At 46.3% G+C, this 57,671-nt stretch carries 45 protein-coding genes and 1 pseudogene (1 of these 46 running past the window's edge); 42 read left to right on the top strand and 4 right to left on the bottom strand.

The annotated features are described in order from the left end of the window. The 26 genes and pseudogenes from M4D81_RS28805 to M4D81_RS28680 all read left to right on the top strand — a co-directional run. Positions 1-617, top strand: partial view of an ABC transporter ATP-binding protein gene (locus M4D81_RS28805; RefSeq protein WP_260068950.1) — the 3' portion only. It extends 175 nt beyond the left edge of the window; 617 of the gene's 792 nt are visible here — the last part of the coding sequence; the start codon falls outside the window, past its left edge; the stop codon is at positions 615-617. A 30-nt stretch (positions 618-647) separates the two neighbouring features. Continuing rightward, a complete protein-coding gene (locus M4D81_RS28800; RefSeq protein WP_260068949.1) occupies positions 648-1,445 on the top strand; it encodes an ABC transporter ATP-binding protein in 798 nt (265 codons plus the stop codon). A gap of 647 nt (positions 1,446-2,092) precedes the next feature. Further along, complete coding sequence (locus M4D81_RS28795; RefSeq protein WP_260068991.1) at positions 2,093-2,341, top strand: type B 50S ribosomal protein L31; 249 nt, start codon at positions 2,093-2,095, stop codon at positions 2,339-2,341. A gap of 405 nt (positions 2,342-2,746) precedes the next feature. Beyond that, a complete protein-coding gene (locus M4D81_RS28790) occupies positions 2,747-4,051 on the top strand; it encodes an MATE family efflux transporter (protein WP_260068948.1) in 1,305 nt (434 codons plus the stop codon). Positions 4,052-4,084: 33 nt separating this feature from the next. Continuing rightward, entirely contained in the window at positions 4,085-5,668 is a 1,584-nt protein-coding gene (nikA, locus tag M4D81_RS28785) for a nickel ABC transporter substrate-binding protein (protein ID WP_260068947.1), read from the top strand. Positions 5,669-5,686: 18 nt separating this feature from the next. Next, a complete protein-coding gene (gene opp1B, locus M4D81_RS28780; RefSeq protein WP_260068946.1) occupies positions 5,687-6,619 on the top strand; it encodes a nickel/cobalt ABC transporter permease in 933 nt (310 codons plus the stop codon). After that, a complete protein-coding gene (opp1C, locus tag M4D81_RS28775) occupies positions 6,616-7,527 on the top strand; it encodes a nickel/cobalt ABC transporter permease (protein WP_260068945.1) in 912 nt (303 codons plus the stop codon). Before opp1B ends, opp1C begins: the two co-directional genes overlap by 4 nt. Further along, complete coding sequence (locus tag M4D81_RS28770; protein ID WP_260068944.1) at positions 7,499-8,320, top strand: ABC transporter ATP-binding protein; 822 nt, start codon at positions 7,499-7,501, stop codon at positions 8,318-8,320. The genes opp1C and M4D81_RS28770 overlap by 29 nt, the downstream gene beginning before the upstream one ends. Continuing rightward, positions 8,317-9,099, top strand: a complete 783-nt coding sequence (locus M4D81_RS28765) for an ABC transporter ATP-binding protein (RefSeq protein ID WP_260068943.1) — start codon at positions 8,317-8,319, stop codon at positions 9,097-9,099. The genes M4D81_RS28770 and M4D81_RS28765 overlap by 4 nt, the downstream gene beginning before the upstream one ends. A 1,206-nt stretch (positions 9,100-10,305) precedes the next feature. After that, on the top strand, positions 10,306-11,301 hold the full coding sequence (locus M4D81_RS28760; protein ID WP_260068942.1) for an ABC transporter permease: 996 nt from the start codon (positions 10,306-10,308) through the stop codon (positions 11,299-11,301). Between the two features lie 31 nt (positions 11,302-11,332). Next, complete coding sequence (locus M4D81_RS28755; RefSeq protein WP_260068941.1) at positions 11,333-12,196, top strand: carbohydrate ABC transporter permease; 864 nt, start codon at positions 11,333-11,335, stop codon at positions 12,194-12,196. Between the two features lie 96 nt (positions 12,197-12,292). Beyond that, on the top strand, positions 12,293-13,876 hold the full coding sequence (locus M4D81_RS28750) for an extracellular solute-binding protein (RefSeq protein WP_260068940.1): 1,584 nt from the start codon (positions 12,293-12,295) through the stop codon (positions 13,874-13,876). 139 nt (positions 13,877-14,015) lie between these two features. Next, positions 14,016-15,446, top strand: a complete 1,431-nt coding sequence (locus tag M4D81_RS28745; protein ID WP_260068939.1) for a glycosyl hydrolase family 28 protein — start codon at positions 14,016-14,018, stop codon at positions 15,444-15,446. 260 nt (positions 15,447-15,706) lie between these two features. After that, complete coding sequence (locus M4D81_RS28740) at positions 15,707-17,920, top strand: helix-turn-helix domain-containing protein (RefSeq protein ID WP_260068938.1); 2,214 nt, start codon at positions 15,707-15,709, stop codon at positions 17,918-17,920. A gap of 261 nt (positions 17,921-18,181) precedes the next feature. After that, positions 18,182-19,780 (top strand): extracellular solute-binding protein, encoded by a 1,599-nt coding sequence (locus M4D81_RS28735; protein ID WP_260068937.1) that lies wholly within the window; start codon positions 18,182-18,184, stop codon positions 19,778-19,780. A 25-nt stretch (positions 19,781-19,805) separates the two neighbouring features. Beyond that, complete coding sequence (locus M4D81_RS28730; RefSeq protein WP_260068936.1) at positions 19,806-21,230, top strand: glycosyl hydrolase family 28 protein; 1,425 nt, start codon at positions 19,806-19,808, stop codon at positions 21,228-21,230. Between the two features lie 39 nt (positions 21,231-21,269). Next, positions 21,270-26,213 carry a discoidin domain-containing protein gene (locus M4D81_RS28725; RefSeq protein ID WP_260068935.1) on the top strand — a complete coding sequence of 1,648 codons (4,944 nt, stop codon included), beginning with the start codon at positions 21,270-21,272 and terminating at the stop codon, positions 26,211-26,213. A 518-nt stretch (positions 26,214-26,731) separates the two neighbouring features. Continuing rightward, positions 26,732-27,850, top strand: coding sequence for a hypothetical protein (locus M4D81_RS28720; protein WP_260068934.1), 1,119 nt, complete (start codon positions 26,732-26,734; stop codon positions 27,848-27,850). Continuing rightward, a complete protein-coding gene (locus M4D81_RS28715) occupies positions 27,777-28,733 on the top strand; it encodes an RICIN domain-containing protein (protein ID WP_260068933.1) in 957 nt (318 codons plus the stop codon). The genes M4D81_RS28720 and M4D81_RS28715 overlap by 74 nt, the downstream gene beginning before the upstream one ends. A gap of 453 nt (positions 28,734-29,186) precedes the next feature. Continuing rightward, a complete protein-coding gene (locus M4D81_RS28710; protein WP_260068932.1) occupies positions 29,187-29,441 on the top strand; it encodes a hypothetical protein in 255 nt (84 codons plus the stop codon). A 354-nt stretch (positions 29,442-29,795) separates the two neighbouring features. Further along, positions 29,796-30,950, top strand: coding sequence for a glycoside hydrolase family 88 protein (locus tag M4D81_RS28705; RefSeq protein WP_260068931.1), 1,155 nt, complete (start codon positions 29,796-29,798; stop codon positions 30,948-30,950). Between the two features lie 266 nt (positions 30,951-31,216). Next, positions 31,217-31,621 (top strand): family 43 glycosylhydrolase, encoded by a 405-nt coding sequence (locus tag M4D81_RS28700; protein ID WP_260068930.1) that lies wholly within the window; start codon positions 31,217-31,219, stop codon positions 31,619-31,621. Further along, positions 31,554-31,703 (top strand): annotated as a pseudogene (locus tag M4D81_RS28695) (family 43 glycosylhydrolase); the annotation flags it as partial. The gene M4D81_RS28700 and the pseudogene M4D81_RS28695, both read left to right, overlap by 68 nt. A 29-nt stretch (positions 31,704-31,732) precedes the next feature. After that, a complete protein-coding gene (locus M4D81_RS28690; protein ID WP_260068929.1) occupies positions 31,733-32,092 on the top strand; it encodes a beta-xylosidase family glycoside hydrolase in 360 nt (119 codons plus the stop codon). 49 nt (positions 32,093-32,141) lie between these two features. After that, positions 32,142-32,309 carry a beta-xylosidase family glycoside hydrolase gene (locus tag M4D81_RS28685; RefSeq protein WP_260068995.1) on the top strand — a complete coding sequence of 56 codons (168 nt, stop codon included), beginning with the start codon at positions 32,142-32,144 and terminating at the stop codon, positions 32,307-32,309. Between the two features lie 61 nt (positions 32,310-32,370). Next, positions 32,371-32,811 carry a GNAT family N-acetyltransferase gene (locus M4D81_RS28680; RefSeq protein ID WP_260068928.1) on the top strand — a complete coding sequence of 147 codons (441 nt, stop codon included), beginning with the start codon at positions 32,371-32,373 and terminating at the stop codon, positions 32,809-32,811. A 180-nt stretch (positions 32,812-32,991) separates the two neighbouring features. On the opposite strand, the gene M4D81_RS28675 is transcribed toward M4D81_RS28680, so the two are convergent. Then, positions 32,992-34,059: a HAMP domain-containing sensor histidine kinase gene (locus tag M4D81_RS28675; protein ID WP_260068927.1), complete on the bottom strand. Its 1,068-nt coding sequence runs from the start codon at positions 34,057-34,059 to the stop codon at positions 32,992-32,994. Next, positions 34,056-34,730 (bottom strand): response regulator transcription factor, encoded by a 675-nt coding sequence (locus M4D81_RS28670; protein WP_260068990.1) that lies wholly within the window; start codon positions 34,728-34,730, stop codon positions 34,056-34,058. Before M4D81_RS28670 ends, M4D81_RS28675 begins: the two co-directional genes overlap by 4 nt. 289 nt (positions 34,731-35,019) lie before the next feature. On the opposite strand from M4D81_RS28670, the gene M4D81_RS28665 reads away from it, so the two are divergent. Then, positions 35,020-35,322, top strand: a complete 303-nt coding sequence (locus M4D81_RS28665) for a hypothetical protein (protein WP_260068926.1) — start codon at positions 35,020-35,022, stop codon at positions 35,320-35,322. 211 nt (positions 35,323-35,533) lie between these two features. Continuing rightward, positions 35,534-36,748, top strand: a complete 1,215-nt coding sequence (locus tag M4D81_RS28660) for an alpha/beta hydrolase (RefSeq protein WP_260068925.1) — start codon at positions 35,534-35,536, stop codon at positions 36,746-36,748. A 908-nt stretch (positions 36,749-37,656) separates the two neighbouring features. On the opposite strand, the gene M4D81_RS28655 is transcribed toward M4D81_RS28660, so the two are convergent. Further along, complete coding sequence (locus M4D81_RS28655) at positions 37,657-38,307, bottom strand: nitroreductase family protein (RefSeq protein ID WP_397376783.1); 651 nt, start codon at positions 38,305-38,307, stop codon at positions 37,657-37,659. Positions 38,308-38,422: 115 nt separating this feature from the next. Between M4D81_RS28655 and M4D81_RS28650 the strand changes: the two genes are divergently transcribed. The 3 genes from M4D81_RS28650 to M4D81_RS28640 all read left to right on the top strand — a co-directional run bounded on the left by M4D81_RS28650 (position 38,423) and on the right by M4D81_RS28640 (position 40,641). Continuing rightward, positions 38,423-38,788, top strand: coding sequence for a helix-turn-helix domain-containing protein (locus tag M4D81_RS28650; protein WP_260068923.1), 366 nt, complete (start codon positions 38,423-38,425; stop codon positions 38,786-38,788). A gap of 97 nt (positions 38,789-38,885) precedes the next feature. Beyond that, on the top strand, positions 38,886-39,749 hold the full coding sequence (locus tag M4D81_RS28645) for a helix-turn-helix domain-containing protein (protein WP_260068922.1): 864 nt from the start codon (positions 38,886-38,888) through the stop codon (positions 39,747-39,749). A gap of 94 nt (positions 39,750-39,843) precedes the next feature. Beyond that, positions 39,844-40,641 (top strand): SDR family NAD(P)-dependent oxidoreductase, encoded by a 798-nt coding sequence (locus M4D81_RS28640; RefSeq protein WP_260068921.1) that lies wholly within the window; start codon positions 39,844-39,846, stop codon positions 40,639-40,641. A gap of 1,779 nt (positions 40,642-42,420) precedes the next feature. Here the strand turns inward: M4D81_RS28640 and M4D81_RS28635 are convergent. Then, positions 42,421-43,209, bottom strand: coding sequence for a helix-turn-helix transcriptional regulator (locus M4D81_RS28635; RefSeq protein WP_260068920.1), 789 nt, complete (start codon positions 43,207-43,209; stop codon positions 42,421-42,423). Between the two features lie 111 nt (positions 43,210-43,320). Here M4D81_RS28635 and M4D81_RS28630 point away from each other — a divergent pair, with 111 nt between their 5' ends. The 11 genes from M4D81_RS28630 (at position 43,321) to M4D81_RS28580 (ending at position 57,163) form a co-directional block, all read left to right on the top strand. Then, on the top strand, positions 43,321-44,466 hold the full coding sequence (locus M4D81_RS28630; RefSeq protein WP_260068919.1) for a DUF2264 domain-containing protein: 1,146 nt from the start codon (positions 43,321-43,323) through the stop codon (positions 44,464-44,466). 30 nt (positions 44,467-44,496) lie between these two features. Further along, positions 44,497-45,612 carry a glycoside hydrolase family 88 protein gene (locus tag M4D81_RS28625; protein ID WP_260068918.1) on the top strand — a complete coding sequence of 372 codons (1,116 nt, stop codon included), beginning with the start codon at positions 44,497-44,499 and terminating at the stop codon, positions 45,610-45,612. A 726-nt stretch (positions 45,613-46,338) separates the two neighbouring features. Then, positions 46,339-47,265 (top strand): ABC transporter permease, encoded by a 927-nt coding sequence (locus tag M4D81_RS28620; RefSeq protein WP_260068989.1) that lies wholly within the window; start codon positions 46,339-46,341, stop codon positions 47,263-47,265. A gap of 57 nt (positions 47,266-47,322) precedes the next feature. After that, entirely contained in the window at positions 47,323-48,201 is an 879-nt protein-coding gene (locus M4D81_RS28615; RefSeq protein WP_260068917.1) for a carbohydrate ABC transporter permease, read from the top strand. Between the two features lie 52 nt (positions 48,202-48,253). Further along, positions 48,254-49,768 (top strand): extracellular solute-binding protein, encoded by a 1,515-nt coding sequence (locus M4D81_RS28610; protein ID WP_260068916.1) that lies wholly within the window; start codon positions 48,254-48,256, stop codon positions 49,766-49,768. Between the two features lie 144 nt (positions 49,769-49,912). After that, complete coding sequence (locus M4D81_RS28605; RefSeq protein ID WP_260068915.1) at positions 49,913-52,504, top strand: helix-turn-helix transcriptional regulator; 2,592 nt, start codon at positions 49,913-49,915, stop codon at positions 52,502-52,504. A gap of 667 nt (positions 52,505-53,171) precedes the next feature. Further along, complete coding sequence (locus M4D81_RS28600) at positions 53,172-53,849, top strand: response regulator transcription factor (protein ID WP_260068914.1); 678 nt, start codon at positions 53,172-53,174, stop codon at positions 53,847-53,849. Further along, a complete protein-coding gene (locus M4D81_RS28595) occupies positions 53,846-54,856 on the top strand; it encodes a HAMP domain-containing sensor histidine kinase (protein ID WP_260068913.1) in 1,011 nt (336 codons plus the stop codon). Before M4D81_RS28600 ends, M4D81_RS28595 begins: the two co-directional genes overlap by 4 nt. A 92-nt stretch (positions 54,857-54,948) precedes the next feature. Next, on the top strand, positions 54,949-55,662 hold the full coding sequence (locus M4D81_RS28590) for an ABC transporter ATP-binding protein (RefSeq protein ID WP_260068912.1): 714 nt from the start codon (positions 54,949-54,951) through the stop codon (positions 55,660-55,662). Then, entirely contained in the window at positions 55,659-56,408 is a 750-nt protein-coding gene (locus M4D81_RS28585; protein ID WP_260068911.1) for an ABC transporter permease, read from the top strand. Before M4D81_RS28590 ends, M4D81_RS28585 begins: the two co-directional genes overlap by 4 nt. Next, positions 56,405-57,163: an ABC transporter permease gene (locus M4D81_RS28580; RefSeq protein ID WP_260068910.1), complete on the top strand. Its 759-nt coding sequence runs from the start codon at positions 56,405-56,407 to the stop codon at positions 57,161-57,163. The genes M4D81_RS28585 and M4D81_RS28580 overlap by 4 nt, the downstream gene beginning before the upstream one ends. Positions 57,164-57,671: the final 508 nt, after the last annotated feature.

Genomic DNA, 57,671 nt, shown 5'->3' with positions numbered 1-57,671 from the left:
GGATTACGAAAGGTCATATCTGGTTCAAGGGAGCGGATATTGTTACGCTTTCAGCTAGAGAGCACCGAAGACTTCGAGGAACAACTTTCTCCATGATCATGCAGAATCCCAGAGCTGCCTTTAATCCGTTACGAACCATAGGTGCACACATGATCGAAACGTTTAGGACTCATATGAGCTTGAATAAACGAGAAGCCTTCCAATTAGCGGAAGAGTATCTGATTAAGGTCGGCCTGCCTCGTCCTATGCAGATTCTGAAGCTGTATCCGTTTCAGCTCAGTGGAGGCATGCTGCAGCGAGTGATGATCGGAATAACGATGGCTATGAAACCAGAATTGATCATTGCCGATGAGCCGACAACCGGGTCGGATGCAAGCAATCGCAAGCTTGTTTTGAATGAGTTGAAAATCTTAAGGCAAGAGACGGGGGCGGCCATTATAATCGTTACACATGATCTTGACGTAATTGCTGAAATGGCTGATACGGTGGCAGTTATGCAGAAAGGAGAAGTTGTTGAATTGGCACCTTGCAAACAGCTGTTTGATTCGCCAAAGCATGAATACACCCGTCGTTTATTGCATGCCAGAATAGACTTTAGGCTTTCGCAGGGATTATAGACCTATAGATAGGAGGCATATAAGATACGAATGAATGTTTTAGAAGTAAGTGAAGTTTCTAAAACGTATCAGCTGGAATCTAGAAGCCCTTGGAGCAATGGAAAACGATTCTGTGCGGTGAACCGAGCTTCGCTCACAATTAAAGAGCAGGAATGTGTCGGTTTGGTGGGTGAGTCCGGGTGTGGAAAAAGCACGTTAAGCAGATTAATTCTGGCACTGGACCAGCCGGACTCTGGTGAAATATTCTTTATGAGCAAAAAATGGAACAAAATGAGTCAAAAGCAGCGGTTTCCATATCGTAGATACATGCAAGCCGTTTTTCAGAACAGCTTGTCATCGATGAATCCGAGGTTAAAGGCGGGAGACATTGTAGTCGAACCCTTGCTTAACTTTGTCAAAATGGATAGAAAAGAAGCAAAGGCGCATGCTCGCATGTTGCTGGATAAAGTAGGTCTTGATCCTGTGTCTATTGATCATTATCCCCATCAATTTAGTGGTGGACAGCAACAGCGTCTGGCGATCGCACGTGCGATCTCAGTAAACCCAAAATTAATCGTACTGGATGAAGCCATCAGCAGCCTGGATGTTATTACGCAATCTGCGATTTTGTCATTGTTGAATGAATTGAAAAATAGTTTCGGTATCTCTTATCTGTTTATAACTCATGATATTAAGGCCGCGTGTTTTTTCTGCGACCGTTTGCTGGTTATGCAGGAAGGTACAATTGTTGACGAGGCAGACGCAAAAAAAATCGAACAGTTTTCACACCCCGCTGCTTTAAAATTGCTTAATTCAATGTTGGTAATGCATCCAGAGGACAGGGTCTGAATCTGATGCGATTCGTCAAATACGAAACCAGTGGTGATTAGATGAGCTGCCGTTATAATGGAGCCGATAATCAGATATTTCCCCATGTCGAAAAACTCGTGAGCGGCATGATCCATCATGGAGAGGAATTTGTTCTGGGACTGTCCGTGTGAAGCGTCGATGACGTCTGGAAATAATGCAACATAGATTATACTTAGAACGATTACGACAAATGCCAGATTAAGTCCGGACTTTGAAAGCCACTTACGCAAAACAGTTCCTCCTATATAGACAGCTGCTGGAGAAGTGTGAATAATGTACCGGGTTTCATGTATGTATTTCACCTAATACGTAATAATTATCATTAAATCATGAATGGGAGTCAATTGACAACATCTTTCGTTCCATACGATTTCGTCTCGATTAATAGGTAATAGATATTTTTTTGTGGTAAGCGCCGTTTTATGTTGTGTGAAATGGATGCAAGTTTTTGATACGGCATATCGTAATTTGCGCTTTTTAAGTGAGATGGGGGTATTGGAACACCATCGAACCTGAAAGTTGACAGATATAAATGAATACTTTATTATTCATTTATGATGTTTTTCGTAATTTTTACGAATAAAATAACAAGGAGTCAAATGGCTCGGAAAGAAGAGGACATCACCATGCAAAAAGGGATACATCCAACCTTTCAGAAAGTCATATTTCTGGATGCGAGCGTCGGCTATACATTTCTTAGTGCCTCCACAAAGACTTCCTCAGAAACCATGGAATGGGAAGACGGTCATACCTATCCTGTGATTCGCGTTGATTCGAGTTCCGCGTCTCACCCTTTCTTCACAGGCAAACAGAAAAACACTGAAATCGGCGGACGCGTCGATAAGTTCAAAAAACGATTAGGTTATAAAAAGTAGTCGTAAAGGGATGCCTATATGTGACAGCGTGAACTGAATTTTTCGCGCTGTCTTTTTTTACCGAAAATGTACGAATGAACGTCGATACACTGATCATTTCGCTCGTCTCGGAAAAAGGTAACACTTATCGATCGGAGCGGGCGTTGGACGGATAGGGAAGCAGCGATTCCAATCCACCGATCTATCTTGATGTGTTGAAAACTGCACATGCGGGGTCTACATCATAGTCAGGTTTACAATAAAAAGAATCAGAGTCGTTCTTGACATTTCAAAGAATCCTAAATTATAATCCTAATCGTAACAATTACGATAAATATGTATAGTTTCTGGTTGTACGGTTTGCGTAAAGGCTATAGATATTTATCAGTGTTTAATTTCGTAATAATTACATATAAAGGAGCTAAAATGACACACCGGCAGTATCTTAAGCTCTCCATTCCTCTCATTTTAACCGGTCTATCCGTCCCCTTGCTGGGAGCGGTTGATACAGCCGTTGCAGGTCGTTTGGGGGATCCGTCCTATATTGGTGGAGTAGCTGTGGGAACATTAATATTTAACAACCTGTATTGGTTATTCGGTTTTTTAAGAGTAAGCACCACGGGGTTTACGGCTCAAGCGGCTGGAGCCAAGCACGACGAGCAGCTTGCCTATGCCTTCATCAGACCTCTGCTGATCGCGATTTTGTTAGGCGTGGTGTTCATCGCGGCACAAAAGCCCATTTTGCTGGCTGCCATGCACCTCATTGGGGGCAGCGATGCAGTGCTCCAGCAAGCTGGAATCTATTTTGACATACGGATCTGGGGAGCTCCCTTCGCGCTTCTGAATTATACCATTACGGGTTGGCTGATTGGGGTGTCGAAGGTTAAATTGACCTTGGTTTCTCAATTGCTCGCAAATGTGCTAAATATGCACCTTGGAATATGGTTAGCCTTGCAGTTGGACTGGGGAGTTGCGGGTATTGCAGTTGCCACCTTGGTGTCAGAAATAATCAGCGTAGCAATTGGCTTCGTGATCATTCGATACAGCAAGCGATTCGCACTTGTACATCTCCAGATAAGAGAACTGTTTGATCTATGCCATATTAAAAAAATGGTGATCGTGAATCGTGACCTTTTCCTACGTACGATTTGCTTATTGATGATGACCAGCTTGTTTATGGTTCAAGCGGCTCGAATGGATGAAACCGTATTGGCAGCCAACGCCATATTGCTGCAGCTCCATTATTTGCTAGCCTATGTGTTCAGTGGCTTGGCTAATGCCTCCAGCATTATTGCTGGACAGGCTGCAGGTGAAGGAAATATTAACGGTTATCGGAATGCGTTGAAATTATCAGCAGTCTGGGGAGCGCTCTTTGCCGTGTTGATGGGGCTTGTGCTAATCGTAGATCCGTTAGCCATTGTGTCATGGTTTACGGGCGACCTACAGGTACAGTTGGCCGTGCGCGAACATATGTTTTGGATCGCACTATACAGTATAGCCGGTGTATGGGGGCTGCAACTGGAAGGCATATTTTCAGGGGTAACACAGGCTTGGGCCATTCGCAACGGCATCTTTATATCGCTGCTCATCTACATTCCTGTTAACTGGATAGCAGGGATGTCGTGGGGTAGTCACGGCATATGGCTGTCTTTCGTTTTCTTTCACTTGATGCGTACTGTTTGTACCTCCATGTACACCGGAAGAGTTCAGCGGTTGATATACTCAGCTTAATTACATCTACTACAGTTATATTCAGGAGGATTTATGAAAAAGAAACTTTTACTTGCCATGTTTACGTTACTGATTGTATTAACAGGCTGCAGCCAGGCTACCAAGAGCAACCCTGCAGCAGTGGACAAGAACGAACTAGTGTTTGCCAGCACTAAAGATATTCGCGATATTAATCCGCATCTGACAGGTGGCGAACTCGCTGCGCAAAATATGGTTTTTGAATCTCTGGTCATGAATACACCGGAGGGCGTTAAACCCAAGCTTGCTGAGAAATGGGAGATCTCGGAGGATGGTTTGACCTATACGTTCCATTTAAGAAAAAATATCGAATTCAGCGATGGCGAACCGTTCAATGCGGAGGCCGTGAAGAAAAATATCGATGTCGTCGTAGCCAACTATGAGAAGAATGCCTGGCTGAATCTGGTGCAGGTTATTGATTCTACTAAAGTTGTCGATGAATATACGTTTTCCTTGACACTAAAAACACCATATTATCCGACGTTGGAGGAGTTAGGGCTTACGCGCCCGTTCCGAATGATCTCCCCTAAATGTTTCATCGACGGAACAACAGCGAATGGCGTCAATGGTTATGCAGGCACAGGACCCTATATATTGGCCGAGCATAAAGACAATCAATACGCGTTGTTTAGTGTCAACGAGAACTATTGGGGAGATAAACCGAAGATTCAGCATGTTCGTTGGAAGGTCATGCCGGATCACCAGACGATTCTACTTGCTCTGCAGAACGGCGAGATTGATCTCATATTTGGCGCGGACGGCGACATGCTAGATGCCAATGCCTTCTCCTCCCTGCAAGACGAGGGCAAGTATGTAACGAAGATCAGTCCGCCATCCGGCTCACGCTCGATATTGCTGAACAGCAAGCGAGAAGCAACTTCTGACAAACTGGTTCGCGAGGCATTGCAATATGCCATTAACAAACAAACGATCGCCACCGGCATTCTCAACGACACGGAGCAAATCGCGGATGTCCTGATGTCTAAATCTACTCCGTACGCCAACATTGAGCTTAAGGTTCGTTCCTATGACACCCAGAAGGCCGAAGCTTTGCTGGATCAAGCAGGGTGGGCAAAATCAGGCGACGGCTACCGTTATAAGGATGGGAAAAGGCTAAGCCTGATGCTGTCCTATAATTCTGATAATGCGCAGGAAAAAACGATTGGGGAATCGATGCAAAATGATCTCAAAGCGATTGGCGTAGAGCTTGAACTGTTGGGTGAAGAAAAGCAAGCCTATTTCGACCGTCAAAAATCCGGTGAATTCGATTTGCAATACTCTTTATCCTGGGGCTTGCCATATGATCCGCAAACCTATGTTTCAACCTGGCGTGTGCCTTCGCATGGTGATTATCAGGCTCAGGCAGGTTTGGAGAAGAAGAAATGGCTGGACCAAACGATCAGCGATGTTCTCGTTGAGCAGGACGAAACTGCGCGGGCGGAGAAATACGAGCAAATATTCAGCTATGTGAATGAAGAGGCTGTGTATCTGCCGTTGACTTATTCAGTTGTCAAAGCGATTCATGCCGAACAGCTTAAGGGCGTTTCCTTCAATGTATCGCAATATGAAATCCCGTTTGAGCTCATGTATTTTGAATAAGCAGAGAGTGAGTCCTTTATGAAACAGTATGTAATAAAACGTATAACAGGTACCGTTCCGCTCCTGCTGCTGGTTACCTTCTTGGCGTTCATTCTAATTAATTTAAGAACTAGTGATCCGGCAGAGATTGCTCTTCGTGTAAATCAGATTACCCCGACCGAGGAAGTGGTCCAGAGCATGCGCGAAGAGCTCGGACTTGACGATCCTTTTCTTATCCGATATAAAAACTGGATTATGGATAGCGTTCAAGGGAATTTGGGTACCAGCTACGTCAATAAAAAGTCTGTATTGGAAGAATTGCGTCAAGCGATTCCTCCAACGCTTGAATTAGCGGGGGCTACGCTTATAATTATTGTCCTTTTCAGCGTTTCCATCGGGATAATCTGCAGCATCTTCGAGAATAGATGGCAGGATCGTTTTTTGCGGGGCTTCATCTTTTTACTGTCAGCGATGCCAAGCTTCTGGATCGGCTTGCTGCTCATGTGGTATTTTTCGGTTTATCTGGGGTGGCTCCCGACAAGCGGGAAGAATGGGCCTTCATCCATTATCTTGCCCGCCGTCACCTTGTCACTAACCTTTTTATCCACCTATGTCAGACTGATACGCAATAATATGATCCAAAATACACAAGAAAATTTTATTCTTTATGCCAAACTGCGTGGGCTCAAACAGAGCACTGTAATGTGGAAAGTGTTTTCCAATTCGATCCAATCGGCTCTTACTGCGTTCGGCATGTCTATTCCGCGTCTGATTGCTGGGACTGTTGTTGTTGAAAATATATTTGCCTGGCCCGGCATTGGTCGTTTGTGCGTCAAGGCTATTTTTAACTCGGATTATCCTGTGATCCAGGCTTATATTCTGATGATGGCCGTTTTATTTATCGTTTGCAATTTATTGGTAGATATTGTGGTCGTGATGATAGATCCACGTTTGCGGAGGGAAGCCAAATGAGTTTTTTCAAGCGTCTTCAACAGGATAAGCTGGGTATCACTTGCTTGTTATTTTTGGGCGTGGTCTCCCTTGCAGGGATCTTCGCCCCTCTAATTGCTCCGCATGATCCGACCTTACTTCAGGTGGATATGAAGCTTGCCATGCCAAGCGCAGAGTACCCGCTCGGGACTGATCATCTGGGAAGATGCTTATTTTCACGGATTTTATTCGGCATTCGCACCACGTTCTTCTATGCTCTACTCGCTATGGGTGTGACGATATTTTCCGGGGTTGCATTTGGAATTCTAGCCGGCTATTCGAACGGAAGAGTCCGGGAAGTCATTTTGCGTTTCTGCGACGCTATGCTGTCTTTCCCGTCAGAGGTGATGATTCTAGCAATTATCGGCATATTGGGACCCGGGATTATGAATATTGTGATTGCGAATATTTTGTCCAAGTGGGCGTGGTATACACGGATGATCTACAGCAGCGTTCAGCAGTATCGATCAAAAAACTATGTGAAGTTCGCTCAAGTCCATCAGGCTTCCCCTATCTATATTATGAGAAAGCATATTGTTCCCGGGATCTCCGGTGAAGTAACCACACATTCGACCCTAGAGATGGGCTGGGTGATTTTAAGTATTTCGTCTCTGTCCTTCCTTGGATTGGGCGTGCAACCTCCTGCTCCTGAATGGGGCATGATGCTGAATGAAGCGAAGAATGTGTTGTTCACCCATCCCTGGCAGATGGTTCCTGCAGGTATTACCATTCTGCTTGTCATCGTCGCGCTAAATTTTCTCGGTGACAGTCTGCAGCAGGCCATGAACACGAAATCCTATATGGCAAGCCCGAAGCAACAACGCAAGCTATTCCGCTTGGGTGAAGGGAGGAAGAGGGTAAGTGACCATACTGACCGTCAAACATCTTAATATTGTTGACCTCAAGACCCAAAGAAAGATTGTAAAAGATGCTTCCTTCTCGGTGCAAAAAAATTCTTGCCTTGGTATTGTTGGGGAGAGCGGCAGTGGAAAGACGATGACCGTTCGGGAAATTTTGGGTGTGAATCCCCGCTGGATTCAATCTGAAGGAGAGATTATTTTCGAGGGCCGCAATATTCTGAAGGACAATGAAAAACAGCGCAGGTCCATTCGAGGTCAAAAAATCAGCATGATTCTTCAGGATGCAATGACTGCTTTCAATCCTATTGAGAAAATGGGTTTCCAGATGAAACAAACTTTTATGCAGGTATTGGGGGTATCCAGAAGAGAAGCTGAGCGATTGAGTTTGGAAAGCTTGAAGAAATTGAATTTTCCGGATTCGCTCGCCGTTTATAAGAGTTATCCTCATGAGTTGTCCGGGGGGATGCTTCAACGCTGTATGATTGCAATTGCACTTGTTCTGAAGCCGGACATTATTATTGCGGATGAGCCTACAACAGCCTTAGACTCCATTAATCAATTGGAAGTCGTCAATCAGTTTCAGTCCCTTAAGGAAATGACGGGTACCACGCTGATCCTCATCTCCCATGACCTGGGAGTTGTGCAGCGGCTTGCTGACAGCGTTATCGTCATGAAGGATGGAGAAGTGTTGGAACAGGGCTCGGTCACTGATGTTTTTAATGAGCCTAAACATGCCTACACCCAATATTTAGTTAGCACGCGTCTGCAGCTTTCAGATAGCTTTATGAACACATTGCATAGCGGGGGGGAACCAAGCGTATGATTACGGTGGAGAATCTCCAGAAAAGGTATAAGACTGACCGTGGGCTGCGGAATCACACCCAAAAGCATGTATTGACCGACGTCAGCTTTCATCTGAACGATGGAGACTGTCTGGGCATTGTAGGGGAGAGCGGTAGCGGTAAAAGCACGTTATCCCGGATTCTCCTTGGATTAGAAACCAGTGACGGCGGGACCATTCGGATAGATGGTGTGCCTCATAAAAAGTGGATTAAGCAAAACAAAGGAAAATTCAGTGTCGTGTTCCAGGATTATCGCACCTCTGTCAACCCGAACTGGACCCTGCGGCAAATTATCGAGGAACCGCTCTATATGCTACGAAGCGGCAAAAACGCTCATGCCGACCATGAAGCGATCATTGCAGAGCTGATGGAGCGGGTAGAGCTGCCCCTTGACTATCTAAAGAAGTATCCGCATGAGCTAAGCGGTGGACAGTTGCAACGCGTATGCATTGCGCGTGCCTTGACCTCGCGGCCGCGCTATCTTGTTTTGGATGAAGCCATTAGCTCGCTCGACGTTTCAGTGCAATCTCAAATTTTATCCCTATTAAAGGAGCTCCAGAGGGAGTTTCAATTAACATATTTATTCATAGCGCATGATCTGCAAGCCGTAGCCTATTTATGTAATCGCCTAGCCTTTCTGAGGGATGGGGTCATTATTGAGGAGCTTGATTGCAACCATTTCATGTGTGCGCAGAGCGAATATGTGAAGTTACTGGTGAACTCGATTCTTCCCTTTCAATCGAGGTTCAACCGGATGTAGGGGAACAAGAACGCCACAAAGAAAGCTGCTAATTTAGCGGCTTTCTTTATTTTGTCTGTACAATTTCTAGCCTTTTCGCCTATTTGATGAAATCATGGAGAAGCACCATAGGAACGCAGAATGTGCTGGAAGTGGGCCAGAGACATGTACCCCCTAATGGTACTCCTTACCGTACACGCCTAAGGTGTGCAACATCAGTACAGACTGAGCCATGTGCCGACTCAGCTTGAATTACTTCACTAACACGAGTTACATTCCCGCTTGCTGGAAGCGCCTGGCCCGAATAATTCGAGGAGCATCATTATTTCACTCTGCCTGCCGAACATTTGCGATAGATCGCATTACTAATAGGAAAATAAAATGACCGTAAGCATTTGTGGACGTGGCTGAAGTATTATTCTTCTTAACTCGGAATGCAACATAACCACTATGTTCAGCAATGCTACGACTGTTTAGGATTAACGCCCATGGTAACTTGAATGTCATACATATAAGAAACTATGAAACTGCCTGTATCCCGCAATTGCCATCTGCTCTATACGACATACTGAGCGAGTCTACTTACAGTTTGCTTCGCCCCCTTTGTAGTGCCCAGAGCTTTTAAGTATTCATTCTCCGCACGTAATCTAATTAATTCCTCTTCAGGGCTTAACGGATTCCTTCTTTGATTTCCCGCGTTTTCTTCAAGCCCCGACATGCCTTCATTCTTGTGAAATTTTGACCCAGTTGCCTTATAGAGGCTTCTGGAATACTCAACTCTTTCGCGACTCGCTAATATCCGAAGCCATGTTTGAGGTACATCTGAACAGCTTTATATTTCGATTCAGTTGAATGCATGTGTTGCACTCTGCCCATGTAATAAACCCTTCCAAGTTAACAGTAAGAGTCAGCCTCTCATCTGTCTACCTAAAGGGGATAATATCAGAGTACCGACGCCAGTTTGCAGTGTAGGTGTTTTTTTCAATATCCACTAAATGGGGGTTTGACCATCCGCTAACGAGGGCTATCATGATTCATTTCTTGTTTTTAGGGAGCACTACTTGCCAGCATTGTGAGTTTTGTTTGTTTTAAATCGGCCCGTGCATAAAAAACACAATGATTTTTGAAAGAATTAGAAATGAATTAAATGATTTTAAAATAGAAAAAGCGCTTACATAGCTCTACAATGTGAAACATACCCAGTCATCGCTGAAAGGAGTTTGTCACATGAACACAACCAATGTCCCTGATAATGGCGGCATAGGGAGCCCCAATAAAAAGCTTAAAAAGTCGTCCGGAACGTGGAGCGACCGTGTTAAGCAAATCGGGAGGGACTATGTAAAAAACAGATATTTGTTATTGCTGCTTTTTCCCGTTTTGATCTGGTACGGCATATTCGCTTATGGGCCCATGTATGGTGTTCAATTAGCTTTCAAAGACTTTTACATTAAAGAAGGCATCTGGGGCAGCCCGTGGGTAGGATTGAAGCACTTTGAATATTTGTTTACCGCTTCGCCGCAATTCCCGCAGATCATGAAGAACACGATCATAATTAGCTTTTATCAAATTATTTTCGGATTTCCGGCTCCGATTATTCTGGCGCTCTTGTTCAATGAGATCCGGTTTACGTTCTTTAAGAAAGTTGCCCAAACGCTCTCTTACTTGCCGCATTTCTTGTCCTGGATCGTTATCGGCGGAATTTTGATAACGCTCTTATCGCCCACCACCGGGGTCGTCAATTACATTCTGGAGATGTTCGGTATAGATCCGGTCTATTTCCTTGGCTCCGAAAAACACTTCCGCTTTACGCTCATTACATCGGCGATATGGAAGGAAATTGGATGGGGGACCATTATTTTCCTCGCCGCCTTGTCAAGTGTTGATTCGCAAATGTATGAAGCGGCAGTCATCGACGGAGCAAACCGTTGGAAGCAAACGATCTATATTACGCTTCCTACTCTCATGCCAGTCATCGCCATATTGCTCATTTTACGGGTTGGCAATGTGCTCGATGCCGGATTCGACCAAATTTTCAACTTGTATTCCCCCGCCGTTTACGGTGTCGCCGACATTCTCGATACTTATGTATACCGAATAGGCTTGCAGGAATTCCAATTCAGTTTGACTACGGCCGTCGGTTTGTTCAAGAACGTCGTCGGGTTATTGCTGGTACTGGCAGCGAATTACGTTATTAAAAAGATGGGGCAGGAAGGCCTCTATTAATTCAAACCAGATTCGAGAGGTGTGAGACAACTTGCGTCTAACAAAAGGCGAGAAAGTTTTTCAAGGGTTCCTGCTAGTTATCATCACGATGTTATGTATTATCATGGTCTATCCTTTCTTGCATGTACTATCGATTTCGCTTAGTACGCCCGCGGAAGCATTACGTCCGGGAATTCATCTCTATCCGAAAGAAATCTCGCTGTTTGCCTGGGAGCGCGTATTGTCGACGGACAGTATATGGAGGGCGTTTGGCATTACAGTTTTCAGAACCGTTGTGGGCACCTTGCTTTCACTTGTATTTATGTCTATGGCCGCCTACCCGTTGTCTCGTAAATATTTACCCCATCGCGGGTTTTACACAATGTTTATTATCATCACAATGTTCTTTAGCGGCGGTCTGATTCCGACGTACTTGCTGATTAAGTCGCTGGGATTGATAAATTCGGTATGGGTCTATATTATACCTGGACTAGTCAGCACGTTTTCGATGATTATTCTTCGTAACTTTTTCATGGGGATTCCGAATGAACTGGAGGATTCGGCGAAAATTGACGGCGCGAACGATATTCGCATTTTGGTACAGATTATTGTGCCGTTGTCAGCCCCCGTACTGGCAACGCTCGCGCTTTGGACTGCGGTGGCGCATTGGAACAGCTGGTTCGATGCGATGTTATATATGCAAGACAACACGAAGATTACACTGCAGTTACTTTTGAGAAGGCTTGTTATCGCCAATATGGGAGATCCAATGATGCCTGTGCCGACGGAGGAGGAAGACCCCGCAATGGTTAAAGCGGCAATCATAATGTTTACCGCTTTGCCGATATTGGCTGTTTACCCGTTCTTACAACGATTTTTTGTCAAGGGCGTCATGGTAGGGTCGCTCAAGGGTTAGTAACGACTTTTGGTAGCACTTGTTTTAAACAGCATTTATATTGCGATGTTGCTGTTTAAATAGATTAAGAAACAACAAAAGGGAGGAAAAGCATCAATGAATCACTGTAAAAGGAAATGGACGACCTTAACAGCCTTCCTGCTTTCTCTTGCGCTTGTTCTAAGTGCTTGCAGTGGAGGCGGGAACACGAACACTTCCGAGGGCAGCAGCACAGTCAATGATGGGGAGACGGTGCCTCAAGAAAAGCCGATCGAGATTGTGTGGGCGAACAACTTTAGCTCGCCTGAAGCAGATGGTAACTATGTACAGACTGAAATCGAAAAGAAATTCAATGTAAAGATTAAAAATATTAAGCTGGAAAGATGGGGATGGAAAGAGCAATTTTCCGTCTACCTTGCTTCCGGTGAAATTCCGGATATCTTCCCGGTCGACGCCAATGAAACTGACATGGCCACGTGGGCGAAACAGGCGATTATCGCCAGTCTCGATCGCGCCGAAATTGAAGCCAACATGCCGAACTATACAGCAGCAGTAAATGAGTATGACCCTGATGCTTGGACAGTAGGCATGGTTGACGGGAAAAATTGGGGCGTTCCAAAATATTGGCCACCTGGAAACGACGGTTTCATCCCGGGCTATAATAAGGGCTGGCTGGAAAACATCGGTTACAGCGAGCCGCCGAAGACGCTTGTGGAATTTGAAGATGTGCTGACGAAATTCACGAAGAACGATCCGGACAAGAATGGCAAGAACGACACTTACGGGATGTCGGCGAGAGGCAAGCTGCCGATCCAGATGTTCACTTCCGTATTCAGTGCCCATGCGGTGAGCCCATACCAGTTCAAGCTGGATGCCGAAGGCAAAGTTACCTGGGGAGCCCTTACGGAAGAGACGCGCACAGCATTAAAACTACTCAACAAGTGGTACAAGGACGGATTAATCGATCCGGAGTATATTACGAACGATAATGATCAAATCAACGAAAAGTTTGTGAATCAAAAAATCGGTGTAGTTGACAATGCAGGTTGGGTCAACTTCAATCCAGATTCGGGATACGTGACGAAACCTGCGCTTGAAGCCGGAATAATCTACACACCAGGCAAGCCGCTTGTCGGTCCGAACGGCGACGCATACGCATTCGCTTACGGAGCTCGCCAAGCGCCAGTATTGCTGGGTGCACAAGTCGAAAAAGATGAAAAGAAACGTAAGAAAATCTACGAAATTCTAGATTGGGTAGCGACAAACGACGAAGGCTGGTTGTTAACCGTCAAAGGGCAAGAAGGCGTTAGCTACGACTTTGACGAAAATGGATTCCCGGTTGCGAACACGGATGAAAGCGTTGCGGCAGAAAAATTGGGCTATAACAGCTTCTATAACCCGCTTACTCACATTGATATCAGCAAGCAGAAATACAATTTAAATTCTTCAATGATCGAACTGAGAGACGAGATCATGCCGGGAATCGTACCGTTGCTTGACGTATTGGGTCCTACGCACATGGAAAGCAAGAGCGAGTATTGGGGTAACCTGTTAACGCTGCAGGATACTTATATCATTAAATCAGTTAACGGAGAAGCCAACACGGACCAGGACTTTGACAAGTTCAAGGCAGACTGGCTGCGTTCCGGCGGACAAGCAATCCTTGACGAAGCCAATAAGATCTATCAGGAGCGTAAGTAAAATAATTATCGCCTTATGGATAAGGCCGACTTGTAAGATGCAAGTCGGCTTTTTCTCACAATTAGTGGAGATCTTCCTCTTTATTATAGTAATAAATCAGTAAATGAGAAAAGAACTTAGTTGGGGGTGCCGGACGTCAATGGAATCAAAGCTGATTACTTATTCAGGACCCGGTGGGATAGCGGAAAATCGCGATTACACGGTCAGGGCAAGACGGATGGGCGGCAAGTGGGAGGAACTCTTCGTTTATGATGTCAAGGTCGATATGCATCACGTCCGGCATGCCTCCATGGCGATGTTTGATTGCTCGGGCACGATCGAGATTGAAGTTACGAAGAACGAGGGGACGGTGGATGCATGTGTCATTCGTCCGTTGTCGCGCGGCATTCTTTATGCGCATAACGACAATACGATCACGTTTACCATTGATAGACCGCAAAAGCTGTCGGTAGAAGTGAACGGCGACAGGTTTCATAATCTGCATCTGTTCGCCAATCCACTCGAGCAGGATGTGGCGTCCCCTGACGAACCGGGCGTTGCTTATGTCAAGCCGGGTATCCACCGGACCGAAGACCTTCTTGCGTTGCTAATGGCTGTGGGAACAAACGGCAGCGAGACGCACACGCTCTATTTTGGACCGGGCATGCATCATTTGGAGGAAGTGATTTTCCGTATCCCCTCTGGGAAGACGGTTTACATCGCCGGCGGTGCTGCGGTTGCGGGCTCAATGGTCTGTGACTCCGTCAGCGATGTTACCGTCCGCGGCAGAGGCGTGCTATACTTGACCGAATTCGGACGCTTTTCCGCTTTCCGCGGAGTTCGAATCATCTATTCCAGACAGATTCGCGTCGAGGGAATCACGGTTATCGATCCGCCGCATTACAGCATCTATATTGGCAAATCAGAGCAGATCCAGATTGCGAACTTTAAAGCGTTCAGCACGAAAGGGTGGTCGGATGGCATCGATATGATGGCTAGCTCGGATATCGAGATCGAGGACGTGTTTATGCGCAATTCCGACGATTGTATCGCGGTTTATGCCAGCCGTTGGGATTACCAGGGAGACACACGGAATATCGCCGTCCGCAATTCCGTATTGTGGGCGGACGTGGCTCATCCGATGAATACCGGGGGGCACGGTAACCTTCATAGAGGGGACGTCATCGAGAACGTCCTGTTCGAAAATATCGATGTGCTCGAACATCATGAGCCACAGCCCGACTATCGGGGCTGTATGTCGATTAACAGCGGCGATAACAATACGGTCCGGAATGTAACCTACCGGAATATTCGGGTAGAGCCGTTCGAGCTCGGGCAGTTGTTCGATATTCGCGTGCTCTTCAACCCGAAGTACAACCCGGTGCCGGGCAAACGGATTGAGCATATCCGATTCGAGAATATTTGCTGCACCGGGGACTGCGGAAATTCGCGAATCGGCGGATACAATGCGGACAGGAGGGTCGGGCATATTGTATTCAAGAATGTTATGATCAACGGAAAGCCGGTGACGGACGCTGAATCGGGCAACATCAGGTTGCTGCCGTTTGTCGATAACATCAGATTTGAATAACCATAAAGCACAATGATAAGAAAGGTGTTGCTCCATTCTAAAGGGAGGAGACACACCTTTCTATTTCATTTGAGTGAAAGACTTTGTATGTCGCGTCACCACGTTACGCGCATCCTAAACGTAGAAGCGTTCGACAGGGTTCCTCTACTCAATCTTCGATGATAATATTGGGATAGGAGGTCAAGATCATTGGTACCTGTTGGTAGACGGTAGTCATGTAGAATGTGTTATGTAGAGGAATGCACCCGGGGGGGAATATCTTGTTGAAAAAACTGCTGCCTTTCTATAGAGATACCTTATTCAACCGTCTCATCTTGTCGTATACGGCATTGGCCGTGGTGCTGCTCGGTCTTGCAGGAGGTTACATGTACACGCAGGCTAATCAAATGATGGTGAGGGAAATCGCCAGTGACAGTCAAAGCCGGCTCATCAGTGTGAAGGATTATGTGGAAGGTTCATTACTCGAGAAATATGAAGCCGATCATTTGAATAAAGTATTGTCGACCATCTTTACCCGAAACAATTCGAACTTGAATTATTTGTTAAAGAATAGCTGGGAAGACAATCTCGGTCGCATCATGGTTTTTCAAAAAGATCTTGTGATGTATAAACAAGTCCTTGATGGCGTTTATAATTTGACGGTTTATTTTCGCACGGGCGACTACGTCGTAGACAGTAATTCTTTCTATATGAAGGCGGATCATAGCAGCGATGTCGACTTTATAAACGGCCTTCAGAATATCGTTTATAACCGCTGGATGAACCGGACGTTATCGAATGACAAGCAGGTGATGACCTATGTTGTCAAGCTCCCGTATGAGACATCACCATCGCCAAAAGGATATCTCTTCGTCGACGTAGATCTGGGTTATCTGAATCAGACCACAGCTGAAATTTATGGTTCCACCGAGGATCGGTTCTATATTTTCGACGCAAGTGGGAATCTGATCTTGCAGACTGCCGAGACCGATTCGGATGAAATCCGGCTGCTCCAGCACACTATTGCGTCAGGGGAATCTGTCAAAGAAATCAGTGACCATAAACACGGTTCCGTTGTAGCGTCTCATCTCGACAGTTCGAATTCGAAGAACGGTTGGACCTATCTGATGATTCGTCCTGTGAGCTCGTTCGTACTCGCCTCCAAACAATTAAAGACGAATATATTTGTTGGCTGCAGCCTTGTGCTCTTGTTCGGACTTGTAGTCTCCTACATGATCTCCAAGCGTTTCTATATCCCTATGAAAAGGCTGATCCAACATATCCGTAATCTGTATCATCCGCCCATGTCCCAGAATCAGGCAAACGAATACACTATCATCGGCAACACGCTTAATTATATGGGCCGGAAAATCGAGGATTTGGAAACACAAGCCCAGAAGAACGAAATGATTAATCTGGTTTTGGGAGCTAGTCTCGGTCTGGAGCATTTGGATGCCCTGCCAAGAGGGTGTCGCTATCAATTAGCACATATCCGCCTTATCAAAGGCGACAGTGAGACATTTAAGGAACAATTCGCGGAACTCGACCATCAGGTGAGCTACGAACTGGTTTGCTTAACCGTGCAGGAAGCGGCCGTCATCTTCATTTCACATGCAAGCGAAGGGACGGACGAAGAGGCCAATATTGCGGAGTTGGAAAGAGCGAAACAGGTATTGGGCGAAGTGTTTCGTTATGGTGCGGGTATGGGAGTACCGGTGCAATCTCCCGAAGAAATTCCGATTTCCTATCGCTCGGCTCAGCAGGCTTATCGCTATTGTTTCATGTATGGACCGGAAACGATTATTGCGCAATCAATGATTTCGGCTCTCGAGCCTAAATCGCATTTGTTTTCCCTTGATGTTTTTCAAAATGCGCTTAAAGCCGGAAAAGTTGGAGAGGTGAATCGATTTATCGACGAGTTTGTGTCGGTTCTGAAGGAACGAAACCTGCAGCTTGAATCAGTTGAATTGGCGCTCCTTCAATTCGTCTCCGCTTTATATGAAACGGTGATCGAGTTAAAGCTGCAAGAACTCGTTCCCCCCTCGAATCTGTTCGATGAACTGAGGAAAGAAACGCTGGAGGAAACTGTCAACTCGATTCGTAGCCTGGCTGAACGGATCGGGATTCACGTGCGAGATTCGGGCAAACGAGGGCGGACGGAAGTCATTTATAAATTGACAACCTATATCAATGAACATCTGCAAGACGATTTGTCGCTTAACGTGCTGTCCGAAGTGGCGTCGCTTGGTCCGGCATACGTGTCCACTTTATTCGGTGAAGCCATGAACGAATCGTTTACCGAATACGTGACCCGTATTAGACTAGAGAAAGCGGCCGATTTGCTGAAAGTAGACGGCAAGCTGTCCGTCAAGGAAATTGCGGCACTTGTTGGTTACCGCAACCATCAATATTTTCATGTTAAGTTCAAAGAGCGTTTCGGCGTAACGCCGGTTCAGTATAGACAAACGAATCCGAAGTCCGGCGCAGCAGAGTAGCGTGAATCTATACCAAATCCTTAACAAACAGCCTAATTTCCAGGCTGTTTGTTTGTCTATTCGAAAGAAATTGAATCCGATTTTGAAAGAATTAATAACAATCGAATGATTTTGAAATAGAAAAAAGCGCTTACAATCGTTACAATCAATTAATGTAAGCCTCGCTTTAACCGAAAGATTCACACGGTGTTCCGATATAAATGAATAATAACAAATAATGGAAAATGAATAAAAAATAAAAAAATAGAGGTGGCACAATCAATGAAACGCAGTAAGAAGTGTTGGCTCGGAAACATGAGCATCATCCTGATGGTTGCGCTTACCACAGCCGGGTGCGCCAATGGAAACGAGGCGGCAACGCAACTACCGACTTCCAATAATAAACAGGAAAGCAGTGACAATTTTGGGACTGAAGCACCGATCGAGATCACCTGGGCAAACAGCATTAACCCTCCCGATAATAACAACAACTATGTGCAGCAACAAATCGAAAGTAAATTCAACGTCAAAATCAAAAATGTCAGACTGGAACGTTCCACCTGGAAAGAAAAATTCAACGTTCTGCTAGCTTCCGGTCAAATTCCAGACATTTTCCCGGTTGACGCGGACATGACGGATATGGCCACCTGGGCGGATCAAGGTCTCATTGCCTCTATCCCCAGGGAAGAAATTGAAAAACACATGCCGAAATATGCAATACACCTGAAGGCGGAAGACCCTGGAGCATGGGAAGTCGGCCTCTACCAAGGTAAGTACTGGGGGATCCCAAAAGTATGGCCGCCAGGCAATGACGGACTTCTTCCCGGATACAATGAAAACTGGCTAAAGGAGATCGGTTACAACGAGCCCCCGAAGACACTCGACGAGTTGCATGATGTACTTACCAAATTCGTCAATGACGATCCTGACGGTAACGACAGGAAGGATACCTATGGTATGACAGCCCGCGGCCAACTGCCGATCCAGATGTTCACCTCCATATTCTCGGCCTATGGCGTGTCGCCTTATTTGTTCATAAATGATGATGACGGCGGCGGTGTTGTTTACGGTGGGATAACGGAGCAAACAAGGTCCGCTCTCAAGACACTGAATCAGTGGTACGAGGAAGGATTGATCGATCCAGAATTCATTACAGCGGATAACCATCAGATTAACGAAAAGTTCGTGAACCAGAAGATCGGTTATGTGGATAACTTGGGGTGGATCAGCTACTACAAGGATTCCGCCTATATTACAAAGCCCGCATTGGAAAAAGGCATTCAGGTCGTTGCCGGAACGCCGCTCATCGGACCGGCCGGCAAGCCGTACGCTTTCTCTTCCGGTTCTCGCCAAGCCCCCCTCATGTTGGGTGTGCAACTGGAGGAGGATGACAAGAAGCGGCAGAAGATCGAGCAAATTCTCGAGTGGGTGTCTACCAATCCGGAAGGTTGGCTGATGACTACCCAGGGCGTAGAGGGAGTTAACTACGATATGGTAGAAGGCAAGGCCGTCCCACGGACCGGTACGGAAGCTAACGTGAACAAAACAGGAGCGGGCAGCTTCTACAATCCGCTCGTCTGGATCAACAAGGATTTTATCGCCGAATACAGCACGAAGCAAGACGCGTTGGAATTGGAGGAGAAAATCAACCGAGGTTACATCCCGCTGAGAGACGATCTGCAAGCGGCCGTTCTGGAAACCAAAACGAAATACTGGCCGCATCTTCAGACGCTGCAGGACACTTATCTAATCAAAGCGGTCATCGGCGAAGAGAACACAGATTCCGATTTCGACACCTTCAAGGCGCAATGGCTGAAAACAGGCGGTCAAGCCTTGACAGATGAAGTTAGTCAGGTGTATGCGGAGCGCAGCAGAAATTAGATTTTAAGGGAAGGACGAGACGATCATGACATACGTGTCAAATCGATTAATCACCTATGCCGCTCCAGAGGGAGCGGTAGGAAATTCGGATTTTACGGTGCGCGTCCGGCAGGGACAAGGCGAATGGCGGCAGCTGTTCAGCTATAACGTGAAGGTGGACATGCATGATGTTCGGAACGCCTCCATGGTCTATTTCGATTGCTCCGGGGAGGTTGAAGTCGAAGTGACCAAGAATAATTGCGAGATTCGTGAAGCGGCAATCCGCCCCGTTTCAGTAGGAATTGAAGGCGTCGTTAACGGAAACCGAGTGACCTTCAAGGTAGACGGCCCTCGAAAATTGTCGCTTGAGGTCAACGGGGACCACTTTCATAATTTGCACATTTTCGCCAACCCGATCGAAGAGGATTCACCAACGCAGGACGCTCCGGGCTTCTTAGTCATTGCGCCGGGCAGACATCAGACCGAAGAGCTTCAACGTCTGATCACGCCGGAAGTATCGGTCATCTATTTCGATGCGGGTATACATGTTCTGGACCAGCCGCAATTCCGCTTGCCTTCCGGTGTAACCGTCTATGTCGCCGGAGGATCGGTTGTCTATGGGGCGTTCATCTGCGATCATGTCCGGGATGTGACGATTCGGGGCCGCGGGATCGTCTATATGTCCGACTTCGAGAAGACGACGTATTATCGCGCGGTTGAGATTATGTTCTCCGAACATATCGCCGTCGAAGGAATCATTGTCATTGATCCGCCTCATTACACCGTTATGATCGGGAGTTCCAAGCATATTTCGATCCGCAACATCAAATCGTTCAGTACCCGAGGGTGGTCGGACGGCATCGACATGATGGCAAGTACCCATGTGGATGTTGACGATGTGTTCATGCGAACGTCCGACGATTGCATCGCAATTTATGGAAGCCGCTGGAACTATCAAGGGGATACACGGGATGTCACAGTCCGAAACTCCGTCTTATGGGCCGACGTTGCTCATCCGATGAATGTCGGCGGGCATGGCAATCACAATAAAGGGGACTTCGTCGAAAACATCCTCTTCGACAATATCGATGTGCTCGAGCATCATGAGCCGCAGCCTTACTATTGGGGCTGTATTTCGATTAACTGCGGCGATCACAACACAGTCCGGAATGTGACCTATCGGAATATTCGGGTGGAACAGTTCGAGCTTGGACAGCTGATCGACATCCGCGTACTCTTTAATCCCAAATATAATCCTTGTCCCGGTTTCCGCGTGGAAAATATTTATTTCGAGAATATCGCGTTCAACGGAACTTGCGAAAACCCGTCGCTTATCGCGGGCTTCGACGAGTCTAAATTCGTAAGGGGGGTGAAGTTCAGGAATTTGCGAATCAACGATCGGCACATCCTTAGTCCGGAGTCTGGAAATATCCGGATTGGGGACCATGCACATGACGTCGAGTTCACGTAGCGCAAGTCGAATGTATTGACTGAAATGGAGGAGTACAACATGAATGTTAGGAACGGAAGATCTAGTATAATATCGAAAAAGTTTTTACCGTTACTTGTTATCGTAAGCATGATCGCCGCGTTCCTCCCCCTGACGGCAGGAAACGTGGCGGCCGAAGCGACCTCGGAATCGGTTATCACGGATTATTTGCCGACGATTCACGAGACCATTGATGCAAACGGTTTCAAGCATCCTGGTGTTGGATTGACCAAGGAAGTACTAGAGAATTTGCAATCGCAGGTTCGTGCGCAAAAGGAGCCTTGGAAAACCTATTTCGACCAACTGGTCGCGTCGACGGACCCATGGGGAACCCCGCTTGCGACAAAGACGGTCTCGTCCAGGTATTCGAGTGGCTGTTTTTGCAGCCAGGGTTTTAACGAACGATTCGTATGGGATAGTTTAACCGCATACACCCAGGCTCTTATGTATGTGATAACGGGCGATGAGGTTTATCGGGCCAATACGATGCATATTATCCGCAACTGGGAGCAGATGGACCCAGCGAATTACGCCTATTTTGTCGATTCGCACATTCACACGGGAGTTCCTCTCTACCGTATGGTTACCGCCGCGGAGATTATGAGGTATACCAGCACGCAGACGCCGGAACTGGAATGGACAGACCAGGATACGGCCAATCTCACGAACAATGTGATCGTTCCGGTCACCGAAACGTTCAATCATACGAATGACCGCTTCATGAACCAGCATCTTTATCCGTTGATCGGATCGATATCGGGTTATATCTTCACCGGCAACCTAGAGCGGTATCACGAGGCGGTCGAGTGGTTCACGGTCAACAAAACGGCTGAGGATCAGCACGTGAACGGTTCCATCAAGAGACTCTTCCGGTTAGTCGATACAAATGCGGCGACAGGCGAGAAGGTGGATAACCCGCAGGTGCAGATTACGGAGATGGGCAGGGATCAGGCTCACAGCACCGGCGACGTCATCAATGTCTCCATTATATCGCGACTGTTGCAAGCCCAGGGAACCAAGGTGGATCCGGTAGACGGCACGGTTTCCACTGCAGAGAATGCGGTTACCACGTACGATTTTCTTGACAAGCGCATTCTGGCAGGGACCGACTATTTTGCCCGGTATATGAACGGGTATGATACGCCTTGGATCCCGACAGAAGCTCGTATGCGCGAGGATGGCAGCCCAGTCATTTACCAGGTATTGAGTACCGAATATCATGGTAGAATCGGCGGAAATGCCTATGATCTCTACTATTACTATAAATATGATCAAGGTTTGGACATGGAGCAAGTTGCTCCGTACTTCGCCGAGATGTTCAAAAAGAGGACGAATTATTATTGGGCATCGCGAGATTCCGGAGGGGAATATTGGCTGTACATTCCTAAGGAAGCTGAGGCCGAGGGAGCGGCAAATCTCCCGAAGGTTGACCTGAACCCGAATTGGAAGGAGATCGAGGATCGGTTCACCAACCTGGACGGGAATTCGACCGCCATGCAAGAGGGCGATGTTTCCTTCGTCCGCATCAAGGCCACGGAATCCGGCAGCAAAATCGCTTTGGTTCAATCCGACAGCAGTACGAGAGTGCTCGCATACAAGATTCGGACGAACGGTGCGGCGAAACTGGAAGCCTTCGGCGAAACGATCACGTTGCCGGATACCCAGGGGCAATGGAGAAATGTATATTATAATCTCCCGAAAGACTATGGACTTCTAGCTATGAGTTATTTCACGATTATAGGCAACGGAACAACGGTCGATATCGACCATATCAATGTCAACGCGGCCAATGAACTGACGCCGCCGGTGTTTAAAGAAGGAAATAACGCTTTGAAATTGTTTGCCTATGTTGATTCCGGGGCGACGCTCCAGTATGACTTCTCGGCAACAGACACAGGCGCATCCGATGTTGTGACCTATCGGATTACGGGGGCGCCCGAGGGCGTCGTGTTCAATACTAGCACTGGCGCCTTTGACTGGAAACCTACCCAAGCCGGAACGTATTCCTTCGTCGTGGAAGCCTCCGACGGCTCGACGGTATCCACCAGAGATGTCACGGTGACCGTCGCCAATGATCGACAGTCCGCGGTGGATGCCGTGATTACCTCCTATGACGCCAATACGGATTATATCTGGGCAACGCTCGATACGTATAAACAAACATACGACGACATCATGAGCGTCATTGACACCGCAACGGATTCCGACTTCTATCAGAAGCTGACGGCTATGCATGACGCCGTGTTGGGACTTCAGTTGACCACGCCGCTCATCACCGACGGCAGCATTAATTATATGAATATGTTCTTATCTGCCGGCTTCAACCCGCGTACTTTTCTGGACAATGTCACGAGTACGTTCGGTAATCAAAGGATTAATATGGGCGTTCATATGGACATGGGACCCAATTTCCGGGTTTCGGCTAATAGATTCCAGATTCAGGCACGAGCCGGTTTTCCTGAACGCGGCGGCGGCATCACCATGTTCGGATCCAATGATCAAGAAAACTGGACCCGGTTGACGCCGGGAGTGACCCCCGTGTCAGCAGAGATGCACACGTTGACGGTATCGCCGGAACTCCAGAACGAGCAATTCCGTTTTCTGAAAATCGAAATGATTGATAAGCCGTACGACGCTCCTTGGCCTGAATTGTCCGAGTTTCGGATCTTCGGGAAGCGTCATGAGGTCATCAACAAGATTGCATCGGTCTCCATAGGTTCGGATCAGGCCTTCGGAGGGCGGATCGTCCTGGGAGACACGGCGAAATTATCCTTCCAATCTACGGAAGTCATTCAGAATGTGAATGTTACGATTCAAGGACAACCCGCGACCGTACATTTGGAGGATGGGCTGAACTGGACGGCCGAAGCGGTCATGGGACCGGATGCGACGCCCGGCACGGTGCTATTTAAACTCCATTATCAGACGGCGGAAGGCATTGATGCTCCGGAAACGTTGTTCACGACCGATGGGTCTCGCTTGATACTGGTCGATGAATCGGATGTGATTAGCGATGTGACATTTATCACTAAAGTGACCGATTCCTACGGCAGATCGCCGACAGACGCTATCGCAACGGCGAACAGGTTGTTCGACAACAATCCGCAGACGGATACGGATTACCGATTGAACGGCAGCGGCTCCGGAGCGTGGGTCCAATTTGACTTCGGACAAGGCGGTTACGTGCAATTGTCCTATGTGGAACTGCTGGCAAGACAAGACGGGTACTACACTAGAATAGGAGGCACAATCATTCAGGGCTCCAACGACAATGCGACATGGAAGACCATCTCCTCAGGAGCAGTCTCCTCGCGGGACTGGCAGATCTTGACGATCACCGACAACACCCCTTACCGGTATATCCGCATTACCAATGGAAACGCCTGGTTCGGGAATATGTCCGAAGTGAGATTTCACGGCGAACTGGATTATGATGCTGCTTATCTTGATTCCATCGTGCTGGAACCGGAGGGTTATACCAAAGGCAGCTACTACCTGTATCAACAAAAAGTAAAAGAGCTCAAGGCGGAATGGGCGAAACCGGATGCCAACAAAATAGCCATTCTGAATGACTTGCTTCAGGCGAGCTCGATACTGGTGCCAATAAGCGCCATTAACCCTTCTATGGTGACGGCAAATACGGAGTCGTGGGACGGTAAGCATGACGCCGCGGCGAACGGATGGCGAGCTTTAGACAGCGACCCGAGCACGTCTCCCGACACTAAAACTGCAGCCGGCTGGGTGACGGTTGACTTGGGTAAAGGCAATGCTTTTACGGTTAACGGCATCAAGTTTATTCCGCGCTCCGGTTATGCAAACCGAATGAATGGAGCACTGATCCAGGGCTCTAATGACGGGGTTAACTTCAAAGCCCTGCATACTATCGTTGGCGTTTCCACTCAGCAATGGTACACGCAAGCGATTAACAACCAAACAGCATACCGTTACCTGAGATATTACACGCCGAATGGTTTTGCCAATGTCGGCGAATTGCAATTCCTCTATGTGGATCGCACATTGCTCTCTCTCTTGCTGAGCCAAGCCGATCAGGTGGCTGAGGGCCATTATACGGCAGACAGTTACGCGGCGCTTCAGGCAACAGTATCGGCGGCACAGGCGGTGTACAACAGTGACAATGAAACACAGGAGGAGATCGATGCGGCAGCAGCAAGCTTGCTGCAAGCTCTAGATGGATTGGAGATCAAAATCACGGAATCGCTCGAACCTTTCGCACCGTACGGCTTGAACGGTTGGTATATTTCACCCGTTACGGTAACGTTGACGGGTCACAGGAATGTGCAATACAGCTTGGACGGCGGAAGCAACTGGTTCGCCTATGACGAGCCTCTTACCCTGAGCGAAGAAGGCACGAATCGAATGCTATATCGTCCTGCTACCGCAACTGATTCTGTTAATCCGAAATCGGTAGAAGCAGCGATCGATCTAACCTCGCCTCAAGTGGAGATCATCGGCGAAGCATCTTATACCGTTAATCAGACGGTCAACATCACTTGCAGTGCTGTTGATACCGTATCAGGTGTCACTTATTCGTCATGCGATGCGCCACTTGTTGACACCAAAGCTTATATGTTAGAGCCTGGTGTTCACAGCGCTAAGGCGGAAGCAGAAGATGCCGCCGGACACCGCGAATCGGCTGAACATTCGTATAGTGTGGTTGCGACATTCGACAGCTTATCTGCGCTGTCCGGTATTTTCGTGGCCGAGACCGGTGCTCCGGGCATGGAGGGCATCACGAGTTCGCTTCAGCAGAAGCTGGCGAGAGCAAAAATGAATGCTGCTGAAGGCAATGGTCAGGTAGCGCGCGATTTGTTGCAAGCTTTTATCCATCAAGTGAATGCACAAAACGGGAAGAAGCTTAGCGGTGAGCAGGCGGATGTGCTGGTCCGCTGGGCGCAGTGGCTGCACGATGTGACACCGCTAGCCGGTGAGGCTCCAGGCGTATAAGAGTACCGCGCAGTGTCGGTCAATACAGCGGACAAGACTTCCTACGGGAACCAGTCAAGCAGCAAAAAACCGGCCCAGATCAACACGTTTAGTCAAATCACTGAATGGAACAGCATCAAATCAGGTGAAAAATGAAAGTGTGAGAAGAGCACGCAGTTGCGAGTCGGCCTTCCCCTACAGCAAGAGTGAAGCACGACGTGATTGAACGGGGACGCTGATTAATTGTTGAGCAACCCGTAATTGCATCGTAAAAATGGCCCACCCAAGGCTGGTACAAGGCAGTAAGATACCTGTGCCGGCCGCTAGGGCATATTTAAGAAGGTGAGTGAAATGTAAAATGATTCGATGCGGCTACATTGCACCATCACATGTCTTATATCATTGAAGGGGGGAATGGAGCTGGGACCTACGACGGAACGAATGTGCAGATCTGGTTGGATATCGGATCCAATGGGCAATAATGGAGATCAATCCGGGAGCATGCATAATAATTTTGTGCAAACAAGGAGGACGCTTATATGAATTTCTTCAAGTTGAAAATTCTCAACGATAGGATTTTTTACGTCATTCTTTGTTTTGTATTGGCGATTACGACTTTTTTCGGCATCGGCAGCCAAACAGCGAAAGCAGCGATTTCGCCGCTGATTACTTCTTATAAGCCGCAGGTAGTAAGTACGTCTACAAATTTGTCCTATATCGATTCCTCCGGGAACACGGTAACGGGAACCATTCATCATCCCGGCATTGCAATGAGGCAGATAGATTTGGACAACATGCGCGATCACGTAAGAGCGGGGGATGAGCCTTGGAATACGGCGTTTAATGCTTTTGCAGCCGACCCTCAGTCCAGTAAAACGCCAAGAATCTATTATGAAAATGTTTATATCTTCAAGCACATTCAAGGGCCTTGGAGGTTTACAGACCCCGAGAGACCAACTGTTGAATACGCTAATCCCAGCGAATATGTAGGAGCGCGTGCCAATACCGATTCTGAAACTGCTTTTATGCAGGCGATTATGTGGTATATTACCGGCGATGAAGCATATCGTTCCAATGCCATGACTATCATTAGGAATTATTCTGCCATAGAGGATTGCGTTACTCATACAAATTTTCGTTTTGCTACGATGAGTTATTTTCTCTCAGCAGCGGCGGAAATTCTGCGCTATTCCGATACACCAACGCAGAGTCTGAAGTGGACGGCAACGGATACGGCAAATCTTTCCGATGCGATGAATCTTGTTTCGGTTACGTATGATAAGCATCGAATGTTTATGAATCAGCATCAGTTCGCGGTGATGGGAACGATAGGAAGAGCTATTTTCACGAATGACCTGCAGCTTTACGATGAGTCTGTAGAAGCTGCGACCGTAAATGCCGCAGGAGATCAAGGGGGAAGAAACGGTTCCATTAAGCAACAGATGCGGTGGATGACGGTAAATGAGCGAACAGGAGCAGCATTGAATCCGGCGGACTACCACGTGCAAGCTGTCGAAATGGGGCGTGATGTAGGACATTCCTACGCCAATATTGCTGGATTGTCTACATTGGCGAGAACCATCTATGCAACAAGGTACGAAGGTCGACCCGGTCACTGGAGCAAGGTCTACAGCCTCAAATGCCGTGAATGTATTTAACTTCCTGGACGACCGGCTGCTGGCAGGAACCACTTATCTGCTCAAATATCACTTAGGTTACGATGTATTATGGACTCCTGCACAGGCAAACCAAAGCAGCTCGATTGTCTATTATGATACGATAAACGCAGACGGAAGAGGCAGAATCGATGCTTTCTACAGTGCTTTATATAACTATTACAAGTATATCGAAAATAAGGATATGACTACGGAGAAGTACAAATATTTGGCCTATGCCTACGAAACGAGGATACCGGAGGTTGCCTATAAGGATTATCCGCTTTTCATGCTGCTGTACACGCCCGACGCAGCCGAGTCGGTCGGCTTGAGTAACAAGATCACATTAGGCTCGATTACGGGATTGACGGCAACGGCGGCGGGTGCAAATACGATCTACTTAAGCTGGGCAGGTGTGCCGAATACACTGGGGTATAACATCTACCGGTCCACAGATCCGAATGGGACTTTTGTAAAGGTTAGCAGTGCCCCCACTGCAGCGACATTATATCGCGATACAAACTTGACCGATGTTACGACCTACTATTATCAGGTAGAAGTAGCCGGAGGATCGAAATCCTCTACGGTATCTGCAACTACTGGAGGAATTTCAGGGACTGTTTCGATCAGATTCAATAACGTCGCCACCGGCTTGTATATCGATGGGATGGGCCTCACGACCAACGGCTCAGCTGCCGGACAATGGAACAGCAGCACCAGCATTAGACAGCAATGGTCTGTCTCGATCGACGGCAACAATGTGCGGCTCCAAAACCGCGAAACGGGGTTATATTTGGACGGGATTGGCCGCTCGACCAACGGCGATGATCTGGGCCAATGGGGTGGAGGCAGCAGCGCCAACCAAAGATGGAAGGTTGTAAATTAACAATACGAAGCAAAGAAACATGCATTCAATGAAATTAGATGGAGCGGTTTCGATAGCTGGCATCCAGTTTCGTTCACAAGGAGGACCATGACAGTACAATGAGTTGAATGATTCTCATTCCGATCTTTATTTGAAGATAATTAGGGAGTGTTTCACGGACTGGTCGGACACGAGATTCAATGTGATTCTTCTTCTGAAATGAGGATTTGAAATGACGAAGGCGTGATTTTGTATCTTGCGACGTAAGATGTGCCTTGGGCTGTCGGCAGCGTATGAGCTCCAGCCTTTCCCAGCGGCCAAAATTACACTTTTACTTCTGCGGCAAAGTGAAAAGCGGAGAGAGCGCCATAGGTGTTGCAGTTGCCGAGACTCCAGTAGGCCCGTTTCATGCAAAGCCACAGCCGCTCATTACGATGGAACAGATGATACGTTTCTCGGCATGGCGATGGGCCATTGACCCATCCGTCTTTTGAGGATGACGGAACGGCTTACCTGCTGTTTGGAAATACAAACCCTGCAATCGCTCAGCTCGGCGAAGATATGGTAACCGTAATCGATGCTATAATGAAGAATCTTGTCGGCCTGCACGACTTTCGGGAGGCTGTGACCGTTCTGAGGCGCGTATCACTTCACGTGGTCCTGCGACGATACCGGCAGCGAGGATTATCACAAGCTATCGTACTGCGGAGCATCTTTTCGGACCGGTAAACCTATCACTACCCGGTTCTTGTCAAAAATAAGGAAAAGGATATGCTCGGCACCGGGCATCATTCTATCCTCTGAGTACCGGCACCTATAATTTGGAAGAAACTCAAACAACTCATTCGGACGTTGCTAAACATCAAGACTTCTACACTCTTCCTATATCCTACAACCACACCTTCAGTATTGATCATTGCCCGAAGCTGCTTTTGTTGGGCATGTCGTAAGGCATGATTTCCATAAGTCTACTAGCCAGTTGCGAGCGGGACAACACCGCAATAAAGGAACATTTTCAAACGAATGTTGCGAGCCGAGCTATAATAGGCACATTAACGAACTGAAAGAGGGATAAGAAAAAATATGCTACAGGAAAAGGACAAGGCGTGGCTTGATGAGGTTATCGGCAAAATTACGGAGAAATTGGACTGGGTATGCGAAAAGACACGCAATAAAATCCCGTACACCACGATTGAAGGCACATACGACGACCGATCGGTTATCAATCCCACAGGTGATGAGGCGGACGGCATCTGCTGGTGGACCAACGGATTCTGGGGCGGGATCATGTGGCTGATGCATCACGAGACTGCTCTTGAAAAATATAAAGAACTTGCACAAATATCCGAGGAGAAGCTGGATCTGTGCTTCGAGAAGTTCCACGGTCTGCATCATGATGTCGGATTTATGTGGCTGCCGACCAGTGTGGCGAACTACCGTGTAACAGGTAATCCAGAGTCCCGAAAGCGCGCTCTGCATGCTGCCAATTTGTTGGCTGGACGGTTCAATCTGGCCGGTGGCTTCATCCGCGCCTGGAACGATCTGAAGGGGGAAGATACACGAGGCTGGGCCATCATTGACTGCATGCTCAATATTCCGCTGCTGTATTGGGCGTCCGAAGAAACGGGAGACCCGCGCTTTAAACAGATCGCCATGAGGCATGCCGACACGACGATGGAGGCGTTCGTCAGACCGGATGGTTCCGTTAATCATATCGTTGAGTTCGATCCGTTCAAAGGCGGCGTGGTGAAAACATATGGCGGTCAAGGGTATGAGGAAGGTTCCTCTTGGACGAGAGGGCAAGCATGGGGCTTGTATGGCTTCATGATGAGCTACATCCATACCGGCAAAGAACAATACTTACAGGCGGCGAAGCGGATTGCGCACTACTTTATGGCCAATATTCCTGAGAACGGCGTTATTCTGGTCGACTTCAGGCAACCGGCGGAGCCTCTTCGCGAAGACGATACGGCGGCGGCAATCGCGGCATGCGGCTTGATCGAAATCGCGAAAGTTGTCGGACCGTATGAAAAAGACGTGTATCTGAACGCGGCGCTTAAGCTGCTCAAGACGCTCAACGCGTCGCGCTGTGAGTGGTCGAACGACACCGATGCAATTGTGCAGAACGGCTCCGGGGCCTATCATTCCAAGACGCATCATCACGCCATTATTTACGGCGACTACTATTTCATCGAAGCTATCTTCAAACTGAAAGGGAACGATCTGTACCTTTGGTAATATCCAATTCGATAGTGGCCGCTGCGCCAGGGTATCCTCTTCTAGAGTCATGCGGCGGATAATGTCCTTGCGTTAAGTCTCGGACAGCTCTGCGAGCAACGTCATTGGCCCGTAATTCTCGCGGAACCGCGGTATTGGAGCGATGTTGTTCTCATTGCATTTTGAAGATTCGGATAACGTAAATGACGTTCGGATAGCCCAGTTAAAAAACACAAAAAAAGTTCATTTATAGATCCAGTGTTCCATACTACGGTTAATTGTATTTAATGATTACGAAAGTGATGTCTCGCCGGGGCGTGTTCAAGGACTTACATAATTATTTGTTGACGGCGAGCGACATAAACGGCCCGTGGTCGAAGCCACTTTATTTGAACAGCAGCGGCTTCGATCCGTTTTTGTTCCATGATGACGATGGTCGCAAGTGGCTGTTAAATATGCGATGGGATTTTCGCAAAGGGAGACACCGATTCGCAGGCGTGGTCAAGCAACTGTTCTCACCGGAGGAGGGGAAGCTGGTTGGGCCGGTGCGGACGATTGTTACGGGGACATCGCTCGGCGTAACGGAAGGGCCGTTTTATGTTCAAGCGGGAAGGCTGGTACTACTTGTTGCTGGCGGAGGGCGGAACCGGCTGGAATCATGCGGCAACGCTGGCGCGTTCTCGTCAGCTTGAAGGACCGTATGAATACGATCCAGAGTTTCCGCTTATTACGACGATAGATAAGCCGAATCACCCACTGCAGAAGGCGGGACACGGCTCGGTGGTGGAGACGCAGAACGGCGAATGGTATTTATCCTTTATATGTGCTCGTCCGCTGCCAGACAACGCCTTTGTCCGTTGGGGCGCGAGACCGAACTTGCCCGCGTCGTATGGACGGAGGATGGGTGGCTCCGCCTTGCCGACGGAGGCAAAGCACCGAAACTTAAGTTCGCCGCACCTAATTTGTCACCACATCCGGCCCCGGAGTTGCCGGGTACGGACCATTTTGACGCATGTGAGCTCAGCGCACAATATTTTACATTGCGCGTGCCTGCGAACGACGAGTGGCTTAGTCTCTCAGAGCGGCCAGGATACTTGCAACTGCGGGGTCGAGAGTCGCTGTATTCCTGGTTCAATCAAAGCATGGTGGCCAGAAGAAAGTGACCATCCGTTACGAGTGCGTTCAATTTTTCTGTTCTCCGGACGGCTCGGATTGGCAATCTGTTGGCCCCATGCTGGATTTGGCCAGCTGTCCGACGAATATGAAGCAAAGCTTGGCTTTACCGGCGCGTTCATCGGCCTCTGCGCACAGGATTTGTCGGGCATGATGAAGCAAGCGGATTTTGATTATTTTAAATATATCGATAATGGTAACGAGTAAGAGTTCAATGAGTGAAAGGTGGCCTTGAACTACTATATAAATTATACTGATGGCGATATAAATGTTTACTGTTAGAAAAGCAAATGAAACGGACCTTTCGGATGTTGCTAACCTATCTGAAATATGGGTATCAGAATGTATCACATACGGTTTGGGGGCTAATACCGAAGAGTTGTTGAGGAACAATATCGGGGATTACTTCTGGGTTGCAGAAATCAATTCGGAAATTGTAGGCTATATAACTGGTAGTGTACATGTAAGCGACGGGTTAGCTGTAATCGAACAGGGAGAGCATTATCTAGAGGTAGATGAGGTATATGTTCACCCTGAGTATAGAAGTGGAAATATTGGTCACGTGATGGTAGATAAGCTTCTTGAAGCCGCAGAAGGTAATGGCATAACTCGGTCTGTTGTATATTCTGCGACTAAGCAGTGGCAAAAAATAATTGGTTTTTACGAGAAGCATGGGTTTAAAATGTGGTTTGTTCAAATGTACCGTTAAGAGCACTACTTTACCTAAGGATAAAACTAACGGGAGACAATAGTGCAATAATACAAAGAAAGCAGCCGATCACATACTGAAGCCCCGCGGGACACTCTTTGAAATAGATAGTGATGGTCTTTTCTTCAATCTATATCCGCAGACTCCCGCGGTAACGGAAGGTTAAGAATAGCCTATAACTTAACCCGGCAACACGACGATAAATACACTGCCTTTACCTGGCTCACTTTTCACATCAATTTCTCCGCCGCAAAGTTCTACTATGCGTTTTACAATGGGAAGTCCAAGTCCGTATCCTGTTTTGGGGAGAGAAGCATCACCCTGAAAAAATTGAACAAAAATACTCGCCTTGGTCTGATCGTCCATGCCTGGGCCGTCGTCCTGAATAGTAAATCGAATCCCGTCATCAACATTCGCCAGAGTAATATGGATGGAAGCGCCCCGGCCGCAAAACTTAATAGCATTATCCAACAGATTTAGCCATATCTGCTGGATTAAATCTTCCTTTCCGATATAGATTACATCCACCAAATCTACATTCAGGATTAGCTCTTTTGCAGACCATTTGGGCTCCATCAACACGAGAGTCCTTCTGATTTGCTCATCAAGTCTGAACGGAACTTTATCAGCAATAATTTCAAGGTTCTCGTATTTTGACAGGGTGAGCACATTGGTGGATAGTTCGGCGAGACGTTCCGATTCCGTGATGATAATGTCGAGATACTCCCGGTGTTCTTCATCGGTTAAATTACTCTCTTTCAAGAGCTTGGCAAAACCACGTACGGAAACGATAGGTGTTTTAAATTGATGGGAAAAGTTGTTTACAAAATCACTTCTCAGCGTTTCAATGCTGGAGAGCTCCTTTGTCATTTTATTAAAACTCCGGGACAGTTCCTCCAATTCTCCGATACCTTTTAAATCTACCTTCACGCTAAAGTCTCCGCCAGCAACCTGATGTGTGGCCTCAATGACTTTGCGGATTGGGTCCAGTGCTTTTTTACTGAAAAAAGCTGTCAAAGACGTTCCGAGCAAAATACAGAGGCCAAAAAGACAAAATATCGTAAATAAAGGGAGGCCATTGTTTTCCCGAGGTTCATCAGCAGGATGACCTGTAAGAGAAATCACGCCAATAAAATCCAAGAGGGCGGTAATGCCGCCAACTACCAAAAATGTTGCCATCATGACACCAAATACAAATATCACCAATGTAATCGTGAGACTAAACCGTTTTTTTGAAAAATTCCTCATGCTTTTTTCACCGCTTTATAGCCTAAGCCCCGAACTGTAACAATTTCGAACTCCGGCCACTCGCGAAACCTGTCCCGCAAGCGGTTGATATGAACATTGAGTGTGTGGTCATCGGTTTCGGATTCCATTCCCCAAATCTCATCCATCAGCTGCAGGCGGGTAAAAATCATGTTCGGATAGGAAAGCAGCTTAAATAATAGATAAAATTCCTTTTGCGGCAGCGTCATGACTTTCTTGTCCCGGGAAACGGTGAGCACATCATAATCAAGCACGACCCTGCCGACTGAAAGCTTGTGGTCACTGGCAATCTGCGCCCTGCGGAGGAGTGCCTTGATGCGAAGGACCATCTCCTCCTCATCCACCGGTTTTGTCATATAATCATCAGTCCCGACAAGAAATCCCTGCTTTTTGTCATTTGGCTCCTGCTTGGCTGTCACCATCAGGATCGGCAAGTTTTCCCATGAAAGACGCAGTTGCCTCGTCAATTCATAGCCGTCCATATTCGGCATCATTAAATCAAGCACAACTAAATCAATGTGCTGCTTAGCCATTAAATTAAGGGCGGCAATGCCGTCCTCTGCCCCGAATGTTTTATAACCGTTTCGTTTTAATATGGCGCACATCAACTTTCTGGTGTTTGTATCATCTTCAACCACTAATATTTTTAACATATAAAACGCCTCCATTAAGCTATTATTGCATAGAAAATTATACCTTTGAAAAGTAAACCGAAAATCAATTGTCATCCAGTTGATTTTCAGTTTACCTTGCAAAGATATACTCTACAGGCGTACAAATAAATGGAGGACTATTTATGCTGAAGCTTAAACTGGACAATATTCAAAAAACTATAAAAGCGGCGAAGTTCTTACCGCCTAAAAAGGCGTATCCATTGGATTTCGTGAAAACGAGCTTGTTTCCATACTTGGACCGTCAGGCTGGGGCAAAGTGGCCCTTGTTTTGGCACTTTCAATCGGCTTGTCTGCCTATATGAGCAGCATGCAGCCCGATGCACTCTCTGGCTTTCCCGTCACCATCAATACAGATGAGCAAACCTTGGACATGGCTGATCGCGGCCCTCAAATGAATGAAGACGATGCCGTCGGTATTAAGGAATTTCCGAAGAAAAACATACTGTACTCCTATAACAGGGAGGAGAAAGGTAGAGCAATGTCATCACAGAAAACAGTCTTCATTAAATTGAAAAACTTTAAACGAAAATGTCAAATACCATCAACAATATTTCTTTTACGCAGGGCGTAACGATTAATCTTTTGGCTAAAGGCAGGGTACAGTGGAAGACGCCTGGGCTGTCCTGGGCGATCTATCCATTCACGCTTTGGCTTTACGTCGATGGCTTAACCTTTTCATTTTTCGATGACATTCCACGCACAACAATATCTTCGGTAGATCAGCACTTGCAAGTATAAGGAGTATCTAAGTTTGTGAAATGTCTTATAAGAGGAGAAATCATATGAATACAATTATACAAAAAACAAAAGATCGTACAAACATATCAAAAATAAGGATCAGAAAAATCACGACAATTCTTTCCTTGTTTTTTTCTAGTGGAATGTTTCTTTTATTGCTAGGTGTAATGGTGCCAACAATACCTTATATAGGTGATGTAGGAACGATTCTCGAAACATTTTTGTCACTTCATTTAGTAATTATAAGCATAATTATTGTGATTTTATCATTTATAGCATTATGTGTTGGAGGAAAGCGTGCATGTAAAATAGCATTAACATTATCTATCGTTAATGTGATTGGATTTAGTGTGCCTCTGGTTTCTATAATAAAAACAGCAAACGACTATAATGTTGATATTTCATGGAGTAAACATTGGAGTGCAAAATTATCCAGGGGAAAAGCGGATCTATCTAAATCTATTCAATACGCCTCTGTGGATGGAATAAAATTACACATGGATATTTCTTTACCAGATGACTATGATTCTTCTGCTAATTTGACTCCTGTGATCTTTCTACATGGTGGAGGTTTCGTTAGTGGTGAGCGTGGTCAAAATCCTCACTGGACTAAATTTTACAATGACAGAGGTTACATCGTCTTTGATGTCGATTACAGATTAGGTACGAAATCCTATCCTACATGGGACAAAGCTTCTACTGATGTTGCTACTGCCATTGTATGGATCGGAAACCACGCTTCAAAATACAACGTAGATATGAATAAATTAATTATTGCAGGAGTTTCTGCCGGAGGCGGACTAGCGCTTGAGACTGCATATCGTATTCAGGACAAGACAATAGAAGCCTATTTAGATGGAGAACTCTATCCTGCACAATTCGTTGTCGCTGGTTACCCTGCACATGATTTGGCAGCTTCGTGGAACTCCGAGATGTTTGGCATTAAAGGCTCGGATCGTTTAACAGCTTATATTGTGGGCTCCCCTGAAGAGTATAAAGATGCTTATACTGCAATAAATCCACTTAATCATATCGTTGCAACGACTCCTCAAACAATTATAGTTGCAGGGAAAGCTGATCATTTAATACCATATGACAGCCATGTTAAGCTGGCAGATGCATTGACTGAAGCTGGTATTGCAAATGAATTGGTAGGAATCCCTTATTTCGATCATTTCTATGATTACATGCCAGGGACGCTCGGTGCTCAGATTTCATATCAGGTTGTAGCAGATTTCCTTGATAAATATGGTCAATAAGCTGTTATTATATTTTTTGCTTAACAGATAATAATCCGTTGGGTTAGTTAGTGTCTGATAACACAAAAGTATCTACAATTATTAGTTCAAGAAAGCATGATTTTCAGGCTTTTATTTTTTCTTTGACATAATTGTGTCATTATAAAATTCACAAAAGTGACCACGTTGTAGGATTATGACACAAACGTAGCTACATTGTAGGTTAGCTTCGGAACGTATACAAGTTCTTTGTAATACCAGCTTAGCTGGCACCCATTTTGGGGTTGGCAGCAATTTGATGGAGCCTATTCAAGAAGCGAAGGCTGGATGTTTTTGTCAGTGAACAAGGGGGTGTTTGATATTATGGAAGGATATAGGCTTTTCGATGTCATCGATCATACCTAACGCTAAGCAATGGTTCTTTTCACGCACAGATGTATTCGCACTCACAGCAATAATATATGGGGATGGTGCAAGAGACACGGAGTCCACGTTCGGACAACAGCTAGTTGGCATTAGGTGATCTTGGAGATAGAGGAGGAAGTTAACATACCGGAATGTTGTGAGTTATCGACACCAGGAATCACTCATTCCGCTGCAGAGGCAGTTGGTATCGCAACACCTGTCCAACAAAATTAATTAAGGGGCACACTCATCGGTCATAAACTCATCATTAACTTATGTGCTATTTGACTAATACTTTATTTTCACCGAATAGTTGATTCCAAGATGATCATAGGTTGTTGATCTGTTTCCTCTTCAAGGAACTTTAAGAACGCATGAAAAGCCCAAAAGGGCAAAAGTACAAAAAGTTGAGCGGAAAACATTCTGGTCCTCCGCTCAACTTATCATTTTAGTGACTTATTGGACAGCGATTTTTTTAAATTATCGCTTCTTTTTACTCTACGACTAATCTCCCAAAAGTCCGATCATGCCCAAGTGGTAATCGTATCTACTGGTAATCGGTAGGATGGATAGCCTTCTTTGCTCGCTTTGCCGATCGAAAGCAGCATGACCGGCTGGAATCGCTCCTTGTCCAAGCTAAAGACCTCCGCGATTCGATCCTTGTCATAACCCGCCATTGGGTTGGTGTCATAGCCGTGGGCGCGAGCTACAAGCATCAGTTGCATCGAAACAAGACCCGAGTCCAGCATGTTTATGTCGCGCAAGGCGGATGGAGTCAGGCTTGCATAATACGGCCTTGCCTGCTGCAATTGCATATCCTTGATGTCCTGCGGCATGTAGCCAAGTTCTACTGATTTATTAAAAATTTCGTCCATATATTCAATATTGTTAGCGTCGTAAAATACCGCAATAATAGCCGAAGATGTCAAAACTTGTGTCTGGTTGAAGGAAGCCAGTGGTGCAAGTTTTTCTTTGCCTTCGGCGCTGTCGATCACAAGGAAACGCCAGGGTTGCATGTTAATGGCAGATGGGGCGCAGGAAGCTTTTGCTAAAATTTCGGTCATTTCTTCCCGACTGATTTTCACTTCGGTATCGTAAACTTTAACGGAACGACGTTCCAGTGCAATTTTGTTGAAGTTGTTTGTTTTCTGGTAGTTGCCTGTAAGGATGCTCATGCAGGTTTCTCTCCTTTTTCGGTTGAGTTTGGAAATGATGTTGCTTATCATTACTATTAAGATGGTAAACTATAAAGTATACTTTATAGCAAGCGCTCAAAACGGGGGGAAGGTCATGAAGATAAGTGAAGTAGCAAAAAGTATTGATCTCCCGATTTCAACGATCCGTTATTATGAGCAAATAGGCATTATCACGGATGAATATGTATTGAGGGATCAAAATAATTATCGGATTTATGCGTCAGACATCATTCATCATCTGAATGTTGTTAAACATTGTTTGGCAGTTGGCTTTACGATTCAGGATATCAAATCAATGATCTCGAAAAACGGAATGTCGAAGGATGAGCATGTAAGCCTGATACAAATTAAAATTGCGGAAATTGAAGCCGCTCAAAAAAAATTAGATGAATCCAAGCAAAACCTGTATGACATTCTCACCTTGGACATTACTTGCGAAAAAGGGTTTGGGAAATATTAATGAATACTTAGCAATCTGAATTAAATATCCGTTGAGTCGATCAGCTAAGCTGGTGACATTCTACTCATATGCACGAAATAAAGGAGGCATGAGTTATATGGAGAACCGTCATCTCTCATCCGCCTTGGGCGAATTCATCAAATCGCGCAGATATCGGCTTCAACCTGAAGATGCGGGAATCAAGCCCTTCCCCGGCCGAAGGCGTACCCCGGGACTTCGGAGGGAAGAGGTCGCCTATCTTGCCAATGTCAGCGTAACTTACTATACCTGGCTGGAGCAGGGCCGAGAGCGGAATCCTTCCCCTGAAATCTTGTCCCATATCAGCCAAGCGCTGCAGCTGGATGCAGACGAGCGGAAGCATTTATTCGATCTGGCCGCACCCAGCCAGGTCAGTTTCAGCATGACACAAAGACCAGAAAAACCCGATACCGGATTATTGCAAAACCTTGTGGATCAAATGCGTTATCCTTCTTTCATTGCCAATGAGGTTGCCGATATGATCGTCTGGAATCGGGGAGCGGAGCTTGTTGTCGCGGATTTCGGCCGTCTGCCGGAAAGCGAACGAAACATGGTGACGCTGCTGTTTCTGGATCCGGAGTACCCAAAAAGACTTGTAAATTGGGAAGAATTTGCTCGTTACATGACGGCGTTAATCCGAGCAGGCTTTGACAGCAACAAAGACAACCCGCAGTACATGGAACGATACGAGCGTCTGAGAAGGAACAGCGAGGACTTCATACGTTTGTGGGAGTGGCATGAAATTCGGCAAAAAAGCACTGTCCCGGTCCATTATCGCCTTCCGGACGGACAGATGTTGGAGTTCACGATCCATTGCGCCGCCGCTATCGACAACGATCCTGGACTGCACTGGTGCTTTTTCGTTCCGACGCCTGGTTCAGGCACGGAGGAGAGACTCGCGCTCCTGCTAACACAAGACTCCGAATCGTCACCGTCATCCTAACCTATTAGTCCCGTTAATAGTATGGAGGCACTGTGGTTAGCCCCTCCTGTCGTTGGTATGATCTAGACAACTTCAACGACAAGGGGGCTGTTTCATGGATTCATATCATTATCAAGGCAAGCTGGCGGTGGTCACCGGCGCTTCCTCTGGGATCGGCGAGGCGTATGCCAAAGAGCTGGCGGCACGAGGCTGCCATGTCGTACTGACCGCACGTTCAAAAGATAAGCTCGAAGTGTTGGCAGGCGAAATCAAACGCAAGTACGGCGTGCAGGCGTATGCCCTGCCAAGCGATTTGTCCAAAGCAGGTGCCCCGCGCCAACTAGCCCAATCCATGGGCGAACTCGGCCTTGCGGCCGATATTCTCATCAACAACGCAGGCTTCGGCACATACGGCCGTTTTGAGGATATGGATCCGGAGCGAGAGCAGGAAGAGATTATGCTGAACACCGCTGCGCTTGTCGACCTGACGCATCACTTTCTGCCCGGCATGCTGGGGCGCAAGGACGGAATCGTCGTCAACGTGGCTTCAATGGCCGCGTTTGTGCCGTGCGCCTATTCGGCTGTATACGGTGCTACCAAAGCATTCGTGTTATCTTTCACCGAAGCGCTATGGGCGGAAACCCGCGGACGCGGTGTCCGCGTACTTACCCTGTGCCCGGGAGCGACCGATACAGGTTTCTTCGATGCCGTCGGCACCCGGGACATGGCGGTGGGCAGCGCGCTGTCCACTCCGGAGAACGTTGTTCAAGCCGGATTTCGTGGAATCGACAGAGACAGCAGTTATATCGTCGACGGACGCAGCAATCATCTGGCAGCCCAGATGGGTCGTTTTCTTCCCCGGCGCAGAGTCGCTATGATCATGGAACGCATTTCGCGCCCCAAAGCACACTGAAGGGATGTGAGCAGTCGAATTGCTGACTTGCGTAATAATGAATCTGAGTTCTATCTATCATTTCAAACTTATCCGTATTTCCCATTAAACGGGACGCTGAAAACTTACCGTTCCTTGTGATAAGGTTCCCCGTAACACTCACAATGCTGATAATTCTTCTCTTTCTGCCTTAATGCTCCATTTTCACTTTCACAGCTCCCCTGATCTTAGAAGAGCTTCTCCAGCTTTATAAGCGGAGAAGCTCTTTCGCTATTCCTATAGTCCTTGATTATTGAGAGAATGACACCCCCTATGTCAATTTTGGGATAGGCTCGTTCGGTTATATTTTTCAGATAAATATAGGCAACAATAATAACAATTACGGCAAACACATTCCATAAAACAACGTACACCCATGATATAACCGGCGAGTGTAGGCCCGATGGTTACGCAAAAACGCCCTGTAGACGAGGGGTTTGAGCAAGATACACCTGGAAGTTAAAACTGGCTGTCGGCTATATTGAACGTGAATTTCAACAAACATGGGAGTGATATATATTTCTTGTTCTATTTTAAAAGAAATGATTAATTAAGCTAACGGGAAACGATAGCTCAAATAAAAGGAACCATGAGGCTGCAGCATAATTGAACGGCAACCTCGCTAAACGGGCAGCCGGTCATTGAATTATATGAAGAATCTCTGTTGAATCCATTTATTGTAGCATTTACAAACGAAATTAAAGTAGGGGAACTGGAAATCATGGGGAGTGCTGCGGCTTTTTCTTTTAATTCGAAAGGGGAATAAATAGAAATGAACGAGTAAATCGAAAACAATTTCAGTTACCACGCACCAAAGCCCGGACAACCGGAAATTTATCATGAGATTCGCAAGAAGGCCAAGGAGTTGACATACCTGCTTGATTAGAAGGCACCAGACAGCCGGGAGAAGTTGCAATGATGTCAGGGACAAGAAGTTTACCCCATTGAAAGTCGCTATTTTAGCGACTTTTTTATTTTATCGGTACAAGTTCTTGTCCCGAGCCATGGACAAAGAACTTATACATTTGTTGGTGCTCAGATTGCATGTGAATTAGCTGAAACATTTGAGATTCATTTGTCAGCAAGTCACAAAATTAACTATAAGCCTTTGCATATTATGGGTCGGAGTATTTTTTGTAATTTAACGCATTTGGAGTTATTACAGCTAAACGATCTAGTATTCTTGGGAAATGGTTGTATAAACAACCAGAGAGGGTTTACCGAAATACATTAAAACCACTCATTGATGCTAGGAAAATAAAATTACACTCTAAAACAATTATAATACAGGATTGGTTAAACCCCCCGAAAACTGGACACTGTACCTCTTTCAGTCTAGCGCAATAAGGGGTGTACTGCCCAAACTTGCTAGGGGGCTAAATAGTTAGCGGTAACTCAAATACGTTTAGCATGTTATTCAAAATACAAAATATGGTATTTAAGGAAAAATCAACAGAAGAAATTGCAAAAGTTTATACACAAAATTTTGATTTGCTGTTTCATGAAGTGCCTGTGCAAATCAATAGAGAAATCATTATTTATGAAAATGCATTTTCGGTAATAGGACTTATATCTTATTGGATTAATCTAACTTTATGTACTCAGCACAGTATATGACTGAACAAATGTTAAAGATAGCAGTCTTTAAACATAGTAGTAAATGTTAATCGAGCCCTGCACATACTTGGCACCAAGCAAATCGTATATTGCAAACGATGTGTCAGGGCCGGTACGCCAGGCCCAGTTATAGAGTTTGAGAATCTACTTGACAGGGACATCTCTAAATCGATATTGCCTTGGTGTAATGCCAACAAACTTTTTGAATTGGCGCATGAAGTGAGTGTCATTTTCGTAACCACAGGTACTAGCAATTTGATTTATTGACATCTCGCTGTGATCTAAAAGATATTTGGCGTGCTCTAGCCTCCCGTTAATCATATCGGTCATTACAGAACAACCAAATAACTGCTTGTAGATATGTTGGAAATAAGATTTACTCAAACTTAAACGTGCAGCCAGTTCAGTTACAGAAACGTTCTGGTGAGGAGAGCGATAGAGTTCATTACGTAATTCGTTAAATCGGATGTAATAATGATTCAGTTGATGAGGAGCCGTTCGTTCCCGCAAATCACTTAATTTCATGAAAAAGGACCGAAGATCGCAATCTATGATACGCTCACGCAACGTTCCGTTAAGCCGGTTCACATTCTGTAGTTCCTTGATGGACCTGGAAATCAGTAGCGGATCAGATGCTTCAATTGGAGTGTCCAGAGGGAAGTTTAGTTCTGTAAGAAATTCATTCATATTTTCGCCATAACAATGAAACCAGTCATTAATGAAAGGGCTCTTTATTTCGCAGTAAGCATGGGGAGTCTCAGGTTGAAAAAAGACAAAAGTATTCTTTTCGACGATCATCGTTTGCCCATTCAACTTCAACTCTGCATTGCTATTAAAGAATACAAAAGTGTAATGACCAGAACCTTTCGGACGATTTCTAATAATTCCTTCATGGTGGATGGTATGAAAACCGCATGAAATTAACTTCAGCATCCGTTCACGCTCCCAGCACAATAGGTCAGTTTTTGATGATTATAGTTTATTGTGGAGGATTATACAACGACCTATACTAATATAAACTACATCTTGATGAAAGGGGAACACATGGGGGACGATAGGAAGTATTGGGTGGATACCTTAGTTCGAATTACGCAGCCTGTTCTTAATTCATTATCGGAACGTCGGATGGTGTTAGATATGCCTATCGAAGCGAGAGAAGGTGATCGGTCCAATTACACATACTTGGAAGCATTAGGACGTACCTTAGCCGGAATGGCACCATGGCTCGAACATGGACCACGTTCTGGAGAGGAAGGAGAAATTCGATCTAACATGGCCGTTATGGCGAGGCAAGCCATCGAAGCGGCTACTGATCCAACTTCCCCGGATTATATGAATTTCACAAAAGGTGGACAGCCTTTAGTTGACGCAGCCTTCCTTGCCAACGCCGTTCTCCGTGCTCCAAACGAGCTGTATGCAATGCTTGGTGATAAAGTGAAAGCAAATCTGATTTCAGCTTTGAGATCTACGCGTGTGATCCGTCCGGTTTTTAGCAATTGGCTCTTATTTAGCGCCATGATTGAAGCCGCTCTGTTCCGAATGGGCGTAGAAGATTGGGATCGTATGCGTGTAGATTATGCTTTAAGACAACATCAGCAATGGTACAAAGGGGACGGTGTGTACGGAGATGGGCCAGCGTTCCACTGGGATTATTACAACAGCTTTGTCATTCAACCCATGTTGGTCGATATATTGGATGCAATAGGAGATCAATTTGAAGATTGGGCTACACTACAAGTCAAGGTGTTGAAAAGAGCAGTACGTTATGCTGCCATTTTGGAACGGTTAATATCACCTGAAGGGACCTTCCCGCCACTGGGCAGATCACTTGCTTATCGTTTCGGGGCATTCCAGCATCTGTCTTTAATGTCACTTAGGGAAGAACTTCCGGAAGGGCTGTTACCAGCTCAAGTCCGTTGCGCACTTACGGCCGTAATCAGGAAGCAGATTCAGATGCCGGGTACATTCGATGATTCCGGCTGGCTTCGCATTGGCTTTGCCGGCAGTCAACCTGAAATTGGAGAAGGGTATATTTCGACAGGCAGCTTATATCTGTGTACGACGGTATTTCTAGCGTTGGGGCTATCACCGGAAGCTGAATTCTGGCAAGGAGAGGCAGAGTGGACTGCGCTGAAAGCATGGTCTGGTGGAACAATTCAAATAGATAAAACAATCTCGGGAGAAATGTAGGCGTTTACAATAGGAGGGGAGAGATTAAGGATGACGGTCGAATCAAATTGGGTGCAAGAAGCATGGAATCAAACGAAGGCAAAAGTGAAGCATGTTCATCAGCGTATCGGAGATGGATTCCCACATGCAAGTCAAAATGGAGAATACCGATTGGAACCAGCCTCCTGGTGGACTGCTGGCTTCTGGCCTGGATTGCTGTGGCTTATTTATCAGGATACGCAAGATGAGGATTTGAAAGCATCCGCAGAATCATGCGAACGCCAGCTGGATGTATTATTGACCGATTCGAATAAAATAGATCACGATATTGGTTTCATGTGGACTTTAACAAGCGTAGCAAGATATAAAATTTTAGGATCAGATGATTCGAAGCGAAGGGCTTTACTTGCCGCCAACCTTCTCGCTGCGCGTTTTAACGTCCAAGGGAAATTCATCCGTGCGTGGAATGGTAAAGATGTTGCAGGTTGGGCCATTATCGACTGTCTGATGAATCTGCCACTGCTGTATTGGGCGTCAAACACAACAGGAGATCCGCGATACAAGCACGTCGCAACCAATCATGCGGATACCGTGTTAAAGCATTTTTATCGGACTGATGGATCGGTTGCCCATATTGTATCTTTTGACCCTGAAACCGGAGAAAAGCTTGAAGTGAAGGGAGGACAAGGCTACTCACCTGAATCAGCATGGTCACGTGGAGCGGCATGGGCGATCTATGGAATGAGCCTGAGCTACCATTACACAGGCAACCAACAATACTTGAATGGCGCCAAAAAAACAGCTCAATTTTTCTTAGCCAATCTACCACAAGATTATGTTCCTGTTTGGGATTTCCGTTCGTCTGAAGAGGGCCGTACGGTCCGTGACTCATCGGCTGGAGCCTGCGCAGCTTGTGGGCTTCTGCTTTTAGCAGAACAGGTTGACGGAGATGAGGCAAGGATCTATAGCGAAAGCGCGAAAAAAATACTGCATTCATTGTATACAAATTATGGAGCCTGGGAATCGAAAACGGAGGAAGGTCTTATTTTACATGGAACGAGTCATTACCCTGAAAAACAAAATGTCGATGTCCCATTGATTTACGGAGATTATTACTTTACGGAAGGAATCTCCTTATTGATGGGTAACCGAGATCGCTTCTGGTAAAGCAAATAAATAGGCTTGTGTTGGTTTCTGCTGAGAAGCAAAGCCAACATGAGTTTTTTTATTGCTCATTTTCGATCATCGAGAAGTTCCCGTTCTACTGGCCCGTTAAGGCCGCACCGCTAACTACCGGCGCTTTCGCTCCTGTTGTTGTTCCTGAGCATCTCGTAATGACGCTACTGTTCATGCCGTTAGTCAAACGCAGCCGGCCATTCGTATGGCCGCGGAAGAATCTGCTGTGAATTTCAGACTGGCTTACATGATGAAAGATAATGCTAGAATTTTATTCCCGATGCCTGTTGTAACGTTTACCGCGTCAATGAGTACTGGCTTCGTGCTGTCACTTAAATGAAGAAAGCCAGTAACTTTATATGGGCACCTTAGAGGTGAAAAGATGCCGTAATCCGCGTCGTTGAGCGAATTGATTGCGCTTGCAAGAAAAGTCAATTCCCGGAAATTCTTATCAGGGTCAGCTTATTTTTTGAACTTTTCCTTCTTGGTTTTCTTTAGCGCACACAACATATCATACGCCTTTACTTCGTTAAATAGATTGCTGCAAAAAGCGTTGATTGCCGGAAATTGCCCCAGCGCCTATGCTGACATTAACCGCTCCCGAGCAGACCGGAACACGGATGATCCGGGTGAACGGTAAACCAGCAGATGGAGGTGTGGGGGATGGCTTCCCGAATGGACACAGCCGGCAATAGACAAATAGAAAGCGATTACAAGATGAGCCAGGCTACGGAACGAAGACGAAGTATCTGGAAAGGCGTAAAGCGCGATCGCTTTTTGTATCTGCTTGCACTGCCGGGCATCGTGTTCTTTATCCTATTTAAGTATGTGCCAATGTGGGGAATCTTGATCTCGTTTCAAGATTATTCGCCTTATCAGGGGATGTGGGCAAGTCCGTGGATCGGTTTCGAACATTACATCCGTTTCTTTTCGAATCCCGACTTTCTGATCTTGTTCCGAAACACGATGGCGATCAATTTGCTGTCACTCATCTTTTTCTTCCCGCTGCCAATTTTGTTATCGGTCATGATGAATGAGCTGCGCGGCAACAAGTTCCGCAAAACGATTCAGTCGATTGTTTATCTGCCGCATTTTCTGTCTTGGGTCATTATCGTCGGTATTACGTTTCTTCTTCTGTCTACCGGCGAAGGCATCGTCAATCAGCTTCTAGTGGCAGCCGGTCTGAACAAGATCGACTTTTTGACCAATCCCAATTACTTCTGGGTTCTGTTGACCGTCCAGTCGATATGGAAAGATGCAGGCTGGGGTACGGTATTGTTCCTTGCCGCGATGGCCGGGATCGACCCGCAGTTGAACGAAGCAGCGAAGATCGACGGAGCGGGACGCTTGCGGCAGATCTGGCATATTACTCTGCCGGGCATCCGTTCGGTCGTAATCATTCTTCTTATTCTGCGGATTGGACATATTATGGACGTCGGCTTCGAGCAAGTCTTCCTGATGATGAACGGTGCCGTATCCGAAGTCGCAGATGTATTCGATACTTATGTGTATAGGCTAGGTATCAAGCAGGGGCAACTCAGTTTCAGTACTGCCGTCGGCGTGTTCAAATCGTTGGTAGGCCTGATCCTCGTTATCGGAGCGAACAAGCTAGCCAAGAAATTCGGCGAAGACGGTGTTTATTAAAAGGAAGGTTCATAGGTTCCAACCTGAGTAAAGAAAAGAAAGGAGGGCGGGTTTCCTATGCTCCAGTCCAAAATGGATCGTCTATTCAATGCAACTAATCTGTTTTTTCTAACTGTAATCGGCCTGGTCACGTTGTTTCCTTTGTATTACGTGCTGGTCGTGTCGTTCAGCGACCCGGCAGAATTCATTCGCAACAAAGCGACGCTTTTCCCGAAAAAGTGGAGTCTCGACTCTTACCGGTATTTGTTGTCCACCAATTCATTTATGCGCGCAATCGGCAACAGTGCGTTTCTGGCTACCGTCGGGACGATGCTCAGCTTATTTGTAACATCCTGTCTTTCTTATGCCCTGTCTCGGAGACGACTGCAGGGGCGGCGGGTCATGATGCTGTTGATTCTGCTGACAACGCTCTTCAATCCCGGTATTATTCCACCGTACCTGTTAATCCGCGATCTCCATTTGATCAACAGTACCTGGTCGTTGATTCTGCCGGTTCTAACCAGCGGGTGGTATGTATTATTGATGAAAGGTTTCTTTGACAGTATCCCCTCCAGCCTGGAAGAAGCGGCCCGTATTGACGGCTGCAACGATATCGGAGTCTGGTGGCGTATCATTTTGCCGCTGTCACTGCCGTCGCTGGCCGCATTTGGCCTGTTTTACGCTGTAGCGTACTGGAACACCTTCTTCACCGCGCTGCTCTATATCAACGATTTCAACAAGCAGCCTCTTCAAGTCCTACTGCAAAACATGCTGATCGACTCGTCGACGGCGTCAGGAGGAACGGCAGCGGTCGAGATAACCGCGGAGCAGCAGATTCCGTCGGAAACATTGAAAATGGCCGCCGTTGTAATCGCAACTGTTCCGATCCTCATGGTATATCCATTTTTGCAAAAACATTTCGCAAAAGGCGCGATGGTCGGTTCGGTGAAAGAGTAAGCGCTGGTACAGGCAAGCTGAATTATATATCCGAATAAAAGGGGAGATTCAAGTGAGAAAGAAAATAGGAGCGAAATTGGGGCTTGCAACCATTATGGCGCTGTCTCTGGTTACAGCGGCCTGCAGCAGTCAAAACGCGGAAAACGGCGTGCCGGAAGATGGAAAGCCGATGCCGGTCAGTATCATGTCGATGTATTTTACACCTGAACCGCCCGGAGAAGACAATGTGATCATTCAAGAGATCGAGAAGAGAACGAATACCGATCTCAATATCACGTGGGTATCACCGAACAGCTATGGCGACAAGGTAAACGTTACGCTGGCGTCGGGTGACATTCCCGATCTGATGCTGGTCGACGATCCTTTCTCGGCTCAGGTACGTACTATGGTGAAGCAGGGTGCGTTCTGGGATCTGACGCCTTTTATTCAAGACTACCCTAACCTGTCTGGGTTTCCGAAAGAGTCCTGGATCAACACCAAGCAGGCCGACGGCAAAAATTATGGGATTCCTCGGGTACGTCCGGTCGAAGGAGGCCCATTCCTGTTCCTGCGTAAAGATTGGCTGGACAATCTGGGCATGGAAATTCCGGAAACGACAGACGAATTTTACGAAGTGCTCAAAGCATTTACGAAAAACGACCCGGACGGCAATGGTAAAGACGATACGATCGGATTCACAGGATTAGTCAATCAAAGTAATATGGGCAGCTATGGGGCAATCGTCAGTGCATTCACGCAAAATACCGGAGATTGGAAAGATGTCGACGGCAAGCTGGTCAACGTTAACCTGTTGCCGGAAATGCGCGATGCTCTGGAATGGTTAAGCAAAGCTTATGCTGAAGGGTTGATCTCGGAAGATATCGCCGTTCTGAAAGAGAGCCAGACCAAGGATCAGCTGAATGCGGGCCGTGCGGGCGCTGCCGTCAACACCGTCGAAGCGGCGTGGGAGCCAATGGAAGCGAATCTGAAGAGCAACCCGGACGCGGATTTTCTGCCGCTTGTCTCAATGAACGGCTGGACCAACAAAGACGGCGGATTCTTCGGGATGTTTGTGATTCCCAAAACGGTATCGGAAGAAAAAATGAAAAAACTGCTTGAACTGATGGACTACGGCGCATCGGAAGAAGGCGGAACGCTGGCCAGCTACGGTCTGGAAGGGGTTCATTATACGGAAGAGAACGGAATCAAGATGGCGACGGAGAAGGCCAAGACCGATATCGTCGGCTCGCAGGCGCTTGGTCAAATCTTCATGAATTATGACAAATATATGCGCGCGTATCGGGGCGGTATGCCGCTGGAGATTTTTGAGCGGAACAAAAAAATCATCGACGAGCGTGCAGAAATAAGTGTTCCTGACAGAGCGATTGGATTGTATTCGGAAACGAATATTTCGGTGGGGCCTGAGCTGGCGAAGAATATTCAGGATATGAAAACCAAGATTATACTCGGCAAGCTGTCGCTGTCGGACTGGGACAAATTTGTTGAGAAATTGAAAAACGATTCAGATCTGCAAAAAATTACGGACGAGATGAATCAGGCTTATGCCGACCGTCAAGCGGAGCAATAAGCGGCTGGCTGAAGTATTCCGAAAAAGGTGCATGTAAACAGGGGAGTCTCCGGAAGCGGGGGCTCTATTGTATATGTTCCCTTTCTTATAAAATGATGTAATATGTAGACTGTTAATAGTGTATAGAGAAAAGGGGGAGCAGGAGTGACTGATATTCGAAGCTGGCTAAATTTTCGGTTGACGAGTCGAAGCCGGGAAGGAAGAGGACGCTTTTATCGTTACAGCCTGATCCTGGCACTGTGCATGTCGAGTATTCCAACAGCGGTTATCGGCTTCTCGTCTTATGTGCTCGGTACGCAGCACATCGAACGCGAGGTGATGAGCAGCCACCGGGCACTCGTTAAACGCTCGGCAGAAAGCATGGACGAACTGTTCGTGCAGGTGGAACAGTCTGCGGCCCGTTGGGCGCTAGATCCGAGACTTGACGGTGATCTGAGAAGAGCAAATCTTCGTATGGAATACCAGAGAACCCAGGAGCTGTATCGCTTTCTGGGACTGATGAAAGCGTCTTATCCGGAGCTGAAAGACGCACAGCTGCTGCTTGCTCGTAACGAGCCGCTTTTGCTGTCGGATACAGAAGGGTTAAGGAAGATCTCGTTCACAGAAGATAGTAAGCGGTTTCAGAGTATTGTTGATGCCCCGTCCGCTTTGTATTGGCTGGATAATTTTCGCTGGACGGCTTCCGAGAACGGAGAGGTCGTATTAGTCCGGAAGCTGCCCGCTTACGGAGATCCTTATGGAGCCCTTCTATTGAACATGGACAGAGATAAAATTGAAGAACGGATGCGCCGGGTATCGTTCGATGATAAAGGCGCTTCCTTTCTATATGCAAGTTCCGGACCACCCATAGTCCGCATGTCGGATGTGCCGTCGGATGATCCGATGCGAACCCCGACTTTCGAATCCGCGCTGCGTGAGGAGCTTCGAACTCAGGTCTCGGACACACCGGACTCGTATCTGTTCAAATGGCAGGGCAAAACCTACTCCGTTTCCCATAGCCAACTACATCGTCCGGGGGTTGAATGGACTTATGTGACGGTGTCGCCTTTAGAAATGCTAACTCGTCCTGTCGTGCTGCTCTCACGTTCGCTGCTCACCGTGAGTTTGGCCGGTATGCTGCTGGCGCTGCTGATCGCCTGGTTGGCTTCGCATCGATTGCACCGGCCAATAGGTCGATTGGTACAAATCCTAGGCAGCCAGTTTTCACCGGCGCTCGGTCAGCCTTCGGGGGACAGGGCCGTCCGGACGGTAGAATCACCTGAACAAGAAAAAGGCCTGAGCGGACTGCTGCGGAAAATCAGCATAAGCCAGCGTTCCAAAAACGGACCTGACGGTACCGGAATAGAGAACAATATGCATCCCTACGACGAGCTGGACTATATCGAGACGAGTTGGCGCGGTCTATCCGATGCCAAAAGAGAAGCCGAAGCCCGGCTTGAACACACGTATCCCGAATTGAGATCGGCCTTTTTGATGCAGCTGATGCAGGGGCATTATCAGACATTGAGCGAGCGAGAACTGCTGTCGCGAATGGAAAGATTCGGATGGTCGATCCATCCCGACGAGCGGATGTTAGTTTTCTTGCTGCAGGTCGGCGTGCTATCACCACCGGAATCGAAGTTCCGCGAAGAAGATGAACTTCTGATGACGTTCGCTGCCGCCAACGTAGCCCGTGAATTTGTGGAGCAGCGTACAAAACGTGCAATCGTTGTAAATTTTCAGGATTCGACCGCTGCCGTGCTGATTCCTTATTCCATGGGTGAAAGCGGCGTGACAGCCGAGACGGATCGAGAACATACGTACGATTTGCAAAGTTCAGCCGATAAGATCCAAGGTGATACTGCAAATGAAGAGGGCGCTGTACAGCGGTTGAACGTACTGGGGAAAGCGCTGGCGGGAGAATTGGCAGGTACGGTACGCTCTGTGCTGCGGCTGCAGACCCTAGTGTGCACAGGCAGTGCTTCCGGAATTCTGGAAGTGCCGGAGCTGCTTCATTCTCTGCGAGCTGCGCTGCGTCATATTCAGCATGACGAAGATTGTCGGGTTCTGCATCTGGATGAATGGATGCCGGATCTTGATGGGCAGAGCACTTATCCATTCGAGCTCGAACGTGAGCTACTCCGCAGTGTCAAGCTTGGCCAAATCGAGGAAGCGGCCCGGCTGACGGATGAATTTATCGATGAGCTGGCACGCCGAGCGGCCTCGAAGCCGGAAATGCGTAATCTGACTTTGCATCTGCTCGGCAGCCTGCTGCACACGATGATGGAGAACGGCGCTCCATCCGAGCACGTCGACTTTATGGGACTGTATGAACGTCTTGCCACTATACGCCAGCCCAAAGCAATGGCCGCCTTTATGCGTACACAGGTATTGGAACCTTATGGCCGCGAGATCGATGGTAGCGATCGACTGTATGCTGATCGTCTCGCCGAACGAGTCAAGGAGGAGATCGAACGTGATTATACGGCAGATTTCTCTCTGGAGAGCTGTGCGGAACGTTTTGGCGTCAGTTCTTATACGCTCAGCCGCTCATTCAAGCAGGCTCACGGGAAAAACTTCGTCGATTATGTGATGGAACTTCGTCTTGAACGGGGCTGTGAGCTGCTGTGCACGACCGATCTCAAAGTGAACGAGATCGCCGAGTCGGTCGGTTATCATCCCTCGTATTTTATCCGGCTGTTCCGCAAGCAGAAAGGCATGACGCCCGGGCAGTACCGAATGAAGAAAAACGGATAAGTAAAGCGTCGTGCTGGAACACGACTCCTAAGCACAATAACTGCATAAAGAGCAGTCTGCCACAGTAGTTAGTACGAGAAATAAGACCGTTACCTTAGTGCGGGCAGTCTATTTCTTTTCATGTAGGTGAGCAAATGAAATACCATTAAAATACTATAAATATCTAGTATACATACGAAAAGTATATGAGAATGTAAGAGGCAATAGATGGAGCAATTTGTGTCGAGGGACAAGAACTCGGTCCCATAGAAAGTCGCTAATTTAGCGGCTTTTTTGTTTTATCGGTACAAGTTCTTGTACCGAGTCGAGGATAAGAACTTGAGCCGATTACTAATTAGATAAGTATCTAATTACATTTCCATACAATTTCATTAAGCTAACGGGCAGGATGCAGTGAAACCTGATATTATTTGTTTGTTGCTTACCGATAATAATACAGTTAAATTCAGTCAGTCATCAGGTCCTCACACTAAATATGCACCTAATGAAACCCTCTACAGAAACATAAATTTAATTTATTTAGGAACAGAAAGAGCCCCTCAGTTAGACGAGCCTCTTTTTTATAAAACTCTATTTACGAACGATGAAATTGTATTAACTGGAAACTATTTTTTATATTGTGCTAATCTGTCTAATAGTGGACTCCATTTAGAGAGAGGGATGTTACTTGAGAAGAAACGTACTCTACATTGAAGACAATGAGAAAATTGGCAGTTGGGTAAAAGAAGAGTTGGAACAGCGAGGGTTTTCAGTTCAGTGGCTGCTAACGGGTGAAGGAGCCGAAAGAGAAGTGAATCAGCATGAAATCGTTATTTTGGATATCATGTTACCCGGTTTAGACGGATTTACTGTGGGAAGACGATTAAAGAAGGCAGCTCCTGCTATTCCTATTTTGCTGTTAACTGCTCGAACATCGATAGATGATAAAGTAGATGGTTTACAATTTGCTGATGACTACTTAACGAAACCATTCCATACGGATGAATTAGTTGCAAGATTAGAAGTATTAATCCGTCGTAATGGTGGAACAAAATCCGAACGCATTTCATTAAGAAATCAGATTGAAGTAGATCCAGAAGGTCAAATGATATTTGACAAACGCACAGGAGAAGAAATTATATTAACAGGGAAACAGCATCAAATCTTAATGTACTTCTTACGCCACCCTAATCAAGTTTTACCAAAAGAACAAATTTATGAAGCTATTTGGGAAGAAGCTTATATAACAGGTGATAAAACATTAATGGTGCATATCCATCGACTGCGTCAAAAGCTGGAACGTCATCCGGATTCCCCAGAGATTATTGAAACGTTGAAGGGAATAGGCTATCGGGTGAAACTATGAAGCAGACTAGATCATTATTTCGTCGTTTTCTAAAAGTGCATTTTCTATTTATCTTTTTACCTCCCATTGTGCTTATTTTCGTCAGTGCGTTTTTTGGGTTTTCAGATAATAATGAAAAAAATCTGAATACGTTAAATCTGTTTTACGTTACCGTGCTATTGTTTGGGTTTATTATTGTCGCATTTGTTATCTTATCTTGGCAGTTCTTCTTGAAACTTCAAAAACGTCTCGCCCGCTTACAGGAAGTCATGTCATTTTCAGCTAAAAATAATTCATTTCCTAAACCCATATCTGTTCAATCGGATCGTATGGATGAGATAGACCTGTTAGGAATGTCTTTTAATTGGATGATTCAGCAGCTTGAAGACAGTCGCAAGCGAGCATTCGAAGAAGAATTATTACGACATCGACTCATTGCGAATTTATCTCACGACTTACGAACGCCACTTACCATTTTGAGAGGACATGTCACCCGTTTAAATAAAGAATCCATGAGTTTAGAAGGACAAAACTCGTTAACAGAGATCAACCATACGATTACAAGAGTCGGAGATCTAATGGATGATTTACTGTCCTATACATTGCTTACATCAGGGAAACATCCTTTTGGGCCCGTTTCAACAGATATTGTACGTTTAGTAAGAGCATCTGTTGCTGCGTGGTATCCTGTGTTTGAAGAAAAAGAAATTCAGCTCGATGTTGATTTACCGGCAGAGGAGACTTTTTATTGGGTAGCAGATCCTAATTGGGTGACACGAGTTTTGGATAATTTATTTCAAAATATTCTTCGCCATGCAGCAGAGGGAAAATATGCAAACATTGTAGTTGATGTCGAAAAAGAACAGATCATTGTTGCAGACAGAGGTCCCGGTTTGGATAACTCTTCCTATGAGCGTGGGGCGGGGATTGGTTTATCGACTTGTCATTATATGTTGAAAAAAATGAATCTGAAAGCGAACTTTACATCAAATGAAAATGGCACAAGAGTAGCTATTGCTAGGGCTTAACCTAAAGGTAATCCAGAATTAAACCACATGATATCTGTGATGTAACTTTGCTTCTATATAATTGGAACCATAACAGAAAGGAAGTGTTATGGTTGCTTACCATTAATAACTTAGTCAAATATCGCGGAACTCAGCAAATCTTATCAGGTATCAGTTTTAAAGCAAGACCTGGTAGAGTGACTGGTTTTTTAGGTCCGAATGGGGCAGGGAAAAGTTCTACACTACGCATCCTGCTTGGATTAGATCGTGCCACCTCAGGGAGTGCACTCATTAATGGCAAGCCATTCGCAGAATTACATAATCCTCTAGCAACAGTAGGTGCCGCACTGGATGGATCTGGAGCTCATCGTAGGCGAACAGGAAGGGCCCATTTACGTTGGATTGCTCATGCCGCAGGATTGCCTCGTTCACGTGTTGAGGAAGTTCTGGAAATCGTAGGTCTTAGTAATGCAGCTGACAAAAGAGTTGGGAATTATTCGCTTGGTATGGGGAGAAGACTTGGAATGGCGGCTGCACTACTGGGTAATCCCCCAATATTGGTTCTAGATGAACCCGTAAATGGGCTTGACCCGGAAGGAATTCGATGGATCCGGACATTTCTACGTGAACGCGCCGAGTCCGGAAACACGGTGTTGCTATCCAGTCATCTCATGGGGGAGCTTGCAGAGACGGTTGATGATGTGGTGATTATTAAGCATGGAAAAATTGTTGCAGATGGAACTTTGGAAGAAGTAATAGGTTACCACTTCTCGCTGGAGGAAGCCTTTTTTGCCCTGACATCTGACAAAGCAGGTGATGTTGTATGAGAACATTCAACGCGGAACTATCTAAATTGTTCTCTCTGCCGGGCATTTGGCTTGCCTTTCTTATTGGAGCATTTGCCCCTGCGGTCATAGCTGCCTTAGACAGCATAGCACAAAAAGAGGATATTATAGCTGGAATTAGCACACGGCTATTGGAAGTTGGCTATATTGGATTAGCTCTTGGTGTACAAGGTGTCATCATTCTTGGTGTGCTTGCTGTCAGTAGCGAGTATTTGACAGAGAGCAGTGAATCTGGTGGAGGACAACAGATTACAACAAGTTTAACGGTTATTTCATCAAGGCTGCATTTTTTGCTGGCAAAAGCAGGCGCTGTGACAGTAATCAGTATACTGCTTTGTATTGTTGCTATAATGACAACTGTGTCAGCCACGCATCTTGTTCTTGGTCAGTATACCCCTGCATTTGAATGGTCTAAACTGCTCGGTGCAGTTTGTTACTGGACATTCACTGCTCTTTTAGCATTTGGGATTACTGTTCTCACTAAGAATGGCACTATTCCGCTTGCTGTGCTCATCATCAATACATCCGTTGTATCATTTAGTTTCTTGCTTTCTAAGGTTACAAAGTTAGCGTTATACTTACCGGATCGGGCTGGCCTTGAAATGTTTATGTTTCTGAGCGACAGATTTCTCACCCCGTTCACAGGCGGCTTAGTCATGTCTGCCTGGGTAGTCGTTCTTTTCATTGCTGCAGCTATTGTATTCCATAGGAGGGACGTTGCAGCATGAGTGTCCCTTCTAGTAGAAAGATTACACAAATCCTTCGTGCTGAACTGGATAAATTAGTAACATTACCATTGATGTGGCTCACCCTTATGGGTACGTTCATTCTTAATTTACTATTAGCCGCAGCTTTTACTTCTATTGGTCTACAAGGGGCAGCAGGGACGCAAAGTATACTGAATATAGGGCTTGCTTCGATGGGGCATCTTCAAGCAGGATTCATTATTCTTGGGATCATAGCTACTTGTTCGGAGTATACCGGTGGACAGATTCGAACGACGTTAGCTACGATACCTTGGCGTGGGATTCAATTATCCATGAAGCATTTGGCATTGGCAATCATAACCGTTCCCGCGGCCTTTATTATTGCTGCATCCGGTGTACTATATACTTTTATGATGATGAGAGACACAGCAGCAGTGATTGATATAGACACAACGATAGAAGCATTAGCAGGTGCAACAGGCTATCTAACGTTAACCACGCTTCTGAGTGCAGCTATAGGTGCTTTATTAAGACGAACCACTCCTGCTTTAGTGGTACTGCTTGGTTATTATTTCATTGTCAGTCCATTGTCGAGAGATTTTCTACCTGGTGTTAAAAATTATTTTCCCGATACGGCAGGATATTATATGTATATGCCGCCTTCCTCTGATGAAATAAATGTCCTTACACCAATGCAAGGGACAGGGATTATAATGATATGGACACTGATTTTTATTACAGTAGCTATTGTATTTTACCGTAAACGAGATGCCTGAGTTTAGATTTCATCAATTCAAACATATAACGGTAGTGATTGTTTAAGGTGGTGGGCTAATGACAACGGAGGCACTAGTAACACTTAAAGAAGTTTCAAAAAAATATGGAAATAGAGATGTGTTCACAGTTAAGTGTTACAAATAGTATAGGGGAGGTGGAAAGTGAATTTATTATTTTGGATTACTATTGCTTTCATCATCATTGGATTCGTTATTCTTGCTTTTATAAGAAGAAATGTGAAAAGTAAGAATATTACATCCGCCAAAGCCATAGTTTGGTTTATAGTGGGGACCACAGTTTGGGGGATAACTAGTATTTTTCTTGTTGTGAGGTTTTTTGGTCAATTTAGTGAGTTTTGACAATGGTTTTAGAGAGAAGCATTTCATTTTTGTGAAGAAAAATACTTAAACTATCAGGTCCGTTAATTGAATTTCGGAGACAGCTGTCGAGGGACAAGAACATGGTCCCATGGAAAGTCGCTACTTTAGCGGCTTTTTTGTTTTATCG

Source organism: Paenibacillus sp. p3-SID867 (assembly GCF_025142895.1).
Lineage (GTDB): Bacteria > Bacillota > Bacilli > Paenibacillales > Paenibacillaceae > Paenibacillus_AQ.
This window is presented reverse-complemented; position numbering and strand designations above follow the sequence as displayed.

Coding starts and splice junctions, on each gene's coding strand:
- M4D81_RS28800 (WP_260068949.1), top strand. CDS start 648: ATGAATGTTTTAGAAGTAAGTGAAGTTTCTAAAACGTATCAGCTGGAA.
- M4D81_RS28795 (WP_260068991.1), top strand. CDS start 2,093: ATGCAAAAAGGGATACATCCAACCTTTCAGAAAGTCATATTTCTGGAT.
- M4D81_RS28790 (WP_260068948.1), top strand. CDS start 2,747: ATGACACACCGGCAGTATCTTAAGCTCTCCATTCCTCTCATTTTAACC.
- nikA (WP_260068947.1), top strand. CDS start 4,085: ATGAAAAAGAAACTTTTACTTGCCATGTTTACGTTACTGATTGTATTA.
- opp1B (WP_260068946.1), top strand. CDS start 5,687: ATGAAACAGTATGTAATAAAACGTATAACAGGTACCGTTCCGCTCCTG.
- opp1C (WP_260068945.1), top strand. CDS start 6,616: ATGAGTTTTTTCAAGCGTCTTCAACAGGATAAGCTGGGTATCACTTGC.
- M4D81_RS28765 (WP_260068943.1), top strand. CDS start 8,317: ATGATTACGGTGGAGAATCTCCAGAAAAGGTATAAGACTGACCGTGGG.
- M4D81_RS28760 (WP_260068942.1), top strand. CDS start 10,306: ATGAACACAACCAATGTCCCTGATAATGGCGGCATAGGGAGCCCCAAT.
- M4D81_RS28750 (WP_260068940.1), top strand. CDS start 12,293: ATGAATCACTGTAAAAGGAAATGGACGACCTTAACAGCCTTCCTGCTT.
- M4D81_RS28745 (WP_260068939.1), top strand. CDS start 14,016: ATGGAATCAAAGCTGATTACTTATTCAGGACCCGGTGGGATAGCGGAA.
- M4D81_RS28735 (WP_260068937.1), top strand. CDS start 18,182: ATGAAACGCAGTAAGAAGTGTTGGCTCGGAAACATGAGCATCATCCTG.
- M4D81_RS28730 (WP_260068936.1), top strand. CDS start 19,806: ATGACATACGTGTCAAATCGATTAATCACCTATGCCGCTCCAGAGGGA.
- M4D81_RS28725 (WP_260068935.1), top strand. CDS start 21,270: ATGAATGTTAGGAACGGAAGATCTAGTATAATATCGAAAAAGTTTTTA.
- M4D81_RS28720 (WP_260068934.1), top strand. CDS start 26,732: ATGAATTTCTTCAAGTTGAAAATTCTCAACGATAGGATTTTTTACGTC.
- M4D81_RS28715 (WP_260068933.1), top strand. CDS start 27,777: ATGCAACAAGGTACGAAGGTCGACCCGGTCACTGGAGCAAGGTCTACA.
- M4D81_RS28705 (WP_260068931.1), top strand. CDS start 29,796: ATGCTACAGGAAAAGGACAAGGCGTGGCTTGATGAGGTTATCGGCAAA.
- M4D81_RS28700 (WP_260068930.1), top strand. CDS start 31,217: ATGATTACGAAAGTGATGTCTCGCCGGGGCGTGTTCAAGGACTTACAT.
- M4D81_RS28690 (WP_260068929.1), top strand. CDS start 31,733: ATGGTATTTATCCTTTATATGTGCTCGTCCGCTGCCAGACAACGCCTT.
- M4D81_RS28680 (WP_260068928.1), top strand. CDS start 32,371: ATGTTTACTGTTAGAAAAGCAAATGAAACGGACCTTTCGGATGTTGCT.
- M4D81_RS28675 (WP_260068927.1), bottom strand. CDS start 34,059: ATGAGGAATTTTTCAAAAAAACGGTTTAGTCTCACGATTACATTGGTG.
- M4D81_RS28670 (WP_260068990.1), bottom strand. CDS start 34,730: ATGTTAAAAATATTAGTGGTTGAAGATGATACAAACACCAGAAAGTTG.
- M4D81_RS28660 (WP_260068925.1), top strand. CDS start 35,534: ATGAATACAATTATACAAAAAACAAAAGATCGTACAAACATATCAAAA.
- M4D81_RS28655 (WP_397376783.1), bottom strand. CDS start 38,307: ATGAGCATCCTTACAGGCAACTACCAGAAAACAAACAACTTCAACAAA.
- M4D81_RS28650 (WP_260068923.1), top strand. CDS start 38,423: ATGAAGATAAGTGAAGTAGCAAAAAGTATTGATCTCCCGATTTCAACG.
- M4D81_RS28645 (WP_260068922.1), top strand. CDS start 38,886: ATGGAGAACCGTCATCTCTCATCCGCCTTGGGCGAATTCATCAAATCG.
- M4D81_RS28640 (WP_260068921.1), top strand. CDS start 39,844: ATGGATTCATATCATTATCAAGGCAAGCTGGCGGTGGTCACCGGCGCT.
- M4D81_RS28635 (WP_260068920.1), bottom strand. CDS start 43,209: ATGCTGAAGTTAATTTCATGCGGTTTTCATACCATCCACCATGAAGGA.
- M4D81_RS28630 (WP_260068919.1), top strand. CDS start 43,321: ATGGGGGACGATAGGAAGTATTGGGTGGATACCTTAGTTCGAATTACG.
- M4D81_RS28625 (WP_260068918.1), top strand. CDS start 44,497: ATGACGGTCGAATCAAATTGGGTGCAAGAAGCATGGAATCAAACGAAG.
- M4D81_RS28620 (WP_260068989.1), top strand. CDS start 46,339: ATGAGCCAGGCTACGGAACGAAGACGAAGTATCTGGAAAGGCGTAAAG.
- M4D81_RS28615 (WP_260068917.1), top strand. CDS start 47,323: ATGCTCCAGTCCAAAATGGATCGTCTATTCAATGCAACTAATCTGTTT.
- M4D81_RS28595 (WP_260068913.1), top strand. CDS start 53,846: ATGAAGCAGACTAGATCATTATTTCGTCGTTTTCTAAAAGTGCATTTT.
- M4D81_RS28585 (WP_260068911.1), top strand. CDS start 55,659: ATGAGAACATTCAACGCGGAACTATCTAAATTGTTCTCTCTGCCGGGC.
- M4D81_RS28580 (WP_260068910.1), top strand. CDS start 56,405: ATGAGTGTCCCTTCTAGTAGAAAGATTACACAAATCCTTCGTGCTGAA.